The 57,671-nt window shown below is 42.1% G+C and carries 52 protein-coding genes and 2 pseudogenes (1 of these 54 running past the window's edge); 41 read left to right on the forward strand and 13 right to left on the reverse strand.

What is annotated here, in order from left to right:
• The first annotated feature begins 437 nt into the window (after window positions 1–437).
• Window positions 438–698 (forward strand): RHS repeat-associated core domain-containing protein, encoded by a 261-nt coding sequence (locus tag CLHUN_RS22570; protein WP_242656524.1) that lies wholly within the window; start codon window positions 438–440, stop codon window positions 696–698.
• Here the strand turns inward: CLHUN_RS22570 and CLHUN_RS13835 are convergent.
• From CLHUN_RS13835 to CLHUN_RS13845, 3 genes and pseudogenes are all read right to left on the reverse strand, one after another.
• A pseudogene (locus tag CLHUN_RS13835) lies at window positions 655–874 on the reverse strand (transposase); the annotation flags it as partial. The gene CLHUN_RS22570 and the pseudogene CLHUN_RS13835 sit on opposite strands and share 44 nt — an antisense overlap.
• Before the next feature lie 235 nt (window positions 875–1,109).
• Window positions 1,110–2,204 carry a redox-regulated ATPase YchF gene (ychF, locus tag CLHUN_RS13840; protein WP_080065226.1) on the reverse strand — a complete coding sequence of 365 codons (1,095 nt, stop codon included), beginning with the start codon at window positions 2,202–2,204 and terminating at the stop codon, window positions 1,110–1,112.
• A gap of 116 nt (window positions 2,205–2,320) precedes the next feature.
• Complete coding sequence (locus tag CLHUN_RS13845) at window positions 2,321–2,479, reverse strand: aspartyl-phosphate phosphatase Spo0E family protein (protein WP_080065227.1); 159 nt, start codon at window positions 2,477–2,479, stop codon at window positions 2,321–2,323.
• 285 nt (window positions 2,480–2,764) lie between these two features.
• Here CLHUN_RS13845 and CLHUN_RS13850 point away from each other — a divergent pair, with 285 nt between their 5' ends.
• A complete protein-coding gene (locus CLHUN_RS13850; RefSeq protein WP_080065228.1) occupies window positions 2,765–3,118 on the forward strand; it encodes a helix-turn-helix domain-containing protein in 354 nt (117 codons plus the stop codon).
• A 59-nt stretch (window positions 3,119–3,177) separates the two neighbouring features.
• Here the strand turns inward: CLHUN_RS13850 and CLHUN_RS22925 are convergent, their stop codons facing one another.
• From CLHUN_RS22925 to CLHUN_RS13860, 3 genes are all read right to left on the reverse strand, one after another.
• Entirely contained in the window at window positions 3,178–3,297 is a 120-nt protein-coding gene (locus CLHUN_RS22925; RefSeq protein WP_117387061.1) for a cyclic lactone autoinducer peptide, read from the reverse strand.
• A 31-nt stretch (window positions 3,298–3,328) separates the two neighbouring features.
• Window positions 3,329–4,285, reverse strand: a complete 957-nt coding sequence (locus tag CLHUN_RS13855) for a hypothetical protein (protein WP_080065229.1) — start codon at window positions 4,283–4,285, stop codon at window positions 3,329–3,331.
• A gap of 74 nt (window positions 4,286–4,359) precedes the next feature.
• On the reverse strand, window positions 4,360–4,983 hold the full coding sequence (locus tag CLHUN_RS13860) for an accessory gene regulator ArgB-like protein (RefSeq protein WP_080065230.1): 624 nt from the start codon (window positions 4,981–4,983) through the stop codon (window positions 4,360–4,362).
• 327 nt (window positions 4,984–5,310) lie between these two features.
• Between CLHUN_RS13860 and CLHUN_RS13865 the strand changes: the two genes are divergently transcribed.
• A complete protein-coding gene (locus CLHUN_RS13865) occupies window positions 5,311–5,709 on the forward strand; it encodes an NINE protein (protein ID WP_080065231.1) in 399 nt (132 codons plus the stop codon).
• A gap of 653 nt (window positions 5,710–6,362) precedes the next feature.
• Here the strand turns inward: CLHUN_RS13865 and CLHUN_RS13875 are convergent.
• The gene (locus CLHUN_RS13875) at window positions 6,363–6,971 is read right to left on the reverse strand and encodes a MerR family transcriptional regulator (protein WP_080065233.1); all 609 of its coding nucleotides are present in this window, start codon (window positions 6,969–6,971) and stop codon (window positions 6,363–6,365) included.
• Between the two features lie 139 nt (window positions 6,972–7,110).
• Window positions 7,111–8,010 (reverse strand): RluA family pseudouridine synthase, encoded by a 900-nt coding sequence (locus CLHUN_RS13880; RefSeq protein ID WP_080065234.1) that lies wholly within the window; start codon window positions 8,008–8,010, stop codon window positions 7,111–7,113.
• 302 nt (window positions 8,011–8,312) lie between these two features.
• Here CLHUN_RS13880 and CLHUN_RS13885 point away from each other — a divergent pair, with 302 nt between their 5' ends.
• The 10 genes and pseudogenes from CLHUN_RS13885 to CLHUN_RS13930 all read left to right on the forward strand — a co-directional run.
• Entirely contained in the window at window positions 8,313–9,602 is a 1,290-nt protein-coding gene (locus CLHUN_RS13885) for a methionine gamma-lyase family protein (RefSeq protein WP_080065326.1), read from the forward strand.
• 20 nt (window positions 9,603–9,622) lie between these two features.
• A complete protein-coding gene (locus CLHUN_RS13890) occupies window positions 9,623–10,873 on the forward strand; it encodes a biotin/lipoyl attachment domain-containing protein (RefSeq protein WP_080065235.1) in 1,251 nt (416 codons plus the stop codon).
• Window positions 10,866–11,573 carry a YggS family pyridoxal phosphate-dependent enzyme gene (locus CLHUN_RS13895; RefSeq protein WP_080065236.1) on the forward strand — a complete coding sequence of 236 codons (708 nt, stop codon included), beginning with the start codon at window positions 10,866–10,868 and terminating at the stop codon, window positions 11,571–11,573. The genes CLHUN_RS13890 and CLHUN_RS13895 overlap by 8 nt, the downstream gene beginning before the upstream one ends.
• A 59-nt stretch (window positions 11,574–11,632) precedes the next feature.
• Window positions 11,633–12,106, forward strand: a complete 474-nt coding sequence (locus tag CLHUN_RS13900) for a cell division protein SepF (RefSeq protein ID WP_080065237.1) — start codon at window positions 11,633–11,635, stop codon at window positions 12,104–12,106.
• Window positions 12,107–12,167: 61 nt separating this feature from the next.
• Window positions 12,168–12,458, forward strand: a complete 291-nt coding sequence (locus CLHUN_RS13905) for a YggT family protein (RefSeq protein WP_080065238.1) — start codon at window positions 12,168–12,170, stop codon at window positions 12,456–12,458.
• Between the two features lie 81 nt (window positions 12,459–12,539).
• On the forward strand, window positions 12,540–13,274 hold the full coding sequence (locus CLHUN_RS13910) for a YlmH family RNA-binding protein (RefSeq protein ID WP_242656525.1): 735 nt from the start codon (window positions 12,540–12,542) through the stop codon (window positions 13,272–13,274).
• Window positions 13,275–13,304: 30 nt separating this feature from the next.
• On the forward strand, window positions 13,305–13,769 hold the full coding sequence (locus CLHUN_RS13915) for a DivIVA domain-containing protein (RefSeq protein WP_080065240.1): 465 nt from the start codon (window positions 13,305–13,307) through the stop codon (window positions 13,767–13,769).
• Between the two features lie 279 nt (window positions 13,770–14,048).
• The gene (locus CLHUN_RS13920; protein WP_080065241.1) at window positions 14,049–16,577 is read left to right on the forward strand and encodes an FtsK/SpoIIIE family DNA translocase; all 2,529 of its coding nucleotides are present in this window, start codon (window positions 14,049–14,051) and stop codon (window positions 16,575–16,577) included.
• A gap of 406 nt (window positions 16,578–16,983) precedes the next feature.
• Window positions 16,984–18,765 (forward strand): tetratricopeptide repeat protein, encoded by a 1,782-nt coding sequence (locus CLHUN_RS13925; RefSeq protein WP_080065242.1) that lies wholly within the window; start codon window positions 16,984–16,986, stop codon window positions 18,763–18,765.
• Window positions 18,766–19,029: 264 nt separating this feature from the next.
• Window positions 19,030–21,012, forward strand: a pseudogene (locus CLHUN_RS13930) (YgiQ family radical SAM protein); the annotation flags it as partial.
• A 389-nt stretch (window positions 21,013–21,401) separates the two neighbouring features.
• Here the strand turns inward: CLHUN_RS13930 and CLHUN_RS13935 are convergent.
• Entirely contained in the window at window positions 21,402–21,794 is a 393-nt protein-coding gene (locus CLHUN_RS13935; protein WP_080065244.1) for a hypothetical protein, read from the reverse strand.
• 317 nt (window positions 21,795–22,111) lie between these two features.
• Here CLHUN_RS13935 and CLHUN_RS13940 point away from each other — a divergent pair, with 317 nt between their 5' ends.
• The 21 genes from CLHUN_RS13940 to CLHUN_RS14040 all read left to right on the forward strand — a co-directional run bounded on the left by CLHUN_RS13940 (window position 22,112) and on the right by CLHUN_RS14040 (window position 45,569).
• A complete protein-coding gene (locus tag CLHUN_RS13940; RefSeq protein WP_080065245.1) occupies window positions 22,112–22,900 on the forward strand; it encodes a hypothetical protein in 789 nt (262 codons plus the stop codon).
• A 184-nt stretch (window positions 22,901–23,084) separates the two neighbouring features.
• Window positions 23,085–23,942, forward strand: coding sequence for a bifunctional methylenetetrahydrofolate dehydrogenase/methenyltetrahydrofolate cyclohydrolase FolD (folD, locus tag CLHUN_RS13945; protein ID WP_080065246.1), 858 nt, complete (start codon window positions 23,085–23,087; stop codon window positions 23,940–23,942).
• Window positions 23,943–24,449: 507 nt separating this feature from the next.
• Complete coding sequence (rny, locus tag CLHUN_RS13950) at window positions 24,450–25,985, forward strand: ribonuclease Y (RefSeq protein WP_479692030.1); 1,536 nt, start codon at window positions 24,450–24,452, stop codon at window positions 25,983–25,985.
• Window positions 25,986–26,196: 211 nt separating this feature from the next.
• Complete coding sequence (locus CLHUN_RS13955; protein WP_080065248.1) at window positions 26,197–26,991, forward strand: TIGR00282 family metallophosphoesterase; 795 nt, start codon at window positions 26,197–26,199, stop codon at window positions 26,989–26,991.
• Window positions 26,992–27,056: 65 nt separating this feature from the next.
• The gene (gene pgeF / locus CLHUN_RS13960; RefSeq protein ID WP_080065249.1) at window positions 27,057–27,884 is read left to right on the forward strand and encodes a peptidoglycan editing factor PgeF; all 828 of its coding nucleotides are present in this window, start codon (window positions 27,057–27,059) and stop codon (window positions 27,882–27,884) included.
• Between the two features lie 114 nt (window positions 27,885–27,998).
• On the forward strand, window positions 27,999–29,705 hold the full coding sequence (locus tag CLHUN_RS13965; protein WP_080065250.1) for a peptide ABC transporter substrate-binding protein: 1,707 nt from the start codon (window positions 27,999–28,001) through the stop codon (window positions 29,703–29,705).
• A 32-nt stretch (window positions 29,706–29,737) separates the two neighbouring features.
• On the forward strand, window positions 29,738–30,223 hold the full coding sequence (gene lspA / locus CLHUN_RS13970) for a signal peptidase II (RefSeq protein ID WP_080065251.1): 486 nt from the start codon (window positions 29,738–29,740) through the stop codon (window positions 30,221–30,223).
• A 406-nt stretch (window positions 30,224–30,629) separates the two neighbouring features.
• Entirely contained in the window at window positions 30,630–31,547 is a 918-nt protein-coding gene (locus CLHUN_RS13975) for an RluA family pseudouridine synthase (protein ID WP_080065252.1), read from the forward strand.
• Window positions 31,548–31,928: 381 nt separating this feature from the next.
• On the forward strand, window positions 31,929–32,465 hold the full coding sequence (gene pyrR, locus CLHUN_RS13980; protein WP_080065253.1) for a bifunctional pyr operon transcriptional regulator/uracil phosphoribosyltransferase PyrR: 537 nt from the start codon (window positions 31,929–31,931) through the stop codon (window positions 32,463–32,465).
• A gap of 23 nt (window positions 32,466–32,488) precedes the next feature.
• Window positions 32,489–33,430, forward strand: a complete 942-nt coding sequence (locus CLHUN_RS13985) for an aspartate carbamoyltransferase catalytic subunit (RefSeq protein WP_080065254.1) — start codon at window positions 32,489–32,491, stop codon at window positions 33,428–33,430.
• A complete protein-coding gene (locus tag CLHUN_RS13990) occupies window positions 33,414–34,700 on the forward strand; it encodes a dihydroorotase (RefSeq protein WP_080065255.1) in 1,287 nt (428 codons plus the stop codon). The genes CLHUN_RS13985 and CLHUN_RS13990 overlap by 17 nt, the downstream gene beginning before the upstream one ends.
• A 75-nt stretch (window positions 34,701–34,775) precedes the next feature.
• On the forward strand, window positions 34,776–35,717 hold the full coding sequence (gene pyrF, locus CLHUN_RS13995; RefSeq protein ID WP_080065256.1) for an orotidine-5'-phosphate decarboxylase: 942 nt from the start codon (window positions 34,776–34,778) through the stop codon (window positions 35,715–35,717).
• Between the two features lie 57 nt (window positions 35,718–35,774).
• Entirely contained in the window at window positions 35,775–36,848 is a 1,074-nt protein-coding gene (locus CLHUN_RS14000; RefSeq protein WP_080065257.1) for a carbamoyl phosphate synthase small subunit, read from the forward strand.
• Between the two features lie 55 nt (window positions 36,849–36,903).
• Window positions 36,904–40,116, forward strand: coding sequence for a carbamoyl-phosphate synthase large subunit (gene carB / locus CLHUN_RS14005; protein ID WP_080065258.1), 3,213 nt, complete (start codon window positions 36,904–36,906; stop codon window positions 40,114–40,116).
• A 305-nt stretch (window positions 40,117–40,421) separates the two neighbouring features.
• Window positions 40,422–41,201 carry a dihydroorotate dehydrogenase electron transfer subunit gene (locus CLHUN_RS14010; protein WP_080065259.1) on the forward strand — a complete coding sequence of 260 codons (780 nt, stop codon included), beginning with the start codon at window positions 40,422–40,424 and terminating at the stop codon, window positions 41,199–41,201.
• 60 nt (window positions 41,202–41,261) lie between these two features.
• On the forward strand, window positions 41,262–42,182 hold the full coding sequence (locus CLHUN_RS14015; protein ID WP_080065260.1) for a dihydroorotate dehydrogenase: 921 nt from the start codon (window positions 41,262–41,264) through the stop codon (window positions 42,180–42,182).
• 121 nt (window positions 42,183–42,303) lie between these two features.
• Complete coding sequence (locus tag CLHUN_RS14020) at window positions 42,304–42,999, forward strand: histidine phosphatase family protein (RefSeq protein WP_080065261.1); 696 nt, start codon at window positions 42,304–42,306, stop codon at window positions 42,997–42,999.
• A 119-nt stretch (window positions 43,000–43,118) separates the two neighbouring features.
• Window positions 43,119–43,976 (forward strand): orotate phosphoribosyltransferase, encoded by an 858-nt coding sequence (locus CLHUN_RS14025; RefSeq protein ID WP_080065327.1) that lies wholly within the window; start codon window positions 43,119–43,121, stop codon window positions 43,974–43,976.
• Between the two features lie 62 nt (window positions 43,977–44,038).
• A complete protein-coding gene (locus tag CLHUN_RS14030) occupies window positions 44,039–44,731 on the forward strand; it encodes a DUF1287 domain-containing protein (RefSeq protein WP_080065262.1) in 693 nt (230 codons plus the stop codon).
• 3 nt (window positions 44,732–44,734) lie between these two features.
• Entirely contained in the window at window positions 44,735–45,211 is a 477-nt protein-coding gene (ybaK, locus tag CLHUN_RS14035) for a Cys-tRNA(Pro) deacylase (protein ID WP_080065263.1), read from the forward strand.
• 58 nt (window positions 45,212–45,269) lie between these two features.
• Window positions 45,270–45,569 (forward strand): hypothetical protein, encoded by a 300-nt coding sequence (locus CLHUN_RS14040; protein WP_080065264.1) that lies wholly within the window; start codon window positions 45,270–45,272, stop codon window positions 45,567–45,569.
• Window positions 45,570–45,578: 9 nt separating this feature from the next.
• On the opposite strand, the gene splB is transcribed toward CLHUN_RS14040, so the two are convergent.
• The 4 genes from splB to CLHUN_RS14060 form a co-directional block, all read right to left on the reverse strand.
• Window positions 45,579–46,598, reverse strand: coding sequence for a spore photoproduct lyase (gene splB, locus CLHUN_RS14045; RefSeq protein WP_080065265.1), 1,020 nt, complete (start codon window positions 46,596–46,598; stop codon window positions 45,579–45,581).
• 65 nt (window positions 46,599–46,663) lie between these two features.
• The gene (locus CLHUN_RS14050; RefSeq protein ID WP_117387062.1) at window positions 46,664–47,902 is read right to left on the reverse strand and encodes a YibE/F family protein; all 1,239 of its coding nucleotides are present in this window, start codon (window positions 47,900–47,902) and stop codon (window positions 46,664–46,666) included.
• 86 nt (window positions 47,903–47,988) lie between these two features.
• Window positions 47,989–49,083 (reverse strand): response regulator transcription factor, encoded by a 1,095-nt coding sequence (locus CLHUN_RS14055; protein ID WP_080065267.1) that lies wholly within the window; start codon window positions 49,081–49,083, stop codon window positions 47,989–47,991.
• A gap of 42 nt (window positions 49,084–49,125) precedes the next feature.
• The gene (locus CLHUN_RS14060; protein ID WP_117387063.1) at window positions 49,126–49,905 is read right to left on the reverse strand and encodes a sensor histidine kinase; all 780 of its coding nucleotides are present in this window, start codon (window positions 49,903–49,905) and stop codon (window positions 49,126–49,128) included.
• A 391-nt stretch (window positions 49,906–50,296) separates the two neighbouring features.
• Here CLHUN_RS14060 and CLHUN_RS14065 point away from each other — a divergent pair, with 391 nt between their 5' ends.
• From CLHUN_RS14065 to CLHUN_RS14095, 7 genes are all read left to right on the forward strand, one after another.
• A complete protein-coding gene (locus tag CLHUN_RS14065) occupies window positions 50,297–50,671 on the forward strand; it encodes a response regulator (RefSeq protein WP_080065268.1) in 375 nt (124 codons plus the stop codon).
• Window positions 50,672–50,830: 159 nt separating this feature from the next.
• On the forward strand, window positions 50,831–52,009 hold the full coding sequence (metK, locus tag CLHUN_RS14070) for a methionine adenosyltransferase (RefSeq protein WP_080065269.1): 1,179 nt from the start codon (window positions 50,831–50,833) through the stop codon (window positions 52,007–52,009).
• Between the two features lie 184 nt (window positions 52,010–52,193).
• A complete protein-coding gene (locus CLHUN_RS14075; protein WP_165755760.1) occupies window positions 52,194–53,267 on the forward strand; it encodes an ABC transporter substrate-binding protein in 1,074 nt (357 codons plus the stop codon).
• A gap of 401 nt (window positions 53,268–53,668) precedes the next feature.
• Window positions 53,669–54,460 (forward strand): ABC transporter ATP-binding protein, encoded by a 792-nt coding sequence (locus CLHUN_RS14080; RefSeq protein WP_080065271.1) that lies wholly within the window; start codon window positions 53,669–53,671, stop codon window positions 54,458–54,460.
• Between the two features lie 43 nt (window positions 54,461–54,503).
• Window positions 54,504–55,373 carry an ABC transporter permease gene (locus CLHUN_RS14085; protein WP_080065272.1) on the forward strand — a complete coding sequence of 290 codons (870 nt, stop codon included), beginning with the start codon at window positions 54,504–54,506 and terminating at the stop codon, window positions 55,371–55,373.
• A gap of 24 nt (window positions 55,374–55,397) precedes the next feature.
• The gene (locus CLHUN_RS14090; protein WP_080065273.1) at window positions 55,398–56,597 is read left to right on the forward strand and encodes a radical SAM protein; all 1,200 of its coding nucleotides are present in this window, start codon (window positions 55,398–55,400) and stop codon (window positions 56,595–56,597) included.
• 517 nt (window positions 56,598–57,114) lie between these two features.
• On the forward strand, window positions 57,115–57,671 hold the 5' portion of the coding sequence (locus CLHUN_RS14095; protein ID WP_080065274.1) for a matrixin family metalloprotease. Its footprint extends 88 nt past the window's final position; 557 of the gene's 645 nt are visible here — the first part of the coding sequence; the start codon lies at window positions 57,115–57,117; the stop codon falls past the right edge of the window.

Below are 57,671 nucleotides of genomic sequence, written 5' to 3' on the forward strand. Positions count from 1 at the left end.
TATATGACGACAACGGAAACCAGCTCAGGCAAAGTGTGAGTCATATACTGCCAGACAGCACGAAGCTGCGCCCGTCCACCAAAGGCACGGCCTACGGTGACGACCTGGAAGGTGAGATAGACAGCCTTGTTGAAAAGACCAGCTATACCTATGACGGGGACGACCTGAGAGTAAGCAAAGCAGTAAGGAAATCCGGCAGCGGCTACAAGGTCGAGGTGACAAACTACCTCTACGACAGGCAGAATGTAATCCTGGAAACAGATGCAGAAGGCAATACAAGGGCCAGCTATGTAAAGGGAATAAACTACATATCAAAGACAGATGCAGACGGCAAGGCCAGCTACTACCTGTTCAACGGCCACGGAGATGTGGTGCAGACAGTGGATGCAGCAGGAACCACCCAGAACCAGTATGAATATGACATATGGGGAAATCCCGTGCTGACAATAGAAACAGCAGCAGGCAACTCTATCCGCTACGCAGGGGAATTCATGGACTCCGAAATAGGGCTGTATTACCTTCGGGCCAGATTTTATGACCCCTACCTGGGACGCTTTACCACAGAGGACAGCTATTGGGGCGAGGATGAAAACCCCCTCAGCCTGAACCTGTATGCCTATTGTGCCAACGACCCGGTGCGGTATACTAATCCGAGCGGGTACGGATTGTTTTGCTCTTTTTCCCATTCCGAGCATTAGGGGTATCGGTACGTTCATAAGGGGCATACTCCAGATGATTGTCCATTTCTGCCTCCAGCATGGACCGTATAGTCCCGCCAAGCAGATCCTTCAGGGCTCCCTGAATGTCATAGCCGATTTGATGTCGTACTCTCTTGTAGCAAACTTGCGATAATGTTCTTTTTGCCCTCACTCATGGGTTCTTGTCTTTTTCCCATTGAAAAAAGCCTCCTATGATTTTTTATTTTATCATAGAACGCTTATTTTACAGACTTTTTTCACAGGCTCTATTTATTATATAATCACAAAGATACAGCTTTTACACTTTAAACTTACACGGAATAACTTTTTCTACAAGAAGTGTAAAATTACAAAAAAATCCCCCGCATATTCTTTTAGGAAGATATGCAGGGGGACTACAACCGATTTTTATTATACATTAAACCGGAACAGTGTAACGTCACCGTCCTGCATAACATATTCCTTGCCTTCTGATCTGACCAGACCTTTTTCCTTGGCAGCATTATATGTGCCGCAGGCCATAAGATCGTTGTAGGCCACAATTTCAGCCCGTATAAAGCCTCTTTCAAAGTCACTGTGAATTTTGCCTGCCGCCTGAGGCGCCTTTGTGCCTTTTATAATGGTCCAGGCTCTGACTTCCTGCGGACCGGCTGTAAGGTAGCTTATGAGCCCGAGTATTTTATAGCTGGCTTTAATCAGCTTGTCCAGACCAGATTCCTCCAGGCCCATTGCATCAAGGAAATCTGCTTTTTCTTCCTCGGCAAGCTGCGCGATTTCTTCTTCAACCTTTGCACAGATAACCATTACTTCAGAACCTTCTCCGGCGGCCAATTCCTTCAATTCAGACAGAAATCCGTTGCCTTCCAGGGAGGAGAGGTCGTTTTCTGATACATTTCCTGCATATAGGACAGGCTTTAATGTTATTAGGAATATCTGATCCACAATTTGCTGCTGCTCGCTGTCAAAGGTCATTGACCTGGCGGGCTTTCCGCTTTCCAGGTGAGCCTTGATGGATTCAAGCAATTCAATTTCCACCTGAAACTTTTTGTCACCGGATTTAAGATTCTTCCTTGTTCTGTCAATCCGCCTCTCAAGCATTTCAAGGTCGGCAAATATCAATTCCAGATTTATGGTTTCCACGTCTCTTTTCGGTCCGATGGAACCGTCAACGTGTACTATATTTCCATCTTCAAAACATCTCACAACATGAACAATTGCGTCCACTTCTCTGATATGTGACAAGAACTTGTTTCCAAGCCCTTCACCTTTGCTGGCACCTTTTACAAGTCCTGCAATATCAACAAACTCAATAACTGTGGGCGTCACTTTATCAGGGTTGTACATCTCAGCCAGCTTATCGAGTCTTTCATCAGGAACTGCAACAATTCCTACATTTGGTTCAATGGTACAAAACGGGTAATTTGCACTTTCGGCACCTGCTTTGGTTATAGCATTGAACAGAGTACTTTTACCTACATTAGGAAGTCCGACAATACCTAGTTTCATTAATATATCTATCCTCTCGTCTCGTTATTCTTTCATTAAAAATTACCATAAAAATTATATACTATATAGTAATTCAATGCAATAAAATTGACTGCAAAGGATATACCGAGGATAGTCTACCGCATATTATGCACCATAAGTACGTCCCTATAATATTCAACTATTAATTTATCCAAGTCTTGGCTGAGTGCTAGGGTTGTATCATTGTCCAGAGTACAGATTTCAACTTGTCTATTTAGGACTTCCTTTAGCTTGTTAATTTCTTCAACCAGCATATCAAAACCTCCTCACTCAACGATTTGTTAATAAATAATAAAAGTAATACATGTATTTAATATCATGGTATAATAGATATTAATTCATGTTTCCAATATAGTTGAATAATGTAATAAATTGCCACTAAAATAATTATAAAATTCGAAACGCAATTTGTCAATAAAAAATGTAGAAAAATTTGTTATTAAAATGCAAAATGAAATTTATTTTGTAGTAATTAATTGACAAAAAAGCCTGTATATAATTATAATTATTGTAAGGAAATAAATGAGAGGGAAAATTTTATGGAAAAAACTATTGGAGAGAGATTAAAGCAGTTGGTCAGAGAAAAAGGATTGGAGCAGCAAGAAGCTGCCATCCAACTAAATATTAAAATTCCTACCTTTAATGGTTATGTAAGCAATAAGAGAGAACCGTCAATTGAAAAACTTAAGCAGTTGGCTGATTATTTCAATGTATCGGTGGATTATCTTACAGGTCACAGTGAAGTAAGAGACCCGCATTTAAGCCATTTGCCGGAAGAAGTAAGAAAATTCATACTGGATCCTGCAAATGAGCAGTATTTAGAATTGGCTATGGACATTAAGGACAGAACTATTAATGCAGGTAACAGGTATTACAAAGAAATGAAACGGTAAATAATATTATAGGATTTAACCTATCTTTTATTTGCATAATACAATAGCAAACTTAGTTTTTACTTGAGCGTTGGAACTCTCGGTTGATGGAGTCCCCAGAAACAAGCTGGTTTTACTCCAAACAATAATACCAAAATGTATAAAAGACTTGATAAAATAGTATAAAAAAATGCTTTCATAACTAATCAACCTCCTTTAATTAATAAAAAATCATGTTATTCGATCCGTTTCATTTTCTTTGTACAGGTTTTGGGCCACATCCCTAATGCCCATGCCAATCTCGTTAAGTTTCCACCTTATATTATCATAATTTTCATTATTTGTATATATTTCTATTTCTTTCAACAAAATATATAATTTTTCGGAAGCTTTCTTTTTATCTTTTATTTCATTATTTTTTAAGAAATAGAAACCCCATAGAAGTGCAGATATATTTAACATTGGAAAACTTACAATACCGATAATAATAAACACTTGAGAAATGTGCTGGAAATTTATAAGTACCTTGTCGTAAACAATAAAATTATACATAAGCCATAGGAAAAGAATGTTACACAGTACTAATAAAGAAAATATAATTATTAGTACTGGAGATGATAACATATTTTTTATTAATTTTCCTTTTAGCAAAGTGCGTCTCTTACTTATGAGGTATAAAAGGATGGAATACTGTAAGAATCGCGAAGGAAGTGATAATAAAAAATAATGTAAGAAGCTGTTGGATAATTGTACAAGGGTTATCCCTGTGCCGTACAGCACCATTGGTATGTATAGTAATTCGAGAATACCGATTGAAAGAAATCCTATCATATAAGAGATAAAGGCTTTTAACATCCACTTTATCGCACTTGCATCTCCAAAAATATCATTTGTAAGAACTATGATGATATACATAAAAATCGGAGTCAAAAATTGATAAAAACCGTTATTGAGACCAGCGTTTATTAATATATTTGATGCGAGAGCACCTGCAATCGTTGGCAAAAAAACCCGGACGTAATCAAATCTATTTATAAGCCTTTTACATTCAGACTCCTTCCAATACTCAAATTCTCCTACCATTATAAGTGTAAACATTACCAGATATAGCTCTTCTGGAATGGATACAAAAAGTGTATTCAATATAATCCTTGCTACAAGGCTGTTTTGAAACAATGCATCAATCATGCGCATACCCCTTATCTGTTGTGTTTTATATGTAATACAAGTGTTTTCATACAAAATAATTATTTAACTGAATGTTACCGTCTACTTAAACTGTCCCTTATTTTATTGAAAAAACTATGCCCCGCAGGGGTTATGGAAAAAATCTCAAATAGGACTCCGAAGCTAATTGCCAAAACATGCATTTTCAGGTTATACAATAACAGAATACAGCTTATAATCAGCAATATACCAAGATACGCTATTGAGAGCTTTTTAAAACGCTTAATTGCCTGAGGATCTGTAATAGGTTTTGTTGGAGTATCCTTTGGAGCATATTTTGCCAGCATATAAAAGCTGACGGAGAAGACCAAAAGCACAAATACTGCTATGAAAGCGGTACTCCAGTAAATATAAGTATGCTGGGTTATCAAAGCTGCTATTACAATAAGTATCAATGAAACCAGAAGACATTTCCCGTAAGTATCAAAATGATAACCGCCGGCCACTAACCTTAAGGAACTTAAAACCAATACTATAAGCAGAGAGGGAACTAAAATCCCCAGCAGTAAAGCCACTGAAATCAAAATTATACCTTTGACCAAAGTTCCAAAAACTATATAAAATCCATAATAGTAAACTGATCTTCGGTTATGATTTTCATTTAAAACCAATGCTAAGTGCCTTGCACATGAGTAAGACCACTTTTGGACAAATCTCATATTTATCTGCTCCTCGCAAAAAATATTCTTTATTTACAATTTTAACATAAATTAATACAAAAATCACCATATTTTTAAAACTATGGTGATTATGTTTACAAACCTCATTATTACATTATTTTTGAGTGGACTTTTTTCAGAATTTAATATATATTAATCTGGATAATAACAGATATTCGGTTGAAAAAGCAAGTGTTCTTTATTAAATTTCATGCAATTAATTTCAGACATACATGGCACTGATTCGTATACTTAGATGTAATACATTTTCGAAACTTGTATGAAAACGAGAGCTTAACCATAAATATCAACTAGGAGGTAAATATTATGTATTGTAGAAATTGCGGTAATGTTATGAATGATCAGGCTGCCATATGTGTCTCATGTGGAGTGCCGGTTGGAAAAGGTAATAATTATTGTCCGCTGTGTGGAGATATAACAGATTCAATGGCTCAAGTTTGTATGAAGTGCGGTGTCAACTTGAATGCGTATGGTCAGCAGAAGTCTAAGCTTGCAGCGGGTTTGTTCGGAATATTTCTTGGGGTATTTGGTGTTCACAGGTTCTATCTTGGACACATAGGAATCGGATTGGCCCAGCTCTTGATAACTGTACTTTCTTGCGGATTCCTCTCATGGGCAACCTGGATATGGGGACTTGTTGAAGGCATAATGATTCTTTCCGGCAGCATAAACAAAGATGCAAAGGGCGTTGCATTGAAGGATTAGTAAACAGGCTTTTAGTTCTTGAATGCATTTATATGCAACAATTTATATAGAGTGATTGAGGAGTATCGTATACTGTTTTGGCAGGACGATGCTCTTTTTGCTGTATGTGGACTGTTACCTGAAGATGGCCCTACTTTCCTGCACTGGGCCAACAAGCAAATATTCCAAATTGTCCGGGCTCTTAAACGGCTTGAAGGGAACACTGAGAAAGCTGCCAAAACTGACAGGGTCAATTGGAGATAGCTTCCTTGTAAGGTTTGCCATATAGCAATTCTATGTTAAGTGTTGCCGTCACAAAAGCGGAGCATCAAGCCTTTACTGACGAATGGCATAAGCTAATACCGTATGGAACAGACTATTGTTCGTAGTAAAATAATCAAATATGGGAGATTATTACATGGAAAGTAAAATGCAGCATGTGTTGGGTCTGTTATGGTAGAAATATGCTGGACACTTTTGGAATATTTGAAGACTTGCTTCAGCAAAAATCATTGATTGCAAAGTAATCTATATATCTACAATTTAGTGGTTTCTGCATATCATAATATTCTTGAGGAACATAACATTTACTTGAGGATAATCATTCTATGGGCTTGGGTACAAGCGGCGGTGATTCCAGTTGAAAAGACCCACACGGATATTTTATAGCCGCTCTACTTTCCGATTAATTTCTTCAGTCTTCCGGCCAGGGTGGTGTTTTTTTTCTCACGCCAGTTGGTAATATTCCTGTCAACCTCCTGAAAATGCCTGTCCAGCTTTATCTCGAGCTTTCTTGAACTGTTTTCAACACACGCGCCCAACTCCAGTTTTGATTTTTGTATTTCTTTTGTTATTTGCTCTTTGGTAGAGGACAGCTCGGTGGATATATTTTCAAAAAACTGCTCCTTCATGCTGTTGAGCGCATCCATAATAACAGACAGCTCCTTGCCGCCCAATTGTGAGACTTGTGCTGCAATTACTGCAGGCAGGTTGTCTTCACTTATGGGGACGGCAGGGTTAAAAAGGGGGGGAACTGCGCTTTCCTGTATTATATTCTGATCCTCCAGAATTTTTCTGATTGCCTTAAGCTCCAGTCCCTGATCCCGCATATCCTTAATCTGGTACATGACATTTGCCAGCTGCGGAGTATAAAATCTTCTTCCCCTGCTGTCCTTGGGAATTCTCAGACCAAACTCCTTTTCATAAAATCTTAACGCATGATCTGTTATATTTAAAGCCTCACTTAATTCTGTAATAGAATACCTGTCTTTTAAAATATCCATAACTGCATTCCTCCCAAAGCGATACTTTCTTCATTTGTAGTATTTGTAGAGCCGTATGCTCATATTGCCGCTGTCCGGCGCAAATTAATCAATAAGAAAATAGTAGCACACAGGGATGTGTATGTAAAATATTTACAGGTCAGGCTCTCATTATTTCCAGTACCTGCTTCATGTCAGAAGGCAGCCCGGCATTGAAGAATACCTCCTTCCCGGTTTCTGGATGAACAATTTTGGTAGTATGGGAATGAAGAGCCTGACGGGAAATTAACCCGCAAAAATTATCGGAATAGAGGGTGTCTCCGTAAATGGGAAAATCCATAGCCTGGCAGTGTACTCTTATCTGATGGGTTCTTCCGGTTTCCAGCTTGAATCTGAGCAGGGCGGCCCTATGCTTTGAAAAGCTTTCCAGCACCTCATAGTGTGTAACCGAGGGAGCACCCGTATCGGAAATATGCCTGAGCATAATGCTGCCGGGCTTTCTGTCAATGGGCAGATCAATTGTTCCGGTCATTGAAGGAGGAATGCCTTGAACAATGCCCAGATACTCCTTCTCAAAAATTCCGGCCTGCATCTGCCTGATCAGGGTCTCCTGAACAAATTGATTTTTGGCAAAGATGATAATACCCGAAGTTTCCCTGTCAAGCCGGCTGACCGGCCTGATCTTCCGGAGGACCCCTTTTTGCTTCAGGTAATAAGCTATGCCGTTTGCAATGGTGGAATCAGGGTGACTGCAGGTGGGGTGCACCACAATGCCGGGCTGCTTGTTCAAAACAAGGAGGCAATGGTCTTCAAAAATAATATCCAGGGGAATGTTTTGAGGCTCAATATATTCACAAGCTTCTTCAAGCTCTATTTCAACCCTTACACGGTCATTTTCCCTTAAGGTATAGTTTACATGCACAGGTTCATTATTCACATAAATTTTGTTCTGGTATTTGAGTTTTTTTACAAGTCTTTCAGATATTTTTAATCTACCTTTCAACACATGTTTCAGGGGCTTGCCGGCATCCGAAGTGTCGGCGCTGTGTTCTAGAATCATAAAACCTCCGCAGGGTAAATAGCAGTATTCGGCAGGCAGCAGCAAGGATAATTCTTATCAGGTACTGCCCGGGTACAGAACTATTATACAGTTAAAGCTCAAAAAGCTGCAACCCGGCAGGTGCTTATAAAGGAATAAACACCCGTATAATACCTCATTTGTATAAATAACCTGTCTGAAATAAGAAATAATTGCCCGGTTTATATGCATAAAATCTGGCAGGATGCTTTCAAATGGTATATAATGCTATTAAAAAGCTTATTACCAAAGTCAATTTAAAATACGAAAGAGGAATTTTTCCAATGGATGCAAAAATAAGGGAATATTTGAAGCAAAATTTTGAAGTTGAGGATAGAGTGCTCGAACTTGCACAGGAAGCGGAAAAGGATGCCCGGAAGGTATTTGAAGGGATAGAAAATACAAAGCAGTTGAACCAGTTAAAAGTGATAAAGGCAATGCAGAATAACAAATTGAGTGACTCCCACTTTAACGGCACCACCGGCTACGGCTATGACGACAGGGGCAGGGAGGTGCTTGACAGCATCTATGCGGAGGTTTTCAAGGCTGAGGACGCTTTGGTCAGACATCAGATAGTATCGGGAACCCAGGCTCTGGCTTTATGTCTCTTTGGAAATCTGAGGCCGGGAGATGAACTTGCAGCCGTCACAGGGAAGCCCTATGATACCCTTGAAGAAGTAATAGGAATCAGGGGGGAGAACTGCGGTTCGCTGAAGGAATTTGGCGTGAGCTACAAGCAGGTTGAATTGGGGGCTGACGGTAAGCCGGATATTGAGCAGATAAGCAGGGCGGTTACCCAAAAAACCAAAATTGCAATGATACAGCGCTCAAGGGGTTATTCGTGGAGAGATGCACTTTGTATTGAGGACATAAAAAATGTAATCAAAGCTATAAAAGCTGTCAGCAGTTCAACCATAATAATGGTGGACAATTGCTACGGCGAATTCGTGGAAGAAATTGAACCTGTGGAGGCAGGGGCGGATTTAGTTGCCGGCTCCCTTATAAAAAATCCCGGAGGCGGGCTTGCGCTGACCGGCGGCTATATTGCAGGTAAAAAGGACCTGGTGGAACAGGCGGCATACAGGCTTACATCGCCCGGGCTTGGAAAGGAAGTAGGTGCTTCCCTGGGGAATAACAGATTAATGTTCCAGGGACTTTTTATGGCTCCCCATGTAGTGGCAGAAAGCTTGAAGGGAGCGGTTTTCTGTGCCGCGCTTATGGAAAGGGCCGGCTTTGAAACTCTGCCTTCGGTTACTGCAAAAAGAAGTGACATAATTCAGGCAGTAAAATTCAGGGATGAAAAAAGCCTCATAGCCTTTTGCCAGGGCATTCAGAAGGGTTCTCCGGTTGACTCCTATGTCACCCCTCAGCCCTGGGACATGCCGGGATACGACTCGCCTGTCATAATGGCAGCAGGTGCTTTTGTACAGGGCTCTTCAATAGAACTCAGCGCAGATGCGCCTGTGAAGAGTCCGTATATTGCATATATGCAGGGCGGTCTGGTATATGAGCATGTGAAATTGGGAAATATCATTGCACTGCAGAAACTTATTAATAATGGAATCAGATTTTAACTGCGGAAATGGGGTTGCATATGAGCATTTTCAGAAAACAGAGTGTTAAAATCGGAACGCTTATATTGGGAGTATTTCTGGTGATATACCTGCCGGCACTGTTATTTATCATATATGGAAACGGTATTGAAACGGATATACTGAAAATTGGCAGAATAGAAGAAATCAAAAATGTTGACGGGGTATTTATCAGAAACGAAGAACTGATTTTGTCGCCGGAAACAGGGGACTGCGTAATGGATGCAATGGACGGTGAAAAAGTACCGGCAAATTACAAAATAGCATCGGTAGTAAAAAATGTCCCTGTATCAACCTATGAGGAACTTAAGACCAAGGAACTGGAGATTGCAAGAGCACAAAATGCACAAAAGCAAAATATAAGCACCTTTTCAAGTGACATAAAAAAACTGGATTCGGAAATAATTGAAGAAATGAAGGATCTGGCTCAGGAGTCTGTTGGAGGCAGTCTGGTGGAGAGCTACAACAGTATTTCAAATATAGATAAGATTGTTTACAGAAAGTCGGATATATTTGGGGACAGCAGTAAATCCGCAGCCTATATAAATAAACTGAAAAATGAAAAAGCTGTCATACAAAACAAGCTGAACAATAATATAAAGGAAATAACCGCAAAAACTGCAGGCTTGATATCCTATGCGGTTGATGGCTACGAAACCATACTTACGCCGGCGGCCATACGCAATATTACTCCTGGGGAATTGGAGAAAATAACCACCAAGGAAACCAACAGGGATTTTAATGTAATAGAAGCAAGGAAGGGGAAACCTATTGCAAAGCTGGTTAAGGATTTGGAGAGCAATATGGTTGCTGCGGTTGAGGAAAAGTACTGCAAATCCCTGAAGCTGGATAAGACCGTGACACTGAGGGTCAATGATACGGGCCTGTATATTGATGCACAGATAGTATACAGCTCTGATGTAATTGAAGGAAAAAGAATAATAGCCTTTAAATTCGATACAGGACTAAATGAAACAGTGGGCTTGAGAAGGATAAATGCAGACATCATACTCTCCAGTGCTACCGGGCTGAAGGTTCCACACAGCGCATTGCAGAACATCGATACCAAAAACAGGACGGCATTGATAACCCTTGTTAAAGGTCATACTGCCTCAATAAAAAAAGTCAGAATTACAGGTATGAATGATGATGCGGTTATAATTGACAATCTGGAGGGTGAGAATTCAATCGCCCTTTACAATACATATATCCTAAATCCTAAGAATATACAGGAGGGACAGATAATTGACTGATTCAGAGATAAAAAACAACTTGGACAATATCTATGACCGGATAAGGACCGCTGCGGAAAAAAGCGGGCGCAGGCTGGAAGACATCAATGTCGTTGCAGTAACAAAAACTGTTCAGACGGACAGGATACAAAGTGTCTATGAATATGGACTTCGGGATATGGGTGAAAACAGGGTGCAGGAGCTGCTGGAAAAATATGAAAGGCTGCCTGCAGATGTCAGGTGGCATCTGATCGGACATCTGCAGACCAATAAGGTAAAATATATTATTGATAAAGTCGAAATGATACATTCCGTTGACAGCCTGGAGCTTGCAAAGGAAATAAACTCAAGAGCCGGAAAGCACAACAGAAAAATTGATGTTCTTTTGCAGGTCAATGTTTCGGGTGAAGAAACCAAGTTTGGAATAAGCCCGGAAGAAGTGTACGAATATGTGAATGAAATAGCTAAAATGGATAATATTTCCTTAAGGGGTTTGATGACCATAGCCCCATATACTCAGGACCCACAGGACATAAGGCCTGTATTTAGGAATCTTTACAACATATATATTGACATAAAGAGGAAAAGAATAGATAATGTTAGTATGGATTATCTTTCCATGGGCATGAGTAACGATTTTGAGGTTGCGGTTGAAGAAGGCGCAAACATGGTCAGAGTCGGCACGGGCATATTTGGAAAGAGAGATTATGCACAAAAGTAATTTTTTTTACAAGTGAGAAAAGATTAAATAAATTACTAAAGACGCAGGAGGAATTTGAAATGTCAAAACTTTTAAACAAAGTTTTCAATTTCGTCGGATGGGAAGCTATTGACGAAGAAGAGGATGAAGATTTGGAGCTTCGTGATAACGACTTTAAGGACGATCTCAAAAGTGAGCCTATTCAGACACACTTTTTCAACAATTCCAAGAAACAGCAAGCCGGTAAAGTTGTAAATATCCATTCCGCAAATCAGTTTAAAATGGTTGTTTCCCAGCCAACTACCTTTGATGATGCTCAGGATATCTGTGACCACTTGAAGAGCAAAAAGCCTGTGGTAATTAATCTTGAAGGTATAGAAAAGTCTGATGCGCAGAGAATAATCGACTTTTTAAGCGGCTCAATCTATGCTCTTGACGGAAGTATACAAAAAGTATCCTGTGATATATTTGTCATAGCTCCAAACAATGTTGACGTAAGCGGAGACCTGAAGGACGAGCTCAGAAATAAAACCGTATTTCCCTGGGCTAAATAGGAAGCTGTGCTTGTAGACAGTTTCTACCTTGTTGATGGTTTCTTGCTCCGGAGGAATGCAGATGAGTGCAGTTTTTTATGCTTTAAATATGGTATTGCGGGCCTTTGAGGTTATATTGCTTGTAAGGGTGCTTATTACATGGCTTCCGGTATCAAGATATAACAAGGCGGTTGACCTGTTGTATACAATTACCGAACCGGTACTGTCTCCAATAAGGAATATGTTAAGTCAGTCAAGGTTTATGAATAACTCCATGTTTTCCATGATGGACTTTTCACCTTTGGTTGCGTTTATTCTTATTGGTATATTAAGAAACGTACTTGCAAGGCTATCTATGATTTTACTTTATTAAATATGAACACTTGAAAATATAAAATAACTTATGAATAAAAGCGAATTATTGAAAACAGTTTCTAAAATTGAGGATAGGGTGATGGTTTCGCGTCTCTTGGATAAAGCGGAACAATGCCGTTATTCCTCTTTTGTGTATTCGGATTTTCTTTCTCCCTATGAGGCGACTGTTGCGAAAAGAGTACTTGACAAAACCGCAGGAGTTTTTTATACCTTTACAGGTGGATATGAAGGTGCAGAGCGGGTTCTGGCCGCAATGAGCCAGGATTTTATTGATGCGGAGGACGCTTTAAGCAGCGCTCCCATCAGCTATCTCAGGATAAGACCTCTTGCGGAAAAGGAATTGTCCCACAGGGATTATCTGGGTTCCATTATGGGACTGGGCGTCAAAAGGGAAAAGATTGGCGACATACTTGTATATGAAAACTATGGAGATGTTTTTCTGATTGACAAGCTTGCGGAATATATTTCATACAATTTGGACAAAATTGGTAATGCGAAAGTTGAATGTCAGCTTCAACAGGTTTATATGTATACTCCTCCCGAAAGGAAGGAGAAAATCATAAATACCACTGTTGCATCGGTTCGGGCTGATGCTGTGACCGCAAGCGGCTTTGGGCTTTCAAGGACAAAGGTTATGGAGTATTTCAGAGCTCAAAGGGTTAATGTAAACTGGGAGCTGGTTGTCAATCCATCCAGGCAGCTTGCCCAGGGGGATGTAATCTCCATACGGGGCATGGGCCGCATTTTATTGGACAAGGTTGGCGGAACTACAAGAAAGGACCGGATAAATATAGTTGTCAGGCGTTTTGAATAAGATATCATATCTTGGAAAGGTTGGTTGAATATGAACTATACTCCTAATGATCTTGATAATATCAAGTTTAAAAAGAATTTTATGGGTTACAATGAAGATCAGGTAAATGAGGTTCTGGACAGCATAATACAGGACTACGAACTTTACATAAAAGAAAACATTGAACTCAAGGACAGAATATCGGTTTTAAATGAAGGAATACAGCATTACAAGAATATTGAGGAATCATTGCAAAATACCCTCATTGTTGCACAGCAAACAGGTGAGGAAATCAAGAAGAATGCTTACGAAAAGGCTGAAAATATTGTCAAGGAGGCGGAATTAAAGGCCCAGAAGATAATAAATGATGCAAACCAGGAAGTAATCAAAATCCGCTTTGAATATGAAGAAATGAAAAAACGTCTGCACCTTTTCAAGACCAAGTCGGAGACACTGCTGCTGTCGCAGTTGGAGCTGCTTAAGCAATTGTTTAATACCGACAATGATATTGACTGATTCAATAGCTTTGATATAACGGCACGGCATTTTGCCGGAGCCTGTTCTCAAGTATCCTTCTGAATTTCATTTTAATATGCGGTTTACAATGAAGCACTGCTGCCGACCTTTTCTGATTAGGACGGCAGCTTTTTGAAGTGTGGCAAAAGCCGCCTTTGATGTTTGATGCAGCAGATTTTCATGTGTTGGAATAATTCTCGAAAATGTGATATAATTTCATCATATGCCAGCAACAGGCATGCTTTGAGCCAAGTCAAAATACTAATGAGGGGTGTACCGATGCAAGCCAAAAAGTTGCAAAAGAAGAAAAAGTACAAGCGGGTGGAAAGTGGTTTCTCAAGATACAGGAATGAAATTTTCGGTTTGATTTTGTTTGCCTTTGGTGTGCTGGCGCTTTTCAGCTTTTTGTTCAGCGAATCCATGGGTGTATTCGGCAAGGCCATAACCAGCATGCTTTTGGGTTTCCTGGGTGTGCCTGCATTTTTAATTCCCGTTGTTCTTATTGTCTACGGGGTGGCCATGATTTTCAAAAAGGACTCCCATACCTTCAAACTCAGAGTAATTTATCTTGGTGTTCTTATTTTACTGGTGTCATGCTTCTGGCAGGTGGCGGAGTTCAAGTATGATGATTATGCGGGTAGGGCCTTTTACACAAGTCTTGTGGACTTTTACAGACAGGGTACCCAAATAAACGGAGGGGGACTTCTGGGAGGTCTTGTGACTCTGCCTTTTCTGATGACCTTTCAAATATTGGGAACCATTATTATTCTTACCACAATTTCAATAATAGATATTATACTTTTGACCAATATATCAATGGCAGCCTTTTTAAGTAATGTTTCGGCTTTCCTCTCAAGGAAGTTCCGCGCTGCAAATGATGCAAGAAAAAGCAGGAAGGCTGAAAGGATAAAGGAAAGACAGGCCGAAGCCGAAGGTGACGAGGATGTGCTCCGGGAGGAAAAAGTCTCGGAAGTTGAAAAACGCAAGATTATCAACTTTAAGATAGAAAGAGAAAGCAGGGCCAACAGAGTTCCCAAAAAGCTTGGAAGCAGCGCAGAAGATGAAGCTGCTGCAGCCCGGAATTCTGATACCCTTGAGATGTCAGCAGAAGAGGAGGCTTTTACTGTCAGCCTTACAGGCTTTAACGACGATATTGCCGAGGATATGGTGGTTGCAGACATAAAAGGCATGGGGATTTCTCCGGAAGGCCCGGGAGTGGAAGCAACGGACCCGGATTCTGAGGAAGGCGTTAAAGAGGGAAATACTCCTTCTGCAAATGCAGGTCCGGCAGGAAACGAAGACTTGGTAATACCTCAGATAGAACAGCAGCCCAGGCCCCTTATATATAATTATCCGTCCCTTGACCTGCTGGATGAGAGCAGAGATGATGCAACCAATGTCAAGGCACTTAAAAACAGCGCGCTTGAAGGAGCTAAAAAGCTGGAGGATACATTAAAAAGCTTTGGAGTTGAGGCGAGAGTTATAAATATAAGCCGCGGGCCGGCTGTGACAAGATATGAAATCCAGCCCAGCCCTGGTGTGAAAGTAAGCAAGATAGTAAATCTTTCCGATGACATAGCCTTGAATCTCGCTGCCGCCGGCGTCAGAATAGAAGCGCCCATTCCCGGCAAGGCTGCGGTAGGAATAGAAGTTCCAAACAAGGAAATGTCGTCGGTACTGTTAAAGGACATACTGGAATCCAAGGAGTTTACAAACCATTCTTCAAAGCTGGCTTTTTCTGTTGGAAAGGACATATCAGGAGAAACAGTCGTTGCAGATATAGGTAAAATGCCTCATTTGCTGGTGGCTGGTGCTACCGGTTCAGGAAAGAGCGTATGTATAAACAGCCTGATAATGAGTATTTTGTTCAAGGCTTCACCGGAGGAAGTGAAGCTGTTGATGGTTGACCCAAAAGTAGTTGAACTGGGTATATACAATGGTATTCCTCATTTGCTGATACCGGTGGTCACCGACCCCAAAAAGGCCGCAGGTGCCTTGAATTGGGCTGTTCAGGAGATGGTAAACAGGTATAAGCTGTTTGCCGACAAGGGAGTAAGGGATCTGAAGGGCTATAATGCAATGCTCAAGGCTAATGATGAGCCTGGTGCCTTGCCTCATATAGTAATCATAGTGGATGAACTTGCAGACCTGATGATGGTTGCTCCCAATGATGTTGAAGATGCCATATGCCGTTTGGCACAGATGGCCAGAGCTGCAGGCATGCATCTTGTTATTGCCACCCAGCGGCCGTCTGTGGATGTTATAACCGGAGTTATCAAGGCCAATATTCCTTCCAGGATATCCTTTGCCGTATCTTCCCAGGTGGATTCCAGAACCATTCTGGACATGGGCGGGGCGGAAAAGCTGCTGGGACGGGGAGATATGCTGTTCTACCCGGTTGGAGAGCCAAAACCCCTCAGAGTGAAAGGCTCCTTTGTATCCGACAGTGAGGTTGAAAAGGTTGTTGAGTACATAAAGACACAGGGCTACACAAACTATGATGAAAACATTATAGAAAGAATAAATGACCAGAGTTCCGGAAATGATGATAACTCCGGTGACAATGACGAGCTGCTGAACCAGGCCATCGATATGGTGGTTGAGGCCGGGCAGGCTTCGGTCTCCCTGGTGCAGAGAAAGTTTAAGGTGGGGTATTCCAGAGCCGCCAGAATAATAGACCAGATGGAGGCAAGAAATATTGTGGGCAGGTTTGAGGGCAGCAAGCCAAGACAGGTGCTTATTTCAAAGCAGCAGTGGATGGAGCTGCAAATGAATGAAAAAGACAGGCAGAGTGCAAAACAGCAATAAATTCAATTCATATTTCCCTGGGTTAATAATTAACTTTTCATTTTAATATAATACAAACGGGTATTTAAAATTTACTTGTGGTGCCAATTGATTTTTATAATTAACAGGTGGGAAAATTTGGACAACGGCACGGAAGCTCCAGTTGTCCAAATCATTGTTTTTCAGCAGAAAAATCTTAACTTCCGAACAGGCGCAGCAAGTCAAATTAACCTGTGGTGCCAGTTAATAAGTCTTTAAGAGACAAGTTTGCAAGTCCCGGGAGTGAGTAGCATTTTCTGGCTGCTACCACATTTTTAATTAGCACTACAGGTTAAATTAAATGCAAAAGACTCGGTTAAGCAAAAAAATGCACAGGCGGTTCTGACCTTTGCATTTTCGCTGCCGGAAATTACGTGGGGGTGCATGTATGTTTCTTTTAACTACATTCAATATGCTTATTCTGTGTTTGCTTATTGTTTATGTGTTTTACAGGCTGTTAAAGACCAAAAGCCTTGTAACACTTATCTCTTTTACACTTCAGCTTTCCGCTCTGACTATTGTTATCCTGTCGCTTATCAATCAGGTGCAAACCAGTACTGCCGTGGAACTGTTTTATCTTGTGTTTGGAATAGTCTCTCCCTGTCTTCTCATTGGCTTTGACTATAATTCCATGATAAAAAAAGTCAAGGAAAAGGGAAGCTTTGAAGGGTTTATAACCATTGAACCGGCAAACTCCGGCAAAAATGAGAACACTTCTGAGGTAATGAGCATTATTTCAAATGATACCTTTGTAACCGATACAATTTCAGAACTTGGCTTTATAAAGGAGGAGGTCTTCAAGGGAGTCAGGAGGAAGCTGGTACAGGCCGAGCACCTGTATAACGACGGCAACTATGAGGATGCCTATGATATCTATAATAACCTGATAGACTTGTTTGGAGCATCTTCAAACCTGCATTTCAACTATGCCAACGCAACCTTTAAAAAAGGAATGTACAACGAGGCACAGGGCTATTACAGAAAAGTCCTGGAGCTCAATGAACAGCTTATTGTACAGTTGAAAAAGTCCACGAATAATTCTGTACATTCCGAAGCCATAAAAAATATTCAGTTCAAACAATATCTTGTATATTACAACATTGGTGTTACATATTTAAACATGGGAAAACTGGAATTTGCGCTGGATTGCTTTCAACGGTCGCTGGAAATAAATCCTGGGTTTAATATAGCAAAAGAGGGCATTGGAAGAATTTTCACAGAAAAAGGCGACAGAACGGAAGCTGTGAAGTATTACCGGGAAATACTGGAGAAGGACAGCAATAATTATATAATTTCACTCTTACTGGGAAAATTATTTATGGAAATGGGAAATATGGAGCAGGCTGAGGAATGCTTCAGAAAGTGCATCAAGCTTAATAAGGAAGGGCCTGAAGGATATTTTGAACTTGGAAAGCTGCTTATGGGCATGAAGGAATATGAACAGGCAGCTAAAATATATAAAGCCTATACCGGAATCAACCAGTCGGACTACAACGGGCATTATTATCTTGCAGGCTGCCATTTCAGGCTTAGGGAAACAGAGAAAGCCATAGCCGGGTATTTGACTGCTCTGGGCTTAAAGCCGGACAGTTATAATTGCCAGTTCAACCTTGCTCTGGCTTATGAAGAAAAGGGAGAATATGAAAAGGCTTTAGAACACTACAAAAGCGCCATTCTTTTGAAATTGGACTTTGTGGATGCATATAATAACCTGGGAATTCTGTTTTCTAAAATGCAGAGTCCCATGGAAGCCCTGGCAACCTATACAAATGGAATAAAAGCCTGTGAGGATAATCACAAGCTTTATTATAACATGGGTGTGGTGCTGTTTGAACTCAGAAGGTATGAGGATGCGGCCGATGTCTTCAGGCGATCCATAGAAAAGAATCCTGAGGACACAGATGTATATTATTATCTGGGGGCTTCGCTTACCGAGGCAAAGAAATATGAGCAGGCCATTAAGGCGTACAGCAGGGCCTTGAATCAAAATATGGGAGAAGCCGAGATATATTACAATATTGCTGCGGTATATGCTTTGATGAAAAAGCTGGACATTGCAATGGATAATCTCAGGAAGGCAATAAGCTTGAATCCCGACATAAAGCAGCAGATATATGCCAACAATGTTTTTGACCCTCTCCAGGGCCGGCTGCTGCTGGAGGAGGGCTAGTACAACATTCGATAAATAGGGTGCATAAATTTGGAGGAGATTTTTTGGAAATACAAGGCGGAGGAGTTATGTGCCAGGATTTACCGAGTGTTGTACTAAAGGGCGAGCAAGGGCAGTGAAGGGCGAAAGCAGATATTGGTACAAAGCCGGTTTTAGGAGTTTTTGTTTACTGCTGAATATTTTGTGTTAGAATAGTATTGTTTTTATTTGCTGTGGCTGCGCCGTTTACGGTGTTAATTATTTCTTTAGTAAAGGACGATATAAATGGCTTTTTTACCAATAAGCTTTGAGGATATGAACCAGCGGGGCTGGGAGCAGTTGGACTTTCTGTACGTCAGCGGGGATGCCTATGTGGATCATCCCAGTTTCGGACATGCCATAATAACAAGAGTTTTAGAAAATGAGGGCTTCAAGGTGGGAATCATAGCGCAGCCCAACTGGAAGAACAGCGAGGATTTTAAACGGCTGGGGCGGCCCAAATATGGTGTGCTCATTTCGTCAGGCGTAATAGATTCCATGGTAAACCACTATACTGCCAGTAAAAAAAGACGGTCGGATGATCTGTATTCTCCCGGAGGCAAGGCAGGCTACCGCCCTGACAGGGCTGTTATTGTATATGCTAATAAGATAAAAGAAATATTCAAGGATACACCCGTCATAATCGGAGGGATAGAGGCCAGTCTCAGGAGGTTTGCCCACTACGACTATTGGGAGGATAAGGTCAGAAGGTCCATACTTGTGGATTCAAAGGCTGATATTTTGTCCTATGGAATGGGCGAAAAACCTATTCTTGAAATTGCCAGGCTGCTCAAAAAGGATGTTCCCATAGCCAGTATAAAAAACACCAGAGGCTGCTGTTATCTGGCAGGCTATGACGAGCTTCCGGCAGAAATAAGAAATGCGGTGGATTCAAACGGATCAAAAACTGTGTCTATACTTCCTGACTATGAGCAGGTAGCCGGAGATAAGAGGGCCTATGCCGGAGCCTTTAAGATACAGTACAATGAGCAGGATGCCGTCAGCGGAAAGATATTGGTGCAGAAGCACGGAGACAGGTATCTGGTACAGAATCCGCCCACGCTGCCCATGTCTGTATCCGAAATGGACAAGGTGTATGCACTTCCCTATGAAAGAAATCCTCATCCTGTATATGAAAAAATGGGAGGAATACCTGCCATAACCGAGGTGGAATTTAGTATAACAAGCCATCGGGGATGTTATGGAGGCTGTTCCTTCTGCGCGCTCAATTTCCATCAGGGGCGGGCTATTCAGAAGAGGAGCCAGGCATCCATAATAAATGAAGCGAAAAAACTCACATGGACAGAAGGCTTTAAGGGCTATATTCATGATGTGGGAGGGCCTACTGCAAACTTCAGAAGCGTTGCCTGCGAGAAGCAGGTTAAGCACGGAGTCTGCAAGGACAGGCAGTGCCTTCACCCCAGCCCTTGTAAAAACCTTATAGTGGACCATTCGGAATATTTGGATTTACTAAGACGGTTGAGAGCACTTCCCGAAGTAAAGAAGGTTTTTATCCGCTCGGGCATCAGGTATGACTATCTTATGCTGGATAAAAACGACGACTTTTTTACAGAGCTGTGCGAGCATCATGTGAGCGGGCAGCTAAAGGTTGCTCCTGAACATGTGGTTGACAGGGTTCTGGAAAAGATGGGCAAGCCTGACCGAAAACTTTATGACCGGTTTGCAAAGAAGTTCTATGATATTAACAGGAAAATAAACAAGGAGCAATATCTGGTGCCCTATCTTATTTCCAGCCACCCTGGCAGTGATCTGAATGCGGCGGTTGAGCTGGCGGAGTATCTGAAGGAACATGGCATAATGCCCGAGCAGGTACAGGATTTTTATCCTACGCCGGGTACTCTGTCCACCTGTATGTTTCATACCGGACTGGATCCCAGGAATATGAAAAAGGTATATGTTCCGAGAAATCCAAGGGAAAAAGCCATGCAGAGGGCTCTGCTGCAATATAGAAAAAAAGAAAACTATCAGCTTGTGACCGAGGCCCTGAAAGAAGCCCATAGAGAGGAACTTATAGGGTTTGGGCCTGCTTGCCTGATTAAGCCCCTTAAGGGTAAAAGGCAGGAGGAAAGCGGTAGAAAAGCGGGGGGAAGAAACGGAGAAGCCGCCAAGCACAAAAAAACGGCGGGAAGGTCTGAAGCGCCCAAACAGAAAAGAGGAACAAAAAATGAGGAAGACGGGTATACAAGAGCCGCAGATAAAACTGGGAACAGCTATGGGAGTGGTTCTGGGAGTAACTCCAGGGCTAGTTCCGGGAATAGAACTGCGGATAGAAACGGAACCCCAGCTTATATAAGTGCCAAAGGCAGAAAGCAGGAGAACGGAAGCTCACATATAAAAGGGAAAAAATATGAAGACGGCGGAAGGACAGCAGGACGGGTTTCAGAAGCCAAAAGCCGCAAGGCAAAAGGCAAGTCGCAGGTGTCTGGAAGTCAAAGGGCTGCGGGAAAGAGACCATAGGTGGCTATTTGTATAACCACTGCGTTTTAAAGTAAAATGACAACCCCGTATACCTGCTGAGGGTATACGGGGTTAGAAAAAACGCCAACGGAATGAAAATATTGCTGCTGCAGCCAACAGGCCAGCAGGCAGGAATTATATTAATTAATAATCAAAATATTTGAGTCAAAAATAAAATTTCCGGCTTTTTCTTTTTTAAACTTAAAATATGTAATTGCTGTACTATCGCCTTTATTTAAGGTATCAACCTTTTCTGTTTTCTTAATATCCTTTGCATCTTCGGATATTTCATCCGATTCTCGGTATATGCTGTTGTAATAAACGGTTATAATATCATTTTTTGCAAAATTATTATCTTTTTCAGTTACCTCTACTTTGCAGTAATCATCAAACACTTCTGAAACCTCTGCTGTAATTCCATAGGCAGTCACGGAAGAACCGGCGTCTGCCGGTGTTTTGTTGCTTTTTGCACAGCCGGTGACTATTGAGGTTAAAACCAAAATCATGGCACTAATACTAATAATTTTTTTCATTTCATATCCTTTCAGCTTGTTAATTACTTTATATTATAACTTACACCATATGTATTAACAAAATCAATACTGGTATAATTCATATACTTAGGAGCTGAATCATACCAGCCGTCGGCTACTATTAAATAATTTGAAACTATGTTTGATTTTAAGGTAGTGCACTTTCCAACAACATTAACTGTATGACCTGATGTTTCTCCACTTGTTTCTAAAATACGATATGATAGTGATGTCTCTGAGCTTATATTTTTTGTAGCTTAAAAAAGATGAAATAAACTGATATAATAAAAAAGTAATTATAAAAAGAGGTGAAAACATTGCTTATAAGAATTGACAACAAAAAACTTCCAAATGCCAATAGTAATCCGACTTTACATAACTATAATAATTTAAAATGCAAGCATATAAACTATTTGAGTTTATTCCACAAATTAGACCCTAAAGCTGTTATATGTTCAAATAGTGAAATCCAATTTTTGATTACAACTTTATATTGTTATAACGAAAACTCTTTGCGAATTCAATATACTCCACCTGCACATTTAAATAACCTTGAGATTCTTACACTACCTACAGTGCAGGCTCTAACCAGTATTTTTAGAGATGTTACAGTATTAACAGACAGTGAAAGAATATTGCAGTTCTATTTAAAAGGCCTTACAGATGAATGTGAAGAAGTTTTCTCAAGTTTATGGAATACTTTGGCAATAGACAAGTCTATTAAGAACTGTTTCAGAGGAAGAAATTCTTTAGATTTAATATCGCCTATGAATGCACCTATAACTTATGAATTAACAGGTGATAGCAATCCTTTAGATATGATAAAGATATCTTCAGATATAATAAGTAATAGCTTTTTATCTTTTTTGCTTACTCAATGTATACGAAATAATTCGTTGTTAATAATGCCCATTAAAGGATGGCAAGCAGATGAAATAGAAAACTGTGAATATTTAAATATGCTGCCTCATATATTCAAAAATGTTTGGTTCTGTGGTTTTGGAGACAAATGGGTCAGCGATTCGATAATTGTTTATCAGCCATTCCAAAATATAATTTCTCAATTTACACACTTATATAGAAGTGGCAGTAATAATATTGAATGAATTAAAAAGTATAAAATTTAAGTAAGAAAACCGTACGCTTCAAACTCCACATGATAATTGAATTGTAATTTTCCAACCAAAAAAATTGACAACTGAAAGTCCTTAAAATAAAATATATAAAGAGTCTGTTTGGATTATTCTGGTACTTTCCATTCGGAAAAAATACAAAAGAGAGGAACTTTTTATGTCAGCAAAAGTATTAAATGGAACAGAACTTGCTGCCAGGGTTAAAGCTGAACTTAAGATAAAAGTTGACGCACTTGGGCAAGAAGGTATAAATGCCGGACTGGCAGTTATAATAGTAGGAGATGATCCTGCATCCAGGGTATATGTAAACCATAAAAAAAACGACTGTGCCGAAATAGGCATCAAATCATTTGAATATGCCTTGCCTGCTTCAACTACGGAGGAAGAACTGCTGGAGCTTATCGAGACCTTGAATAATGACAGGAATGTAAATGGAATTCTGGTTCAGATGCCTATACCAAAGCATATAAGCGAGGAAAAAGTCATAGCTGCAATAAATCCTTTAAAGGATGCAGATTGCTTCCATCCTGAAAACGTGGGCAATCTGATGATAGGCAAGCCCGTATTTATGCCGTGTACACCTGCGGGAGTGGTTGAACTTCTGGAAGCAAACGATATCCAGATTGAAGGGAAAAACTGTGTTGTAGTGGGCAGGAGCAATATTGTAGGAAAGCCTCAGGCCATATTGCTTCTGGCAAAAAATGCAACGGTGACCATATGTCACTCCAAGACTGCCAATATTGCAGAAATATGCAGGAATGCAGATATCGTCGTGTGTGCTATCGGAAAGGCGGAATTTATTAAACCTGATTGTGTAAAACCGGGTGCGGTTGTTATAGATGTGGGCGTTTCCAGAGGGGCAGACGGGAAATTGGTGGGTGATGTGCAATTTCAGACTGTTTCCGAAATTGCATCTGCTATTACGAAAGTTACAGGCGGTGTCGGACCAATGACCAGGGCAATGCTTATGAAAAATACCGTAAAGGCAACCTTGCTTCAGAATAATTTGGAATAGTCAACATGGTTTTATAGGTAAAATGTCACAAAAAAACCTGGGAATATCCCATGAATTTTTTTAATTCTTGACATAAAAATTAAAAAAGATTAAAATTAACTTGATTATGGCAATTAAGTTGGTTGTATCGTAGAAGGTTATTTGTATCGGAAAACACATTTGTCAGATTAATGACTTTGAATATAAGCTTGATTTAGGCTAATTATATATGCAGGTTTTTTATTTATCTCATATCGAGTATATATGTACATTTTATGTACAGGTATAGCCGTAGCATAAAGGCTTAGTTTTTTGATTATACTGTTTGCGGTGCAGTAAGGATTCTTTCTCCTTTCCGACTTATATCCAATCATAAAAGTCAATTTTTGTTAATACTTTGGACAACAGAGGACTATAATTGACTACTATTTTGAATATGAATTTTGAAATTTGAGCATTGAAAACTGAATAAGGAGGAGGTGTGTAACAATCGAACTTACAAGCATTTTAACCGGGTTAGGCGTTGGATTGATTATCGCAGCAATTGCTTCATTTATATCTTTCAAAATCTCTTTTAACAAAGGCTTTGAGGCCAGAAAGAAACAAGCTGAGGCCGCTATCGGCAGTGCTGAGCAGGAAGCTCAAAAAATAGTTGGAGAAGCGTTAAAGCAAGGCGAAGGTAAGAAGAGAGAAGCACTTCTGGAGGCTAAAGAGGAAATTCATAAGAGCAGGATTGAACTTGACAGAGATATCAAGGACAGGCGAAATGAATTTCAACGGCAGGAAAGAAGATTGGTTCAGAAGGAAGAAACCCTTGATAAGAAGGTAGAGGCTCTTGAACAGAAGGACGAGGCCTTGAACAAGAAAATCAAGGATATAGAGGTTTTACAGGGACATTCAGAGGAGCTTGTCAAAAAGCAGACTGAGGAACTTGAAAGAATCTCCGGTTTATCTGTTGAAGATGCAAAAGAGTACCTTCTCAGAAATATTGAAAATGAAGTTAAACACGAAGCTGCTGCGCTTATTAAGGAAATTGAAGCTAATGCGAAACAGGAAGCAGACAGGAAGGCCAAGGACATACTGGCTACAGCCATTCAAAAGTGTGCCGCTGACCATGTATCTGAAGCTACAGTTTCTGTAGTACCTTTACCTAATGATGAGATGAAGGGTAGAATAATTGGTCGTGAGGGAAGAAATATCAGAACTCTCGAGACCTTGACAGGAATTGACCTGATTATAGATGATACACCGGAAGCGGTTATATTGTCAGGATTTGACCCCATACGCAGAGAGGTTGCAAGGTTAACGCTGGAAAAACTCATACTTGACGGAAGAATTCATCCTGCAAGGATTGAAGAAATGGTAGAAAAAGCCAAGAAGGAAGTTGACAATACCATTCGTCAGGAGGGTGACAACGCAGCATTTGAAACAGGTGTGCATGGTTTGCATCCGGAACTTATCCGGTTGCTTGGCAAACTGAAATTCAGAACCAGTTATGGACAAAACGTACTTAACCATTCAATAGAGGTTTCACACTTGGCCGGCATAATGGCGGCTGAGCTGGGAGTTGATGTTCCTCTTGCAAAAAGAGCCGGTTTGCTTCATGACATAGGTAAGGCCATCGACCACGAGGTTGAGGGATCACATGTTACAATTGGTGCCGATGTAGCAAAGAAGTACAAGGAAGGCGCAGATGTTGTAAATGCAATTCTCTCCCACCACGGTGATGTTGAGGCGACAAGCGTTGTCTCTGTTCTGGTACAGGCTGCGGATTCAATATCTGCCGCAAGACCGGGAGCAAGAAGAGAAACTCTTGAGTCCTATATCAAGCGTCTTGAAAAGCTTGAAGAAATTGCAAATTCCTTTGAAGGAGTAGAGAAGTGTTTTGCAATTCAGGCCGGAAGAGAGATCAGGATTATGGTTAAGCCTGAAGTTGTCAATGATGCGGACATTGTACTAAAAGCAAGGGAAATAGTTAAGAAGATTGAAGATGAACTTGAGTACCCAGGACAGATTAAAGTAACTCTGCTCAGGGAGACAAGGGCTATTGAATATGCTAAGTAATTATTGAACCGGCTTTAGGCCGGTTATAAACAAAAAAGCGTGGGAAACCACGCTTTTTTGTTTATAAAAATAACTCTAACCTTTTATGAGTTTTTGTATTATAATTGTTATTGGTATAATAATATATTGACAGATTTATATGCAAGTACCTTGATATTTTTAATACCTGAAGATTCAAATTAATAATTATGCTAGTTTTGGAGGAAATATTTTGAAAATACTTTTTATAGGGGATGTGTATGGAAACCCGGGAAGAAAAGCTGTTAAAGAATGTGTACCAAAATTGAGGAAGGAACTTGAGATAGATTTTTGCATTGCAAACGGAGAAAATTGTGCCGCAGGCAGCGGCATAACATATATAATTGCACAAGAGCTTTACAAGGCAGGCGTGGACTGTATTACCATGGGTAACCACACTTGGTCCAAGAAAGAAATTCTGAATTTCATTGACTCGGATGACAGGATAGTAAGACCGGCCAACTTCCCCCACAATGTGCCTGGAAGAGGTTATACGGTACTGAAGTCTGCGGATAAGGAATTGGCAGTACTGAATCTGATGGGAAGAGTGTATATGGACAGTATAGACTGCCCCTTTCTTGCCGCAGACCGGGAACTTGAGCTTATAAAGTCCAGAACCAAGGTGGTGTTTGTTGATATGCATGCTGAGGCCACCTCTGAAAAGTGTGCCCTGGCGTGGTATCTGGACGGGAAGGTCTGTTGTCTTGCGGGCACTCACACACATGTCCAGACCGCAGATGAAAGAATACTTCCCTTTGGTACCGCAATAATTTCCGATGTCGGCATGACGGGTCCTTATGAAGGCGTCATAGGGGTTGACAAGGAACTGATAATTGAAAGGTTCATTAACCGGATGCCCCAGAAGTTTGAGGTCGCCAGGGGAAAAGTTCAGTTTTGCGCCATTTATCTTGAAGTTGACGACAAAACAGGGAAGGCTTTGAAAATTGAAAGAATAAGCAGGCTTTTTGAAGAGCACCAGCTTTCATAGAACGTGTATGACCTGCAGAGAGCTTGCATATAAGTGCAAATAATCTGCAAAGACAGGAGAAGCCAATGGTATATAGCAATGACAAAATTATTGTACACAAGAAGGACAGTCTGCAATATATAGAATTCAGCAACCTGAAAAAATACCATAGTATGTTGACCCACTGCTTTACAACAAGGCTTGGGGGTGTTAGTACAGGAGAGTGCGCTTCTCTGAATCTGAGCTTCAACAGGAATGACCTGAAAGAAAATGTGCTGGCCAATTATCATATTATTGCAGAGGCAATAGGCGTGGATTTTGATAAAATGGTTTTATCCAATCAGGTACATGACAATAAGATATGGTATGTGGAAGAAGCGGATGCAGGAAAGGGCCTGACCAGGGAAAGCAATATTACCGGCTATGACGGCCTTACCACAAATATACCCGGTATTCCGCTGGTTACCTTTTATGCGGACTGTGTTCCCGTAATCATACTAGACCCGGTAAAAAAAGCCGTAACCTCGGTCCATTCAGGCTGGAAGAGCACCCTTTTGAATATATCTCTTGAAGCACTGAAAGTTATGAAGGGCAGATACAATAGCGATATGAAGGAGCTGCAGGTGGCTGTGGGGCCCTCAATCTGCAAAAACTGCTTTGAGGTGGGAGAAGAGGTCTACGGAATGTTTATTGACGCACACCCCTGGTGTGATGGATATATAGACAGAAAGAACGGCAGATATTATATTGATTTGCAGGGGATAATCAGCCAGGAGCTCACCGATGCAGGTGTTGATCCGTCGAATATACTTGTCAGCGGCGTTTGTACAAAATGCAATAATGACATGTTTTTTTCCTACAGGGGTGACAAGACAAAAACAGGAAGCCTTGCCGCCATAGTTATGCTGAAATAAGTGCTTTTTAGCGAAGTCAATTGGGGGTTTCATACCAACCCGTTTTCCAGCGCCGGCTGTGAGCTTTCAGCCGCGGTAATGATTGACTTTTTCATGAAGGAGAAATAATACCAGATGAAGAAAACTTTTAGAATATTGTTATTAATATTTTTGACCCTGAGCATATTTCTCGGTGCCTGTACAGTGAATCTGGAAAAAAACAGGACTGTAGAGGAAGATGTATATGAAGACAGGTATGACGTTATTGACAAAGGACCTGTCAAGGGAGGGTCTGTCAGGCTGTTTACAACTCCGGTGGACACTCTTAATCCTGTCACCACCGGCAACATATATGTTCAGGACTTTCTGGGTCTTGTTTTTGAAGGGCTGTACACTCTCGACTATGATCAGCAGCCTTTGCCGATGCTTGCAAAAGGAGCAGCAGTTTCCTCCGACGGATTAACTCTGACAATAGATTTGAAGGAAAATGTCAAATGGCATGACAAGGCGCCGTTCAAGGCGGAAGATGTGGTATTCACCGTAAATACCCTTCTGGACAGCAAGACTAACAGTGTTTATTCAAAAAATGTTCAAAATATAGAGGCGGTTTCAGCCAGCGGAAACAAGGTAATTATTAAAATGAAACAGCCCTATTCGTTTATTAAAAACGAACTGACCTTTCCTATTATTCCTGCGCATATTTTTGCAAATGAGAAGCTCGAGGACAAAAAGTCAAAGGCAAATCTTACTCCTGTGGGTACTGGACCATATTGCTTCGACTCCTTTGACGAGAAGAACGGAGTCAGGCTCAAGCTCAATGAAGAATGGTGGAATGCCGAAAGCGGAATGGGCGAGGGACAGACTGCGTACAATACGGCGGTTAGCCCCAATTCGGCCCAAAAGGATAATGCCATAAAGCCCCCCTATATTTCCAACATTGAAATAAAGGTATTCAATAATTCAAACAATGCTTATTCGGCCTTTCAGGCCAGGGATATAGATGTACTTCCGGCGCAGTACAACGAATACAGGAAGTATATCGGAAGGACGGACATAAACTTGAAAAGATATTCGGGGAGGAATTTTGAATTTCTGACTCTGAATATAAAGAAAGGTCCATTGATGGACAAACGGCTTAGAAATGCACTTAATTATCTGCTGGATAAGAAACAACTGGTTGACAATGCTGCAACAGGAATTGCAGTTCCGGCTGAAATACCTGTAACTCCCAATTCCTGGGTTTACAAGCTGGTGGATTTTGAACAGAAGGATGCCGTGGGCAAGGCCAAAGAACTTATGACACAAAGCGGCTATTCGCTGGACTCCAAAAAGAAGTATGTCAAAAAGGGAAGTAAAAAGGCCTTAACCTTAAAGTTTATTGTAAATGACGGAAATGCCCTGAGATTCAATACTGCCACAGAGATTGCCTCGCAACTTGGAAAAAGCGGAATAACTGTCCAGGTAGTGAAGCTGTCCTGGGAAAACTATAGAAATGCCTTGAAATCAGGGGCATATGATCTGGCATTAACCGGTTACAAGGTGTCTTCAATACCTGATTTATCATTTGCATACTCTACGGCTGAAATCCAGTCGGGTCTGAATGTGGCAGGTTACAGCAATCCTGCGGTAGACGGGTATCTCCAGCAGATTTTGACACAGAGCAATACCGAAACACAAAAGAGCCTTTTTATAAGCCTCATAAATACTGTAGTGGATGAAAGTCCATATATAGGCTTATATTTTATAAATGACAGCATGATGTACGGCAAAAATATAAGAGGTGCGGTAAACCCCTATGTGTGGTATAAATATAATGACATAACAAGGTGGTATTTACCTTGATTATCAGGCCGTAAGGCGGACGGAGGAAACATATGATCTGGGCAATAATAATTATAGCAGGATTTATACTGGATAGATTGTCCAAGCTTTGGGTACTGGACAAAATAGAAGGAAATCCTGTTACGGTAATTGATAAATTTTTTTATTTGAGGCATCTGGAAAATGAAGGTGCGGCGTTTAGCATCCTCCAGGGTAAGACATTATTTTTTATCATAATAACTTCTGTCATAGCACTATTTATGATTGGCTTTCTGGTGAAAAACAAAAATAAATTTCTCAGGCTGTCCATAGCCCTGATACTTCCAGGAGCACTGGGCAACCTGTATGACAGAATCTTCAATGATGGAAAGGTAGTGGACTTCCTGGAATTCCACTTTGGAAGCTATGCGTTTCCCACCTTCAATGTTGCGGACTGCTTTGTGGTGGTAGGAACCATATTCCTGGCAATATATATCCTGTTCATATATAAGGAAGTACCGAAGGTTGAAGCTGTGAAGGCGGACGATGACACAAAATAATGACTTGTGATTTATATTCTGGTTTAAATGGGTGCTGGCACAATTATATTACTTTAAGTAAGAGAAAGAATATATTGTATTGCTACGCGAGTGCAACTTGCTTGAATAGGTTGCTTGGTTAAAAATATTTGTTTAAATTTGTTGGTGAGGCATAGGTTATTTTATGGTAAAATCCACAGGATGAGGATTTTAGCGAAACGATGAAGCAAGGATGCTGAATGTGAGCGACGATAAAATAATCTATGATGAACCGTTACAAATTCAACAAATTATTTTGTGGGCAAACCATTTAGGTAAGTTTGTACGGGAGTAACAGGCCATTAATAATTACTTCTTTAAGTGCTGGTTAAGTAACTTAATGAGCAGTATCAGTTAACCAAGTAATAATTTTTTTACGGAGGCAAATTTGAAGGAACTAACTATAGAATGCAATGAGAGCCCGGCACGGATAGATGCCTGGCTGGCGGTAAGGCTGGAGGGCTTCTCCAGATCATTTGTACAGAAACTCTGCCAGGATGGTAATATAAGAGTTAACGGGGAGCAGGTAAAGTCCAATTACAAGCTTAAGACAGGAGACAAAATAACTGCGTACATTCCGGAAGCCCAGGTGCTGCAGGTAGCTGCCGAAGAAATCCCTCTGGATATAGTTTATGAAGACGAGCACCTTATAGTCATAAACAAGCCCAAGGGAATGGTGGTACATCCCGCGGCGGGAAATTACACCGGAACACTTGTAAATGCCCTGATGAAGCATTGCGGAGACAGCCTGTCGGATATAAACGGTGTTATAAGGCCGGGGATTGTCCACAGAATCGACAAGGATACCTCCGGGCTTCTGGTGGTTGCAAAGAATAATCACGCCCATGAATTTCTTTCAAAAAAGCTGAAGACCCATGATATTAAAAGAGAGTATATTGCTTTAGTTGAAGGTATTATTTATGAAAACAACGGTAAAATTGATGCTCCTATTGGAAGGCATCCGGTAGAACGCAAGAAGATGAGCGTAAATACAAAGTCAGGCAGGAATGCCGTAACCCACTTCAAAGTGCTTGAAAGATTTCCCTCTGCCACATACCTGGAACTGAAGCTGGAAACAGGCAGGACACACCAGATAAGGGTTCATATGGCATATATAAATCACCCTGTAATTGGTGACCAGATATACGGCAGGAAAAAACAGAGGTTTGATACTGGAGGACAGGTGCTGCATGCTAAAAGGCTTACCTTTGAGCATCCTGCAACCGGTGAGCTGATGGAGTTTGAGACTCCGGTGCCCGGATATTTTACCAGGCTTGCAGCGGAGCTGTCCGGAAACGGGCAGTAAATATTGCTGCTGGTATAATTAAAAAGTATGGACAATACCCCGTTGATATGATATGATTTTAAGAAATAAGTGGTTTGCCTTTAAATTAGTCCAGTGAGGCTATAAGGTGAGATATTAAACTAGCATGCTTTTTTATAATCTTAGGATGCATATGAGCTGTAAGAGCCGTATTCATCAACCGGGTTATATTTTGATATGTTTAAGCTTCTTGCCTTAGGGCAGGAAGCTTTTTTGACGTTTCGGGCTGATTGAAGGTTTAATTTGAGGTTTAAATATACTTCAATAGGTTTTGGATAAATAAAATTTCAGTAAATGAGTAAATGTAAAATAGTTAATATTGATACTAATATATTTTAATTAATAAAAGAGAGGATGATCAGGATGCAAAAAACGGAGATAATGGACGAGAGTGCAATAAGCAGAGCCATTACTAGAATTTCTCATGAGATCATTGAAAAGAACAAGGGTGTGGAAAAGCTCGTATTGATTGGAATTCAAAGAAGAGGTGTGCCGCTTGCCCAAAGGATTGCTGAAAAAATCAAAAGCGTTGAAAGCAGAGAAATTCCGGTGGGCATACTGGATATAACCCTTTACCGTGATGACCTGAGTTTGCTGAGCGAGCATCCCGTTATAAACGGAACTGAAATAAACTTTGACATAGCAAATAAAAAAGTCGTTCTGGTGGACGATGTTATTTATACCGGCAGAACGGTCAGAGCGGCAATTGATGCCATAATGGATATCAACAGACCGCAGATGATACAGCTTGCCGTGCTCATAGACAGAGGCCACCGGGAGCTGCCCATAAGAGCTGATTATGTGGGTAAAAACGTCCCCACCTCAAGAAGTGAAATAGTACATGTCAATGTGCTGGAAATAGACGGAGAGAACAGTGTTACCATATCCAACAAGGAATAAGGAAGAGGAAACGGAGAATAAGTATGAACCTAAAATCTAAAGATTTGCTGGGCTTGAGGGATATTACCGCAGAAGAGATAGAATATATCCTCAACACTGCAAAAACTATGAAATATATTCTTAGTTCAAACAATAAGAAAACCGCCCATCTTCAAGGGAAATCAATAATTACACTATTCTATGAAAACAGCACGAGAACAAGGCTTTCCTTTGAGCTTGCCGCAAAATACATGGGGGGAAATGCCGCCAATATTTCAGCTTCCAGCAGCAGTGTGCAAAAGGGTGAGACTTTGATTGATACAGGCAAGACCATAGACAGTATGGGTTCGGACGTCATAATAATGAGACATCCCATGTCGGGAGCACCCCACCTGCTGGCAAAAAACGTGAAATCCTCCGTCATAAATGCAGGAGACGGTATGAACGAGCATCCTACACAGGCATTGCTGGACATGTTTACAATGGTTGAGAAAAAAGGCAGCCTGAAGGGCCTGAAGGTAGCCATAATCGGAGATATACTCCACAGCCGTGTGGCCAGGAGCAATATATGGGGGCTTACAAAAATGGGTGCGGAGGTTAACGTATCAGGCCCTGCCACATTGATTCCTCCGGGCATGGAAAAGCTGGGAGTCAATGTATTCAGCACGGTGCAGGAGGCAATACTGGATGCTGATGTAGTAATGGGGCTGAGAATCCAGCTTGAACGGCAAAAGAAGGGGTTGTTCCCGTCAATAAGAGAGTATTCAAGATTTTTCGGGCTGGATGATAAAAGGTTGAAGCTGGCAAGGGAAGATGCTCTGGTGATGCATCCCGGACCTGTTAACAGAGGGGTTGAGCTTTCCTCTGCGGTTATGGACGGAGAACAGTCCGCCATAAATGAACAGGTTACCAACGGTGTGGCAATAAGAATGGCTTTACTATATTTATTGACCAGGAGGGGAGCAGCAAATGAAATTATTGATTAGGAACGGGCATGTGATAGATGCTAAAAGCGGCCTGGACAAGGTAACCGATATACTGGTGGAGGACGGCCAGATAATTGAAATAGGAGACCGGATAGATTCCACAGGCTGTGAAATTATTGAGGCAGAGGGAATGTATGTTGTACCGGGGCTGGTTGATGCACACTGCCATTTGAGAGACCCCGGGCAGGAGTACAAGGAGGATATTGAATCAGGCACCAGAAGTGCAGCCAAGGGCGGATTTACCTCTGTAGCCTGTATGCCCAATACCAGTCCTGTGCTTGATAATGAAGCAATGATAAAATATGTTATAAATAAAGCAAAGTCTGACGGGATGGTTAACGTATACCCCATCGGAGCCCTGTCAAAAGGGCTTAAGGGAGAGGAACTCAGTGAAATAGGCGAGCTGAAATTCGCCGGAGCAGTTGCCCTTTCAGATGACGGAAGACCTGTTAACAACTCTTCACTGATGAAAAAAGCCCTGCAGTATGCCTCCATGTTCGATATCACCATAATATCCCACTGCGAGGATTTGGACCTGGTGGACGAAGGCCTCATGAACGAAGGCTATTATTCTTCAATACTTGGCCTGAAGGGAAATCCGGCGCCTGCCGAGGAAGTGATGATAGCAAGGGATTTAATACTTGCTGAATACACCAGGGCCACTGTACACATAGCGCATGTGAGCACCGAACTGGGGGTAGACCTCATAAGAAATGCAAAAAGAAGAGGAGTAAGCGTAACCGCAGAAACCTGTCCGCATTACTTCTCACTTACCGATATGGCCTGTGAAGGCTTCAATACAAATGCAAAGGTAAACCCGCCCTTAAGGACCCAAAAGGATGTTGACGCCATAATAGAGGGCTTGAAAGACGGAACCATAGATATTATCTCAACGGACCATGCCCCCCACCATCTGGATGAAAAAAATGTTGAATTCAAGCAAGCGGCAAACGGCATGGTAGGCTTTGAAACAGCATTTCCTCTGGCAATAACCTGTCTTGTGAAGCCCGGACATCTGAGCCTGCGGCAGCTTGTGAGCAAAATGTGTTTAAATCCGGCCAAAATGCTGGGGTTGAATAAGGGAACAATAGAAGTTGGCTTCAGTGCGGACCTTATGATTTTCAATATTGATGAAAAATTTACTGTAGATATAACCAGGCTTGAATCAAAGAGCAAAAATTCGCCCTTCCACGGCTATGAGCTCTATGGACAGCCGCAATATACCATAGTAGGCGGCAATCCGGTAGTAAGAGCCGGTCAGATAGTATAAAAAAGGGTAATCCGCCATAACTTCAAATCAACTACTATTTTGTATACGTGCCCGGCACGTGAAATGGAGGCTAGTATGTTTATCGACAGACTTATTGAGAGTATAAAGGAAAAGAACAATCCTACAGTTGTCGGTCTGGATCCCAAGCTTGAATATGTGCCCGCTTTTATCAGGGAAAAGGCCTTCAAGGAATATGGCGTAACCTTGAAAGGTGCTGCTCAGGCCATATTGCAGTTTAACAAGCAGCTCCTGGATGCGGTTCACGACCAGATACCGGCTGTAAAGCCTCAGCTTGCATATTATGAAATGTATGGCACAGAGGGAATGATAGCTTTTGACGAAACCTGCAAATATGCAAAAAGCAAGGGCTTGCTGGTCATAGCCGACGGAAAGCGGAACGACATAGGCACCACTGCGGAAGCCTATTCAAAGGCATTTCTTGGTGAGACGGTCCTTGAAAATGAGATAAAGGAAAAGGCATTTGACGTGGATGCCCTTACCGTCAGTCCATATCTGGGAGTGGATGGAATAAAGCCCTTTATAGACGATTGCGCCCGCCACCAAAAGGGGATATTCGTACTTGTAAAAACCTCCAATAAGTCTTCTGGACAACTGCAGGACCTGGTAACTCAGGATTGCAGGAGCATCTATGAAATAATGGCGTCTTATGTCAATGAATGGGGTAAGAATGTAAAAGGTCAATACGGCTACAGCAGTGTGGGAGCGGTGGTTGGAGCAACCTATCCAAACCAGGCCAAGCTGTTGCGCTCAATTATGAAGCATGCATATATTTTAGTACCCGGCTACGGCGCCCAGGGCGGAACTGCACGGGACTGCGTAAACAGCTTCAATCCTGACGGTCTGGGGGCAATTGTAAATGCCTCAAGAAGTGTCATGTGTGCATACACGTCGGAAAGCTGGAAGGACCAGTACAGCCCGGAAGGGTTTGCTGATGCGGCAAGAGCCGAAGTTATAAGGATGAAGGAAGACCTTAACAATGCGCTGGCGCAAAGATAAATTTCAATAATTAAGGCCGCTTTGCGGCATAGCCATAATGACTTAGGAGGATAAATAATGAAGGCCTTTTTGCTACTCGAGGATGGAACGGTTTTTGAGGGAAACAGCTTTGGAATGGAAGGCGGGGTTGTTGGAGAAGTAGTTTTCAACACCGGAATGACAGGCTACCAGGAGGTGTTGACCGACCCCTCCTATTGCGGACAGATTGTATGCATGACTTATCCGCTGATAGGCAACTACGGGGTGAATATTGACGATATCGAATCTCTGAGACCACAGGTAAAGGGGTTTATCGTAAGGGAGCTTTGCAAGACTCCAAGTAATTGGAGATCCATAGAATCACTCAATGAATATCTGAAAAGAAATGAAATAATCGGTCTTGAAGGCATAGATACACGGGCCCTGACCATTATATTGAGAGACAGGGGTACAATGAAGGGAACCATCGTCACCGGTGATACCCTTGAGGAAATTGAAGAAAAAATACAAGAGGTAAAAAAATATACCATAAGCAATCCTGTTCTTCAGGTAACTACTCCTGAGGTAAAGCACTACGGCGGCAGCGGAGAAGGCTATACAATCGCCCTGCTGGACTATGGTCTGAAGAAAAATATAGTCAGATCGCTGCAAAAGAGAAACTGTAATGTATATGTGTTTCCGTGCACAGCCACGGCAGAAGAGGTGCTGGCTGTGGAGCCTGACGGAATAATGCTGTCAAACGGCCCGGGAGATCCGAAGGACTGCGGGTTCCAGATAGAAAATATAAAAAAGCTGATAGGCAAAAAGCCCATATTCGGAATATGCCTTGGACATCAGCTTACAGCACTTGCCAACGGGGCCAATACCGAAAAGCTCAAATATGGGCACAGGGGCTGCAATCATCCCGTCAAGGACCTTGATAAGGACATGACCTACATCACCTCCCAGAACCACGGCTACACCATAGTGAAGGAATCACTTGACCCGGAAATAATGGAAATAAGCCATATTAATATGAATGACGGCACAATTGAAGGACTGAGATATAAAAATGCCCCCTTGTTTACGGTGCAGTTCCACCCGGAGGCGTCGCCAGGGCCGGGAGATACTGCATATCTCTTTGATGAATTCATAAAAATGATAGCAAAATAGTTTCAATTTTTTCATTACTTATATGAAGCCGCTAAGCGGCAGATGGGAGAATAGAATGCCAAGACGCAATGATATTCACAAGGTATTGGTTATCGGGTCCGGACCGATTATAATAGGACAGGCCGCCGAATTTGACTATGCAGGCACGCAGGCCTGTCAGGCCCTTAAGGAAGAAGGTATAGAAGTCGTACTTGTCAACAGCAACCCTGCAACAATTATGACGGATACAAATATAGCAGATAAAGTATACATTGAACCTCTCAAGGCTGAGGTAGTAAAGAATATAATCAGGGCTGAAAAACCTGACAGCATCCTTCCCACTCTTGGAGGACAGACCGGGCTTAATCTGGCAATGGAACTGGCTGAATCAGGCTTTCTGGAAGAGCAGGGGGTAAAGCTTCTGGGAACTGCCACCGAAGCCATAAAAATGGCCGAGGACAGGCAGGACTTCAAGGATACCATGGAGCGCATAGGGGAGCCCTGTATTGCCAGCAAGGTTGTCACTACAATTGAGGATGCTGTGGCCTTTGCAAAGGAAATAGATTACCCGGTTATAGTAAGGCCTGCCTACACCCTGGGAGGTACAGGGGGAGGAATAGTAAACAACGAAGAGGAGCTGAGGGAAATTGGAGGGCATGGCCTGAGACTCAGCCGTGTTCATCAGGTGCTTATAGAAAAATGTATTTCCGGCTGGAAGGAAATCGAGTATGAAGTAATGCGTGACAGCAAGGGAAATGTAATTACCGTATGCAATATGGAAAATATAGACCCTGTGGGAGTACATACGGGTGACAGCATAGTGGTGGCCCCTTCACAGACTCTTGCAGACAAGGAATATCAGATGCTTCGCACCTCCGCACTGAAAATAATTTCAGCCCTGGGAATACAGGGGGGCTGCAATGTACAGTACGCACTGCATCCTACAAGCTTTGAGTATGCGGTTATCGAGGTAAATCCAAGGGTAAGCCGCTCCTCGGCCCTGGCCTCAAAGGCTACCGGCTATCCTATTGCAAAAGTGGCATCAAAGATTGCAATAGGCTATGGACTGGACGAGATAAAAAATGCAGTAACCGGAAAGACCTATGCCTGCTTTGAACCCACTCTGGATTACGTAGTAGTGAAGATACCAAAGTGGCCCTTTGACAAATTTGTCAAGGCAAAGAGGACGCTGGGCACCCAGATGAAGGCAACAGGTGAGGTAATGTCCATCAGCAGCTCCTTTGAGGCGGCACTTATGAAGGCCATACGTTCCCTGGAACTGGGAATCTTCACACTGGAACAGGACGTCTATAAAAGACTTGAAGGAAACGAGCTCGTCAGAAAGCTTTCAGATATAAATGACGAAAGAATCTTTGTAATAGCAGAAGCAATACGCCGCTCGGTTACACTGGAAGAAATATATGAAATAACCAGGATAGATTACTTCTTTCTTTGCAAAATAAAAGAACTGGTTTTGATGGAGGAAAAGCTGAAGACTTTGACACCTGACCAGTTGACAAGGGAAATTCTCAAAAAGGCCAAGAAAATGGGCTTTACAGACAGGATAATAGCAAAACTTACAGGAGCAGCCAGAGAGCAGATAACCGCTCTCAGAAAGCAGCAGGGGATAACGGCGGCCTATAAGATGGTCGATACCTGCGCCGCGGAATTTGAAGCGGCAACACCTTATTATTACTCAACCTATGATGACTTTTCAGAGGTGAAGCAGTCTGAAAGGGAAAAGGTCCTGGTTCTGGGCTCCGGCCCTATAAGAATCGGTCAGGGTATAGAATTTGACTACTGTTCGGTTCACTCTGTATGGGCGCTTAAAGAAATGGGCTATGAAACAATTATTGCAAACAACAACCCCGAAACAGTAAGCACTGACTTTGACACAGCCGATAAGCTCTATTTCGAGCCGCTTACTCCGGAAGATGTAGAAAACATTGTGGAAGCTGAAAACCCAAAAGGGGCTATCGTACAGTTCGGCGGGCAGACCGCCATCAAGCTGACAAAGGCTCTGGATGAAATGGGAGTGAAAATATTCGGAACAGAGCCTGAAAGTGTGGATGCTGCCGAAGACAGGGAAAAGTTTGATGAAATACTTGAAAAGACAGGAATACCAAGGCCCCGGGGAAAGACCATCTTTACCCTGAAAGAAGCCCTTGAGGCGGCAAATGAGCTTGGCTATCCGGTTTTGGTAAGACCTTCCTATGTACTTGGGGGGCAGGGCATGGAAATAGCCTATAATGACAAGGATGTGGCTGAGTTTATGGAAATCATAAACAGAACCGTTCAGGAACATCCCATACTTGTAGATAAATATATGATGGGCAAGGAAATTGAGGTTGATGCCATATGCGACGGGGAAAACATTTTGATTCCGGGCATAATGGAGCACCTTGAAAGAGCCGGAGTTCACTCCGGGGACAGTATCTCGGTATATCCTACCCAGACGGTGGGCGACAAGATAAAAAAGGTAATTGTGGATTACACCGAAAGACTGGCTAAGGCCCTGAAGGTTGTGGGACTTGTAAATATCCAGTACGTTGTTTACAACAATGAAGTGTATGTAATAGAAGTCAACCCCAGATCAAGCCGTACGGTTCCTTACATCAGCAAGGTCACAGGCATACCCATGGTCAATCTGGCAACCAAGTGCATGATGGGCATGAAACTCAGCGATTTCAAGTTTGGAACAGGTTTGTATAAGGAGCCCGAATATGTATCGGTAAAGGTGCCTGTATTCTCCTTTGAAAAGCTTCACGATGTGGATATCAGCCTCGGACCTGAAATGAAATCCACCGGTGAAGTCCTGGGTATTGCCGATAACTTCCCGGAAGCGTTGTACAAGGGTATCATTGCATCGGGTATCAGGCTGCCGCAAAAAGGTGACGGGATACTGATGACCGTGAGGGATACGGACAAGCCTGAACTGGTGCATATAGCCGAGGAGTTTGAAAAACTGGGCTTTACCCTCTATGCCACAGGCAAAACCGCCCACATGCTGAATCACAACGGTATAGCAACAAATGCCGTAAAGAAGCTGGACGAGGGTTCGCCAAACATCCTCGACCTTATACAGTCAGGAAAGCTGGGAATGATTATCAATACCCCCACCAAAGGAAGGAAGCCTGACAGGGACGGTTTCAAAATCAGAAGAAAGGCTGTTGAGATGTCAATCCCCTGCCTGACTTCACTGGACACCGCACTGGCGGTAATCAAGTGCCTGAAGCTGGGCAAGACCGAAGGGGAGCTGGAGGTTCTGAACCTGGACATATTCAAGTAGGCATAAAGTCAATTACGGTTGAAGCCTTCGCTTCCAGGCGAATATATGCTTTTAGGCATTTTATTTAAAGGCTTCAACGGTTTGGGTTTTAAAGAGTCTGTACTTCAGGAGACTTTAGTCACAAACCCAAACTATCGGCTTACAGCCGATGGTAATTGACTTGTAATGGCTGATTCATATATTAGGAGCGATAATAGCGTGAAAGATACATATGGTAAGTCAAAGTGGATTTCACGCAGCGAAAGCCACTGCGTGTCTTTCATTACTATTTGTGTACGCGCTATGCTCGTAGATGGGAGATTAAAATGAAAAAAGTTCTCAAGGAGCAGATTACTCAAATGCAGCAGTTGAGCGGTGATGTGTACAAGATGACCATCAGGTCGGAATATGTTGCTGCAAATGCAGTACCCGGTCAATTTGTAAATATAAAGTGCGGGGATATTGATGTCCTGCTCAGAAGGCCTATCAGCATCTGTGATGTAGACAGGAAAAACAATACCTTTGATATTGTTTTTCAGGTAAAGGGCAGCGGAACCGGAAGACTTAGCTGTATGTGCTCAGGTGAAGTGGATATGATGGCCCCGCTGGGAAGGGGCTTCACCCTGGACCCCAAACACAAAAACATATTTGTGGTAGGCGGTGGAATAGGCACCTTCCCGCTGTTGTACCTGCTGAACAGCAGCGGGGCCGGGGAAAAAACGGCTCTCCTGGGTTTCAGGACAAAAGCGGCGGTGGTGCTGGAAGACAGGTTCAGGGCCGCGGCACGGCATGTGGAAATAACTACTGATGACGGCACCTACGGAAGGCAGGCTTTTGTCACCGAGCTGCTGGAACAGCGGTTGCTTGAGCAAAAGCCCGATATAGTCTATACTTGCGGCCCTGCAATCATGATGCGCAGGGTGGCGGCCATAGCAGAAAAGCACGGCATACCCTGCCAGGTTTCCATGGAACAGAGGATGGGCTGCGGCATAGGCGCCTGTCTGGTGTGCGCCTGCAAGACCAAAAAGGGAGAGGACGGGCAGGGCTTCAGCCATGTCTGCAAAGACGGGCCTGTGTTCTGGAGCACGGAAGTTTGCTGGGACTAATTGCTATGATAGCATTCAGTGTAAACATCGATGCGTTTGGCACGCAGATTGGAGTGTAATATGTCAAACAATATTGATTTGAGCGTAAATATTGCAGGAATAACTTTTAACAACCCTGTCATCATGGCGTCAGGCACATACGGCTTTGGCCGCGAATATGGTGAATATGTCGATCTCAACGCCCTTGGAGGCATATCGGTCAAGGGACTCACCTTAAAGGAAAGGGCGGGAAATCCTCCTCCGAGAATAGCGGAAACTCCCGGGGGCATCCTCAACAGTGTGGGTTTGCAAAATCCTGGAGTTGAGGCCTTCAAGGAACATGACCTTCCCTTTTTAAAAAAGTATAATACCAGGATTATAGCCAATATATCAGGCAATACCATTGAGGAGTACTGCAAAATGGCAGAAATATTGGGGGATTCCGAGGTTGCTGCTTTAGAGCTGAATGTATCCTGCCCCAATGTAAAAGCGGGAGGTATGGCTTTTGGCACCGATCCAAGGCTTATTGAGGAAATAACCTCGGAGGTAAAGAAATATTGCAGGCAGCCATTGATTGTAAAGCTGTCGCCCAACGTGGGAGATATAAAAATCATGGCCAGAGCTGCTGAAGCTGCGGGAGCGGATGGTATTTCGCTTATAAATACATTGCTTGGCATGGCTATTGATATCCATAGAAGAAGACCGATACTTGCAAACAATTTCGGAGGTCTGTCAGGGCCGGCTGTGAAGCCTGTAGCTGTCAGAATGGTTTATGAAGCGGCAAATGCGGTAAAAATACCGGTCATTGGCATGGGAGGAATATCAAACAGTGATGATGCCATAGAGTTCTTGCTGGCAGGTGCAACGGCTGTTATGGTTGGGACTGCCAACTTTGTCAATCCCACAGTGCCTGTTGAGATTCTTCAGGGACTGAAGGACTATATGGAGAATTACGGCTTAAACAGCCTGAAGGAGCTGACCGGAGCTTTGGAGCTTAACTGATATTCATATATATTGGTATATTCAACAGGAATAATCGGGCATCGCCTGTTATGGTATTAATAAATATTCAAAAGTTTGGTATAATTAAAACCGAAGGAATTATTAATTATTGGAGGATTAAATGGTAACCAGACTTATATTAGTTAGGCATGCTGAGGCAGAGGGCAATATCAACAGGCGTTTTCACGGCTGGTTTGACAGCAGCATTACTGAAAAGGGACACAGGCAGGCACAAAGGGTAGCCGAAAGAATGGATACAATACCTGTTGACATAATTTATTCCAGCAGCTTGACCCGGACCTTGCAAACAGCTCAGTATATAGCAGACCGGAAGCAGCTTCCAATAGTGAGGACAGATAAACTCAGGGAAATAAACGGCGGGGATTGGGAAGACATGCCCTTTGACCAGTTGCCGGTTTTATACCCGGAAGAAAACCGGATTTGGGAAGAAGAGCCGCATCTGCACAAGATGCCAAACGGGGAAAGTGTTGCTGAATTTTATGAAAGGCTCCTGGGGGAGGTAAAACATATTATAAGCAGCAACCTGGGGAAAAACATATGTATTGTTACACACGGTGCTGCAATACGCACACTCCTCTGCAGGTTCTATGGACATAAGCTGGAAAATCTGAAAAACATATTCTGGCACGATAACACTTCGGTTACCGTGGTTGATTATGAGGATAAAAAGGATGAATTTGAAGTTCTGATGGAGGGGGACACCGAGCATCTGGACTTTGAATTGAGCACCATTGCAAATCAGGAATGGTGGCAGAACTTCATGGAAGAAAAGCGAAAGCAAAATAAGCTGAAATAGCATTTATTATATACGGAGGCAAGGTTGAAAGAAAATTTGAAACATATAAAAATGTGGCACCGATTCCATGCCGTAACTTTCATGGGGTTTTGTGCAAAATGGGAGGCATGGAAATAAATATGGAAAAGAACAAACTTGTCACATGGCTTTTTAGAACCGACGCTGTAAGGGTATGTCCTGAAAACAGACCCTTCTGGTACACCTCGTCCAAAATCGGGCCCTACTATATCAACACGCATTTCTTGTACGGCAGTGAAGAAAAGGCCAATGGCTTACTCAAGGTTATAGATGTCTGCAAGGAAAATAAGCTGGAATGCTCTGAAATAGTTTTGGAGCTCACCCGCAAAAATTTTGAAACCGACGAGATATTCAGAGGTCTAATTTTATCCATGTGCGAGTATATTAGAAGTAATTTTAATATGCAGAATATCAGCTACATATCAGGCGGAGAAAGAAGAGACTGGTTTTTTTCACTGATAATTGCCGATATGCTGAAGATACCGCATATAACCATATTCAAGGACTTAACCGCTGTTTTGTTCCAGAACGGGATATCATCGGAGGTCAAGGACCTTAAAAATGCAAATGTTCTTCATATTGCCGACATCATAACAGAGGCCTCCAGCTATACCAGAGCATGGATACCTGCCATTGCGGCCCTGAATGGCAATCTGAAATACAGTCTGGTAGTCATAGACAGACTTCAGGGGGGAGCAGAAAGGCTCAATGGTGCAGGTGTCGAGTCCCATGCCCTGATGAATGTAGACAAGGAATTATTTGACGGAGCGCTGGAAGAGGCACATATTACACGCGAACAGCACAAAATGCTGATGAACTACCTTGAGGAGCCCACGGAGACCATGAGAACATTCCTTTTGGAGCATCCGGAGTTCCTTGAGAATTCTCTGAAGTCCGACTCCAAAACTGCCGAGAGGGCGAAAACATGTATAGAGAAAAATATATACGGACTATCCTGAAAAGGATACCGGAATTTTTATTCCAGTGATGTTAAATACCCATGGCTGTAAATGAGGTTTGTATGAAAAAAAACATAATTATAGCGTCAATAGTATTAACATTGGGATTTATAGCTTTACTCAGCTATAATAGAATTGTTTATCTGGACGCTTTTTTCTTTTTGAAGGGAAAGGTTACAGTTGAAAAGATAGTGTGTGAAGGCGATATGGACAGTGACGGCATTTGCGATATGGACGATATTGTTCAGGGGGCCAGAATGGAGGTCCTGAATCAGACAAAATACCAGAGTACATATTATGAGGGGGGATATCCGCCTGAATGGGAGGGAGTTTGTACCGATGTAATCTGGAGGGCTTTGAAAAATGCCGGCTATAATCTGAAGCTGAACATGGACAGAGATATTCTTGAGCATACAAAAGATTATACCAACGGTGTAAAGATACCCGATCCAAATATTGATTTCCGGCGTGTTAAAAACCAGATAGTTTTTTTTGAAAAATACGCCACCAGTCTGACCAGGGAAGTCAGGCCCTATGATAAAAAGAACTTGTACCAGTGGCAGCCCGGTGATATAGTAGTGTTGAACAAGACCGAGCATGTTGCCGTAGTATCGGACAAAAGACGTAAGGACGGGGTGCCGTATATAATACACAATTCCAGTACGGTAGCTGTGGAGGAGGAAAACGTACTGCTTAAGTGGAGCAGAAGCGGCAGGATAATAGGGCACTTCAGATTTCCAAAGCAGGAGGGTTAGGGAATGCAGGTTCAAAAGACAAATGTTATGAGGATACTGGACAGCGCACACATGGATTATAATACCTATACCTATGAAAGCAAGGGAGGCGCTGTTGATGGTGTTACCGTTGCAGCTAAAATAGGACAACCTGTGGAAAAGGTTTATAAGACCCTTGTAACAAGGGGAGCCAGTAAGAACTTTTTTATTTTTGTAATACCTGTAGCCAAGGAGCTGAATCTCAAGGCTGCTGCAAAGTCGGTAGGAGAGAAGTCGGTGGAAATGATAAGAATGGATGAGATAAACAAGGTAACAGGTTATATAAGGGGAGGCTGTTCCCCAATAGGAATGAAAAAGGATTACAGAACCGTTATAGACAATTCCTGTGAGACCATTGACTCCATTATTTTCAGTGCAGGCAAAATAGGCTTACAGGTGGAGCTGAAGCCGGGGGAGCTCATTGAATTTATCAAGGCGGCAGTTGCACCTGTAACAGATTGACTTTTAACAGGCAGACTTTTCTGTTTTAAAATAAAGCGTTTAGCACAAGGAGACGGGCATGGATCAAAATACGGTTATAGCCATTGTTGTGGGAGTTATCGGCTTTTTTTCATTTACATATGTTTCAATGCAGGAGGTATTCAAGTACAAGCTGAAAAAAGAGCAGATCAGGGCGGATGCCATGGTTAAGGCAGAAGAAATAAAGGCCAGAAACCAGCTTGAACTTGAGGCTCTGTTTCAAAAGGATGGTATCCGGACAGAAAATATTGACAGCCCTATGGGCCATAGGGGTGAAAGCACGGCAGCAGACGACCGGGAGACCATTAGCCGAAAGGATAAGCTTGACGAGCGGACTTGAGAAAGGGAGTCAGATTATATATTTTATTTCGCCGTTTTCAAATATCCGGCTTATCTCTCTCTGGAAAAATTCCTTGACCATGCTCAGGGTTTCGCCGGGGTATAAATACTTTCCGTAGCCGAATTGCCCGTATTTGAACTGTCTTTTTTCATTGTCCATGTCAAGTGTTGTTTGAGGAAAGATTTCCGCGATTTTGTTCCTGGCCTTTGTTGTATACCTGTGAGATATGACCTCGAAGGTTATGGGTCGGGAGGCAGAAGCAGGAAATGCCTGGCGCAGTTCCAAAAGCAGCTCTCTGTATTCCTCTTGCCAGCCGTCATAAATAAATACGGGAGCAATTATAAAGCCCATGGGGTATCCGGCGGTATATAACCTTGCACTGGCTTCAAGCCGCTTTTTTGCGGATGCGGTTTTGTGCTCGTAGGCCTTTATGATGGTCTGGGTATTGAGACTGAACCTTATCTCAGTATGTTTTTTGTGTTCCAGCCCCAGCAGGCCGTCTATATCCGTAAATTTGGTAACAAATCTGAAACGGGCATTTTCCTGAGCTGCGAAGTGGGAGATTGCGGCTTTCAAGGCTCCGGTATAGGGCTCCGCCGGAACAGGATCGGAGGTGGCCGCACCTTCAAAGATGGTGGTGTCAGGAAGTCTTTGGGAGGTATACTTGTCTGCCTGCCTGAATATATCCTCAAGATTTACAAAAAGCCGTATAAAGGGCTTATCACCCAACTGTGTATTGAGGTAGCAGTATTCACACTGTCCGGTGCAGCCGCTTACAAGCGGAAGCTGAAAATGGGCCGAGGGCTTGCAGCTTTGAAAGCTCAGGCTTTTTTTTACGCCCACCACCAGAGTGGCTTTTCCGCTTTGATACAACTGGGCGGGAGTATCTCCGGGAATGTTGCTTTTGATTTTATTGAGAGAGCTTTCCAGCACAGGCAGCTTTTCAGCTTTAAATCTTGAATAAAGCTGCCGGCCAAGGGGATAATCAAGGGAGCCTGTCTCAAAAATCACTCTTTGGGGAATAAACATATATAGCCTCCGAATTTGTAGTCCTGCTTAGCTTGTACACAAAAGAGTGCTTTGATTATATAAAATTATTTCCAGCCGTCGGTGTATTCATCGGAAAAATCATCAGCCGCAGGAGCCTTGTATGGTTTTTGACCCGTTACCTTCTCTGAAAACAGGTAGGCGCAGATAAGGGAGGTGATAGGGATGGTTACCAGAATACCAAAGGAGCCCACCAGGGATTGTAATATCTCCACAACTATCATTTCCTTGTTCATAAGCTCCAAAATAGAGCTGTTATAGGATACCAGCAGCAGAACCACCGATAATGAGCTGCCTATGTAGGCCAGTATCAGAGTGTTTGCCATAGTTCCCATAATGTCACGGCCAATGGCCATTCCGGATTTGATTATAAGTGAAAATGGCGTGTATTCCAGCTTTTCCTTGAATTCCGCAAGAGCAGCGGAAATTGACATGGATACATCCATAATGGCTCCGATTGCTCCAATGAGTATGGCGGCAAAAATAATGGCCCGAAGGTCAATGGGATGAGTAGGATTTACACGTATGACATATAGAGATTCTTCGCTTACAAGACCTGTCAGCTTCAGCAGCCTGTCCATTATAAGAGTAAGAAAGCCTGATACCAGAATACCTGCAAGGCAGCCTATGCCTGCCGACAGGCTTTTTCTGTTTGCTCCGTATATTATGAGAAAAGACATGGTAATTATGAAAATACAGGTTATAATTGACCAGAAATAAATATTGAAGCCTTGCAGCACCGCCGGAATGAATACGGCAAATATTGCAACGCAGGTAAAGGCAAGTGAAACAATAGTGTTAAAGCCTTTAAAGCGCCCGAATATGACCAGAAAAATCAGAAATACCGCTCCGAGTACCATAAGAATGTCAGTTCTCAGATATTCTCCCAAAACCCAGTCATATTCCGAATCCTCATTATCAAGATTATACAGTATTACCTTGTCACCGGGCTCAACTTCCTTAAGGGATGCCCCGGTAAAGGGATCAATGGTCTGAAGTGCCTTGATTTCACTGCCCTTTAGAGCGCCTGACAGTACTTTGGCCGAAAAAATTATATCCTTGCCTGTTTCAGGATTGTCCCCTCCCAGATCATATTCCACCTTTTTTGAGCTTAATATTTCAACAACCTTGGCCTTTTCAGCCTTGACACCCTCGGCTCCGCTGAGTATATTGAGATTTTTGGTCGTGATACGATTTCCCACAATAAGCAGAATAACTGATAAAATAATTGTTAAAACATACACAAGAACTTCTTTATTTATTCTTAATTTAAGTTTATTAGACATAACCCCTCCGGCTCCGGCTTTTAAATCCATAGTAATTGACTTTATAATAGCACATGAATACTAGCTGTACAAGTCAATTACCGAAGCTAAATCTGATAGTCGGAATACTCGGAATTCCTGAATTCTGAGGGGCTCTTTCCATTTATCCTTTTAAACTGCTTCATGAAGTAGTTTAAATCCCTGTAACCTATCTGAAAGCCTATTTCATAGGTTTTTAAAGAGGTATTTTTAAAAAGGAACTCGGCCCGGGCCATTTTCACCATAGTCACATAATCGTTGAAATGAATGCCGGTCTTTGCCGGGAAGGAATTGCTCAAATATGTATTGTTGATGAAAAATTTATCGGAAATCACTTTCAGCTTTAAATCCTGTTCGGGATTATTCAATATGTAGTCGCATATATTACGGATGTTTTCATCCTGAGTATCGGGCTGAAACTTTAATATGAATTTTATGAGGAAATTTAACTTTCTCAGGTAGAATTCCTTGAAGGCGTCGGTATTTCCTTCATGCAGGAAATCAATTTCTTCAAAGAAACTTATTGCCGTAAAATTGCCAAGCCATTTATATTCTTCATAAATTGCCGTCACTATATTGTGATACAGCTTTTTTATAATAATATCAGCTTTTATAATATTGTCCCGCAAAGCCTGATACAGATTTTCAACTGTAGTTGCGAACATCTGCACTGCCGAGAAGTCCTTATTCTTTATGTGGGTGATTATGCTTTTTTCCTCCGCCGCCGGGTAAGCCCATTCCGGTCCGCTGTTGGAATCAAAGCTTTTGGAGCTTTGTTCCTGGTTTTTGTATAAAAACTTTTTAGCCCTGCCCAGAAGCTCAAGTATGCTCTCTTCATTGGCCGGCTTGACCAGATAATCAAATGCACCCAGTACTATGCCTTGCCTGGCATAGTTAAATTCGCTGTATTCACTGATTAACACAACACAGGGGGACAATCTGTCCCGCTTGATTTCCCTTAAAAGCTGCAGTCCGTCCATAATGGGCATTCTGATATCGGTCAGCACCAGATCGTAGGTATTCTTTCTGAGCAGATCTATAGCCTGACTGCCGTTATTGGCTTTTCCGGCAATTTCAAACCCTGAAAGCTCCCCCCAGACTTTTAACCGCTCCATTTCAATCAGGAAAATGTCCCTGTCATCCACAATCAAAGTCTTGTGCATTAAAAATCACCTCGTTTCCCAAATAGCTTAATATTACACCGCTTACACCAGGATATTCTCACGGCTGATGGTAAAATACACGCAGGCGCCTTTTCCAACCTCACCTGTTATCCAGACACGGCCGCCGAATTTTTCTATGATTTTTTTAACAATTGCAAGTCCCACACCGCTGCCTTCAAAATCGTTCAAGGAGTGCATGCGCTGAAACATGCCAAACAGGTTTTCGGAAAACTTCATATCAAATCCTACGCCGTTGTCCTTTATGTAGAAATAGCCCTCATTGTTTTCAAAGCGGTAACCAATGCAAATTATACCGGTATCAACATTTCTGGTGAACTTCAGGGAATTTGACAGGATATTTGCAAACACCTGTTTCATCAGAATCTTATCGGCCAGGATGAAGGGGATGTCCTCTTCTAGCTGCAGAATGATTCTTTGCTTTTGGGAATATCCTATTACCAGTTCATCAAAAACGGTTTTTGCAAGCTCCTTCACATCCAGTGCTTCCAGAACAGGCTCAAAATCCGTGAATTTTGTATAGTCCAAAAGCTTGTTTATAAGAATTAATGTATCACTGCATATGTCCCGTATGTTTTGAATAAGCTCAATGCCCTCAATGGAAACTGAATTTTTATAGTCTTCAATAAAAATTCTTGCATAGCCGTCTATAGCCCGGACAGGTGCCTTAATCTCATGGGATATGGTGTAATTAAAGGCCTGAAGCTCATGGTTGGAAACCTCCAGCCTGTCGGCTATTTCCTGAAGGTCGGCTTTATGTGGGTTCTTGTAATAGGAATCCTCTTTATTAAAAATAGTAATCACTCCCGAGTACACTCAAATACATACTATAAATATATGTATAATATACAATTTTAACAATATTTTGTCAATTGAAAAACATACTAAAAATATGAGTTTAATAAGTGAACTAGTAGTGGGTAACAGCTAAAACCTATATTTTCGGTTGGGAATATCCAAATAAAGACAGTCAAAATCTAAATTTACTCTTGTTGTCAGTGTAAATGAGAAAATTTATAATTTATTAATGGAAATACCTGTAATAAATTGCCTGTTGAAAAAAGCACAATATGGCTCAGGAGGTTAGCGTGAAAGATACATGTGGTAAGTCAGAGTGGATTTCACGCAGCGAAAGCCACTACGTGTTCTTTCATTACTATTTGTGTACGCGCTATGCGCGCAGATGGGAGATAATATGCAAAAAATAAATGTTTTGATAATAGAAGAATTCAAATACATAGCAGATTTGAATGTTCTGGAGCTGAAAAGAGGCGGCTTTGAGGTGGACAGTAAATATGTATGCAGCGAAGATGCCATGAGACAGGCACTTTGCTCCAAGCAGTATGATATTATTCTCTCTGACAATTCAACACCCCACTTTAATGCCATCCAAGCTTTGCTGACCAGAAATGAGCTGGCACCCAAAACCCCTTTCATAATAGTTTCCGAGGATGTATCCCCTGAAAGCATAAAATATGCCATGAAAAACAGTTGCTGTGCGTACCTGCTCAAGGAGAACCTGCACCAGCTTGCTATCCTTGTGAAAAATATAATTAAAAGAAACCTGTAAATATAAATCCAAATTTAGTCTACCATTTTTCAAAATATACTCCATTGAAATGAGGATTATATACAATTAAAATAAACATATCGGAATAGTATATATTAAAAATCAGGCACGGTCTTATAGAGTCTGTGCTATCAATATTATCAAAAGGAGATCAATTTTATGGCCAGATTATTTACATCAGAATCAGTAACTGAAGGACATCCGGATAAAATATGCGATCAGATATCAGATGCCATACTGGATGCATTGATTGAGCAAGACCCATATTCAAGAGTGGCTGCTGAAACAACTGTTGCCACAGGGCTTGCTTTGGTAGTGGGAGAAATATCAACAAAGGCTTATGTTGATATTCCCAAAATAATAAGAAATACAATCAGAGAGATTGGCTACACAAAAAATGCCGACGGTTTTGACGCAGATTCAATAGCTGTTCTGACATCTATAGATGAACAGTCTGCAGACATTGCCCTTGGTGTGGACAAAGCTTATGAATCGAAGGTAGGCGGGTCTCAGGAAGACTTTGGAACGGGAGCCGGGGATCAGGGCATGATGTTCGGGTACGCAACCAATGAGACGGAGGATTATCTTCCTGTAACAATTTCCTTTGCACACCGTCTTTCCAGAAGGTTGACCGAAGTAAGAAAGAACGGTACTCTCAAATATCTGAAACCTGACGGCAAATCACAGGTTACAGTGGAATTTGACCAGGATGGAAATGCCAAAAGGATTGATACGGTGGTCATTTCATCCCAGCATGCTGAGGAGGTGACTTTGGAGCAGATAAGGAAGGACATTGTCAAATATGTGATAAAGGAAGTACTGCCGGCAGAATTGCTGGATGATAAAACCAGATATTTTGTAAATCCTACAGGAAGATTTGTTATTGGAGGACCTCAAGGTGATGCAGGGCTGACAGGCAGAAAAATAATTGTAGATACCTATGGCGGAGTGGGGAGACACGGAGGCGGAGCTTTCTCGGGCAAAGACCCTACAAAGGTGGACAGATCGGCTGCCTATGCTGCAAGATGGGTTGCCAAAAATCTGGTGGCTGCCGGGGTTGCCGACAGGTTGGAAATAGAGGTGGCGTATGCAATCGGTGTGGCAAGACCGGTTTCGGTTGCAGTTGAAACCTTTGGCACAGGTAAAATACCGGACGAAAAAATCGTAGATATCATAAAAAAGGAATTCGACTTAAGACCCGCGGCAATAATTGAGGCACTGGAGCTGAGAAGGCCAATATACAGGCAGACAGCAGCCTATGGGCATTTTGGAAGGACCGATATAGATTTGCCATGGGAAAGACTTGACCGGGTGGAAGCAATAAAAAAATATCTGTAGCCTGATAAATAAAACAAATCCGGCAGGATACACCATTTAAATAATGAATATCTGATTAGAGAAACTAAAGGATAATTTCAGTAAAATACTGTGATTGTCCTTTGTTTTTTACCCGGAAATCAGGGGAAAACGGACAGCGAAGACTGTTTGAGTACGCAGGTAAGCGTAGATGGGAGAAAAAAATATGGATAAAAGGTTTAAAACTTTTGCAGCAGCATTAATAATTACAGGCCTTATGCTTGTGGGGATGACCGGATGCGGAGGGGGCAGCAGCCCTGTGACGGTTTCTGAAACCGGGGCTTCCGGGCCGGCAGCAATCCCGGCGGCAGGAAAAGAATCCGGTTCCGGAGATGCTGCAGCTTTCAAAATAAACATTGCGGTGGATTCCGGAACTTTTGCCTATCCCTTTTGGGTTGCAAAAAACAAAGGCATACTTGAAAAATACAATATTGAAGCAGATTTTCAGACCTATGCGTATGGAATAGATACTATTAATGCTGTACAGCTTGACCAGGCGGATATAGGCGAAGCTATGGATTTTGCCGCTGTAAGCAGGCTGGGCGGAGCAAGTGAATTGCAGTTTATTTCTTTTATCGCAGGAAACAAACTGGGTGCTTCAAAATTGTACGCACTTAAAGGCAGTATAAAAAAAATCCAGGATTTGTCCGGCAAATCGGTGGTAGTTCAAAAGGGAACTGTAAATGAATATGTCTGGGCGCAAACCTATGATAAATACGGAATTGATCCCAAATCCGTGAATCCGCTGTTTATCAGCAGTACTGCCGAGGGGCTTGCACTTGTAAAGTCGGGAGATGCCGATGCCATATGGGCAGGTGCTGATATAAGCGGGCAGGTTGAAGAATTGGGAGGGAAAAGTCTGGGAGATTACACTCTGATCGGTTTTGCACCACAGGGTTTTCTGATGCTTAAAAAGCCATACCTGGATAAAAATGATGAGGGCATACAAAGGCTGCTTAAGGCTTTAAAGGAGGCAGTTGCCATTATCAATGCCAATCCGGAGGAAGCAGCCAATATTGTTAAGGATAACTTTAAAATACCTGTGGAAAATATTGCCAGGGTATTGAAGGACACCATTTTTGACATCAGACTCAGTCAACAGGATGTGGATCAACTGGACAGTGTGGCAAAATGGTCCATTCAAAACAAATTGATCAAGTATGACTTTAATGTCAGGGACTATATATATTTAAAGCCATTGGAGAAAACCTTCCCTGAGACAATTACATATAAAAAATAACTGTAAGTAACTGAAGTGCTGGTTAAGGATGTATACAATTAAAAAGTAACCTGTGAGACTGTTCCCTTCCGGACGAATTTTAAAGAAATACTTGTATATAACACTTTTGCTTGAAATAGTACGACTTACAACATGCTTTTTCAGCCGTCGCAGCAACTCCACTATCCAGGTCTCGGGTGCTGCTTAAATTGACATCGTGTTTGTGTCAATTTAACTGCTAAAGCAGCATGATATAAGCTTACAATTTCAGCAAAAGCTTTTAATCATACCGCGCATTTCTTTAAAGTTGTCCTCGCGTGGACAGTATCAAGCACTTTATTCACGTTCATCATGTTTAACCAACACAATGAGTTAATCCAAGCAGCCATATTTATTTCCACAAAGAAAGGGGGAATGGGCTTATGAGTTCAGCAGGAAACACCTGCATTAAAATTGACAATCTCTCAAAGGACTATACTTATGGTTTGAAACCCGGTGGCCCCGGACGGAATGTAATAAAGGGCATAAATCTGGAAATAGGCAGGGGAGAATTCCATATAATCCTTGGCCCCAGCGGCTGCGGAAAATCCACACTGCTAAACATTATTGCTGGATTTATTTCCAAATCGGAGGGCAGTGTTGCATTGAACGGCACTGAAATCAAAAAACCGGGACGGGACAGAGGTGTGGTATTCCAGAATGCGGATTCTGCAATATTTCCATGGCTGACGGTAAGAGGAAATGTTGAATACGGCTTGAGAATGAAGGGAATGGCTTCGGGAAAACGCAGGCAGATATCTTCGGAGTATATCAGGCTGGTGGGGCTGGAAAGCCATGAGAATAAATACCCGGGAGAACTTTCAGGAGGAATGAAGCAAAGGGTTCAGATGGCAAGAAGCCTTTCAAATGATTCGGAAATTTTGATTATGGACGAACCTTTTGGAGCTCTGGATGCTCATACCAGAAGGATTATGCAGACTGAGCTTGTAAGGATATGGCAGGAAACCGGAAAAACCATTATTTTTGTAACCCATGACATAACCGAAGCTATAATACTAGGTCAAAGAATCAGTATTATGTCAAAGTCACCGGATGCCACCATATATAAAATATATGAAAATACTTTGCCCTATCATAGGAATGCGGCTTCACCGGGATTTTCAGCATTGTTCGGGCAAATACAGGGGCACTTTGATTTTGGAGAAAATATTTGAAATTGCAACTTAAAAGAGTATTGAGGGGAAAGGAGAATCAAAAGTGGAAAGAGTAATTGAAATAGCGGTGAACCATACGGGAAACAAGCACCGGGAAAAGAGTGAAAGCCAGGCTGTATATCTTTTTATCAGAACCTTAAGGGCTGCCGTCTGGTTTGCGGCAGAAAAAGGAATACTTACCTGGATACTGCTTTTCGGCATATGGGGGATTGCTTCTCTGGCTTATACAGTGGATTTTTTACCCAGTCCGCTGGAAACTATTGCAGGAGCGAAAGAAATTATTTTGGACGGAACCCTGGTAAGATTTGTTGCAATAAGCTCTCAAAGAGTACTGTGGGGCTGGAGTCTGGGGATTTTATTCGCCGTACCGGCAGGCTTGATAATTGGCCGGTTGGAACTTTTGAGAAGGATTTTTGAGCCCTTCATAGATTTTCTCAGATTTATCCCCGCCATAGGCTTTTTGACACTGTTTCTGATGTGGTTTGGTGCGGGAGAGCAATCCAAGGTGGTACTTATTTTTTATGCCACGGTATTTGTAATATTAATAAATACAATAGTGGGGGTTCTGAGTATTGACAAAAACAGGCTGCAAGCTGCAAGGTCGCTGGGGGCTTCAGAATTTCAAATTATTTATTCTGTTCTGATTCCTTCTGCACTTCCTCATGTTTTTACCGGCATAAGGCTGGGACTGGGGGGAGCCTTTACCTCAATCGTTGCGGCAGAGATGCTGGCAGCCAAGGAGGGAATAGGCTTTCTGATATACACCTCAAGACTTTATTTCAGGACGGACTGGATATTTGTAGGGCTTCTTACCCTTGGGCTTATGGGATATGTCTCTGACCGGCTTATCAGGGCTTTCGGCAAGACGGTATTGGGCAGGTACGGCATTAATGATACCAGAAAATTTGAATGATTTTACAGTAAAGGAGAGTTTGATATGAGTGTGAAAAGCAATCTGTATGAGGAAGTAAGAATAAAAAATGAAGTTACGGTGGAGGGAATACAAATAACCGAAGAAGTGGATACACTGCTGAAAAGTCTGGATCTGGGAGGAAAATACCAGGAAGAGGTTCATGGTATGTTTGAATACGATAAGGAGCCTCATGCAGGCATTGCACATCCGGTAGGCTTCAGGTCTCCGGGCGGCTTTCTGTTTCCCTTTAATTCCTACAGGAAATCCAGATTTTCCATAGGCTATGACAGGGGTTCATACATTCTGACTGAAAACGGGCACAAGGTCTTTGACATTGATTTTCTGGAAAGGCCTGAATATTACAGTCATGCTACCAGTGACGGGGTTCAGATGAAAAATATCGCGGTTTATAATCACGAGGGAGTGGTATTTGTAACCTACAGCAACGAGTGCCACTTGAAGGAAAAAGGGCTGGATTGCCTGTACTGCAACATTAACGCTACAAAAAACACCTACGCTGACGTGGAGGGCATCAAGTGGAAATATCCCAAGCAGATAGCCGAAACAGTAAAACTTGCCTATCAGGAGCCTGGAAGGCATCATGTAACCTTGACAGGAGGCTTTGTACCAGAGCACCGGGAAATGGATTATTACTTTGATGTTGCCGAGGCAATCCAGCTTGAAACCGGTTTGGACGATTTTAACGGGACGGCTGTAATCGGAGCACCGGAGGACCATGGTATAATAGACAGGTACAAGGAGGCAGGCTACCGTACCCTGGCCATAAATATAGAACTCTGGGACAAAAATATTTTTAAAAGCATCTGCCCGGGCAAGGAGCAGTTAAGCGGAGGCTGGGAGAACTGGAGGTCTTCTCTGGAACATGCCGCAAAGGTTTTCGGCCATGGAAGGGTACGCTCAAACATAGTGGCGGGGCTGGAGCCAAAGCGTTCAACTTTGGAGGGGATAGAATATCTGGCTTCAAAGGGCATTGTCTGCTTTGCAGGGGCCTGGTGCCCAAATCCCGGCTCCGAGCTGGAAAACCATAGAAGCCCGGAACCTGAATGGCATTGGGATCTGACCTTGAAAATAGCAGAGATATTCCGCAAAAACGGATTTACATATGATCAGCTATATGATTGCAGTGCTTCATCAAATTCATGCATACACGATATTTATAGAATTGAAAGCGGGATATTGCCGGCACTGAAGCAGGCAATATAGCATCGGGCAGCAAACCAGGCCTGCTGAAATCTTTTTAAACAACAGAATAAAAGGTTAATACCCAAAGGCAATTGCCAGAAAGCGTACCGGTTCAGACTTGACTGTATGGACGGTTATTCCGGCAATTGCTTTTTTGCGTATAGGGCGTTGTGCTAATTCGACAGGTGAGTTTTACCAGTTGGAAACAGTTATTGCTCAGCAGATACTTCTGTACTAGATTCAATTACGGTTCAAACCCAAACTATCAGCATTCGGCCGATAGTAATTGACTTTGCGTACCCGTTGAGACAAATTTTCTTACTCTGTGCTGAACATAAAATCAACTAGCATAACGAGTTAAATTAAGATTACACCTCTATTTTATAAGTTTACAGTAAAATGTTACTTATAACAGGTAAAACGTACTTATTTACAGTAATTGACAAAAATAGTAAATAGAGTTAATATGTAGATGGATATAACAATCTGAATCTAAAGAAATATATATACTCACAAAACAATGAATTGGAGGATACAAATGACAAAGAAAAGAATTCTGATTGGACTGGGCTTTGCCATAATGCTTGTGATATGTACATTTAGTGTTTTGGCTTATACTTTGGCTCCTACCAGACCTACTGCCAAGAACTTGTCTTTTTACACTAATGGTATGACTCAGACACAAAAGAATGCTGCTATGGAAGCCGCTTATACATGGTCATGTGTTACAAGAGGAATATCTTTCGGCACTCTTGGGGATAGGACAGGAAAAATCAGCTTTGATGATTCATTCTCAGATGTTGGTTTCATGGATTTTAACGTGATTGATTGGTATTATCAAATTCCAACTACAGCATCGGGATACTGCTGGACTGATCAAAATAATAATTACAATAAATTTGACATTGTGCTGAATTCAAATTGTTCCTGGGGAAGCGGCAACAGCAGTAATTACCTGGATATGCAGGGCAATTTCACTCACGAATTCGGCCACGCGGCAGGCCTGGGCCATAGCGGCACCATGCCGGGAAATGGTTCACCGGCAAATACACCTGCTGCATATTATCCAACTATGTGGCCCAATACTACAGATGT

This window comes from Ruminiclostridium hungatei, assembly GCF_002051585.1.
In the GTDB taxonomy this organism is placed as follows: Bacteria; Bacillota; Clostridia; order Acetivibrionales; family DSM-1351; genus Ruminiclostridium; species Ruminiclostridium hungatei.

Excerpts from the sequence above, each read along its gene's own strand:
- carB (WP_080065258.1), top strand. The coding sequence starts at position 36,904 with ATGCCAAGACGCAATGATATTCACAAGGTATTGGTTATCGGGTCCGGA.
- CLHUN_RS14040 (WP_080065264.1), top strand. The coding sequence starts at position 45,270 with ATGGATCAAAATACGGTTATAGCCATTGTTGTGGGAGTTATCGGCTTT.
- CLHUN_RS13880 (WP_080065234.1), bottom strand. The coding sequence starts at position 8,010 with ATGATTCTAGAACACAGCGCCGACACTTCGGATGCCGGCAAGCCCCTG.
- CLHUN_RS13845 (WP_080065227.1), bottom strand. The coding sequence starts at position 2,479 with ATGCTGGTTGAAGAAATTAACAAGCTAAAGGAAGTCCTAAATAGACAA.
- CLHUN_RS14000 (WP_080065257.1), top strand. The coding sequence starts at position 35,775 with ATGAAGGCCTTTTTGCTACTCGAGGATGGAACGGTTTTTGAGGGAAAC.
- CLHUN_RS13985 (WP_080065254.1), top strand. The coding sequence starts at position 32,489 with ATGAACCTAAAATCTAAAGATTTGCTGGGCTTGAGGGATATTACCGCA.
- CLHUN_RS14010 (WP_080065259.1), top strand. The coding sequence starts at position 40,422 with ATGAAAAAAGTTCTCAAGGAGCAGATTACTCAAATGCAGCAGTTGAGC.
- CLHUN_RS13990 (WP_080065255.1), top strand. The coding sequence starts at position 33,414 with ATGAAATTATTGATTAGGAACGGGCATGTGATAGATGCTAAAAGCGGC.
- CLHUN_RS13915 (WP_080065240.1), top strand. The coding sequence starts at position 13,305 with ATGAACTATACTCCTAATGATCTTGATAATATCAAGTTTAAAAAGAAT.
- CLHUN_RS13885 (WP_080065326.1), top strand. The coding sequence starts at position 8,313 with ATGGATGCAAAAATAAGGGAATATTTGAAGCAAAATTTTGAAGTTGAG.
- ychF (WP_080065226.1), bottom strand. The coding sequence starts at position 2,204 with ATGAAACTAGGTATTGTCGGACTTCCTAATGTAGGTAAAAGTACTCTG.
- pyrR (WP_080065253.1), top strand. The coding sequence starts at position 31,929 with ATGCAAAAAACGGAGATAATGGACGAGAGTGCAATAAGCAGAGCCATT.
- CLHUN_RS14080 (WP_080065271.1), top strand. The coding sequence starts at position 53,669 with ATGAGTTCAGCAGGAAACACCTGCATTAAAATTGACAATCTCTCAAAG.
- splB (WP_080065265.1), bottom strand. The coding sequence starts at position 46,598 with ATGTTTATTCCCCAAAGAGTGATTTTTGAGACAGGCTCCCTTGATTAT.
- folD (WP_080065246.1), top strand. The coding sequence starts at position 23,085 with ATGTCAGCAAAAGTATTAAATGGAACAGAACTTGCTGCCAGGGTTAAA.
- CLHUN_RS13865 (WP_080065231.1), top strand. The coding sequence starts at position 5,311 with ATGTATTGTAGAAATTGCGGTAATGTTATGAATGATCAGGCTGCCATA.
- ybaK (WP_080065263.1), top strand. The coding sequence starts at position 44,735 with ATGCAGGTTCAAAAGACAAATGTTATGAGGATACTGGACAGCGCACAC.
- CLHUN_RS14050 (WP_117387062.1), bottom strand. The coding sequence starts at position 47,902 with ATGTCTAATAAACTTAAATTAAGAATAAATAAAGAAGTTCTTGTGTAT.
- CLHUN_RS13965 (WP_080065250.1), top strand. The coding sequence starts at position 27,999 with ATGAAGAAAACTTTTAGAATATTGTTATTAATATTTTTGACCCTGAGC.
- CLHUN_RS14020 (WP_080065261.1), top strand. The coding sequence starts at position 42,304 with ATGGTAACCAGACTTATATTAGTTAGGCATGCTGAGGCAGAGGGCAAT.
- metK (WP_080065269.1), top strand. The coding sequence starts at position 50,831 with ATGGCCAGATTATTTACATCAGAATCAGTAACTGAAGGACATCCGGAT.
- pgeF (WP_080065249.1), top strand. The coding sequence starts at position 27,057 with ATGGTATATAGCAATGACAAAATTATTGTACACAAGAAGGACAGTCTG.
- CLHUN_RS14065 (WP_080065268.1), top strand. The coding sequence starts at position 50,297 with ATGCAAAAAATAAATGTTTTGATAATAGAAGAATTCAAATACATAGCA.
- CLHUN_RS13890 (WP_080065235.1), top strand. The coding sequence starts at position 9,623 with ATGAGCATTTTCAGAAAACAGAGTGTTAAAATCGGAACGCTTATATTG.
- pyrF (WP_080065256.1), top strand. The coding sequence starts at position 34,776 with ATGTTTATCGACAGACTTATTGAGAGTATAAAGGAAAAGAACAATCCT.
- CLHUN_RS13860 (WP_080065230.1), bottom strand. The coding sequence starts at position 4,983 with ATGAGATTTGTCCAAAAGTGGTCTTACTCATGTGCAAGGCACTTAGCA.
- CLHUN_RS13920 (WP_080065241.1), top strand. The coding sequence starts at position 14,049 with ATGCAAGCCAAAAAGTTGCAAAAGAAGAAAAAGTACAAGCGGGTGGAA.
- lspA (WP_080065251.1), top strand. The coding sequence starts at position 29,738 with ATGATCTGGGCAATAATAATTATAGCAGGATTTATACTGGATAGATTG.
- CLHUN_RS22925 (WP_117387061.1), bottom strand. The coding sequence starts at position 3,297 with ATGAAAGCATTTTTTTATACTATTTTATCAAGTCTTTTATACATTTTG.
- CLHUN_RS13850 (WP_080065228.1), top strand. The coding sequence starts at position 2,765 with ATGGAAAAAACTATTGGAGAGAGATTAAAGCAGTTGGTCAGAGAAAAA.
- CLHUN_RS14025 (WP_080065327.1), top strand. The coding sequence starts at position 43,119 with ATGGAAAAGAACAAACTTGTCACATGGCTTTTTAGAACCGACGCTGTA.
- CLHUN_RS14075 (WP_165755760.1), top strand. The coding sequence starts at position 52,194 with ATGGATAAAAGGTTTAAAACTTTTGCAGCAGCATTAATAATTACAGGC.
- CLHUN_RS14055 (WP_080065267.1), bottom strand. The coding sequence starts at position 49,083 with ATGCACAAGACTTTGATTGTGGATGACAGGGACATTTTCCTGATTGAA.
- CLHUN_RS13875 (WP_080065233.1), bottom strand. The coding sequence starts at position 6,971 with ATGGATATTTTAAAAGACAGGTATTCTATTACAGAATTAAGTGAGGCT.
- CLHUN_RS14030 (WP_080065262.1), top strand. The coding sequence starts at position 44,039 with ATGAAAAAAAACATAATTATAGCGTCAATAGTATTAACATTGGGATTT.
- CLHUN_RS13855 (WP_080065229.1), bottom strand. The coding sequence starts at position 4,285 with ATGATTGATGCATTGTTTCAAAACAGCCTTGTAGCAAGGATTATATTG.
- CLHUN_RS13905 (WP_080065238.1), top strand. The coding sequence starts at position 12,168 with ATGAGTGCAGTTTTTTATGCTTTAAATATGGTATTGCGGGCCTTTGAG.
- CLHUN_RS14015 (WP_080065260.1), top strand. The coding sequence starts at position 41,262 with ATGTCAAACAATATTGATTTGAGCGTAAATATTGCAGGAATAACTTTT.
- CLHUN_RS13910 (WP_242656525.1), top strand. The coding sequence starts at position 12,540 with ATGGTTTCGCGTCTCTTGGATAAAGCGGAACAATGCCGTTATTCCTCT.
- CLHUN_RS13925 (WP_080065242.1), top strand. The coding sequence starts at position 16,984 with ATGTTTCTTTTAACTACATTCAATATGCTTATTCTGTGTTTGCTTATT.
- CLHUN_RS13935 (WP_080065244.1), bottom strand. The coding sequence starts at position 21,794 with ATGAAAAAAATTATTAGTATTAGTGCCATGATTTTGGTTTTAACCTCA.
- CLHUN_RS13900 (WP_080065237.1), top strand. The coding sequence starts at position 11,633 with ATGTCAAAACTTTTAAACAAAGTTTTCAATTTCGTCGGATGGGAAGCT.
- CLHUN_RS14090 (WP_080065273.1), top strand. The coding sequence starts at position 55,398 with ATGAGTGTGAAAAGCAATCTGTATGAGGAAGTAAGAATAAAAAATGAA.